The sequence below is a fragment of the Enterococcus sp. DIV1368d genome, assembly GCF_050542975.1.
In the GTDB taxonomy this organism is placed as follows: domain Bacteria; phylum Bacillota; class Bacilli; order Lactobacillales; family Enterococcaceae; genus Enterococcus_D; species Enterococcus_D casseliflavus.
Genome location: NZ_CP172939.1, coordinates 115,344 through 173,014 on the forward strand (window position 1 = coordinate 115,344; position 57,671 = coordinate 173,014).

Below are 57,671 nucleotides of genomic sequence, written 5' to 3' on the forward strand. Positions count from 1 at the left end.
GGATCGCTGCCGATGAGACGGAAAAACTGACCTATGATCCTACCAATCCCGCTGCCAACGATGAGGGATATGTCGGTCAATCAAATGTGGATATTGCCGATGAAATGGTGGCAATGTTGCAAGCGGTTCGAACGTACGAAGCCAATGTTTCTGCTTCAGAAATGAATAAAACGATCTTGAAAAAAGCATTAGAAATATCAAAGGGGTAACGAGAAAATGGATGGACTTTTAACGACAGGATTAACGGACTACCAAAACGTTTTGCGGACACTAGGCACGGGGGCTGCTTCAAACGAGACCAGTGCTGCAGGCGCCGAGGAAAATCAGTTTTCTTCTTACTTGACCAATGCGGTCGATCAGTTGAATCAAAAAACGGCGGTCATGGATCAAGATACTGTAAATTTGATCACCGGCGATGAAAGCGATCTAGGGAATGTGATGATTCGCATGACGGAGGCGCAACTGGCGCTACAAACAGCCGTTCAAGTACGAAACAAGTGTTTAGAAGCTTACAATGACGTGAAAAATATGCAGTTTTAGCAGTGGGTGAGGGAATAAGGATAAATGATGGATAAAGTGAAAGAATGGACAGAACAACTCAAAGACCGTTGGCAAATGCAAAGCTCTTTAAAGAAAATGATCGTTGTTCTTTCCGTTATCAGCGTTCTCGGAATCACAGCAGCTGTTTATTATTTAAATACGCGAATTGAATACGGTATCTTGTTTACGGATCTAAGCGATGCCGATGCGGGAACGATCAGCAAGGATTTGGAGGAACAGCAGATCGCCTACAAATTAGCCGACAATGGGACGACTATTTTGATCGATAAAGACCAAGTCGATGAATACCGCATCAATCTTGCCGTGGACAATAAATTACCAAATACCAGTACGGGCTTTGAATTATTTGATGATGCCAACATGATGACAACCGACGAAGACCGCAAGATCATGTATCAGCGGGCAGTAACGGGCGAACTGCAACGAGCGATCGAGTCGATCGATGCGGTCAAATCCGCCAAAGTTTTACTCGTAATGCCAGAAGAAAGTGTCTTTTCTTCTGAGGAAAGTGCGCCAACTGCTTCTATCGTGTTGACCTTGAAAAATCAGCAGATTGCAGACGAGTCCGTGCAAGGGATCGTTACCTTGACTTCAGGGGCAGTGGAAAAGCTGAAGCCAGAAAATGTAAAAGTCGTTGATAGCGCGGGCAATACCTTGACGAGAACCGAAGATGAAGCCAGTCAATTAAGTGGCCTGAACATTAAATACATTGCCATCAAAGATTCCTATGAAAAAACACTAGAAGAAAAAGTAGCGAAGCTGCTGACACCGATCTATGGCGCAGACAAATTCCAAGTGTCGATCAATTTAGACTTGAATTTTGACTCGATCGAGCGGAAGAAAGTTACTTATGATGACCCAGAGATCAAGAGTGAGACAGTGCAGGCTGCTGGTTCGCAAGGGACCGTCCAAGAAGCCCAAACAGGGACGGTGGATGACAATGTCTCCAATGTGACGGGCACGGATGGAGAGGGAAACAATTCCTACAGCCGTTCGGTGGAAAACGAATTGGATACCGAGACCACCACGACCATTACGGCCCCTGGCATGATCGAACGAATGACCAGCTCGATCGTGATCAATGCGAACCTTTCGCAAGCGGATCAAGCAGAATTGCAGCAGTTGATTGCTAGTGCCGTCGGCTATGACAATGACCGTGGTGATCAAATCGCGATCCAAGGATTTGACTTTGCCCAAGCAGAGGTTGATCCAGCCGTTGATCCGCAAGGGAATGAACCGATTGCAGCTGCCAAAGGTTATCTCAAGTATGCCATCATCGGCGGCATCGTGTTGACCTTGTTCTTAGTGATTTTAATGATCGTTGGCGTGATCCGACGTCGTCGTAAAGAAGACGAGCTGGAAGTCGATGTGACGGAGGAAATGGTCACTTTTGCACAACCGTCAGCAGTTAGCACTGGAGCAAGTCCGTCAGTTGCACAAGAAGTCGTTTTTGGCGGTGTCGGCAATCGGTCTGCTGAAACGAAACCAGCGGTGCCAGAAGCATCCACACAAGAAGCCGCAGCAGAACATTCAGGAGAACCAACATTGGATCAAACGGCTAGAAATTATGCCGAAAGCAATCCTGAAGTAGCGGCGGAATTGATCAAAGCTTGGATGAAAGAAAAATAAGGGGGCAGCCATGGATACAATAGACGGGGTAAAAAAAGCAGCGATTCTTCTGATCTCTCTAGGATCAGATACCTCTGCAAAGATCATGAAGCTGCTGCCAGAATCATTTATACAAAAGGTGAGCTATGAGATCGCCAATATCGACTTTGTCAGTCCCGAAGAGCGGGATCAAGTGTTGGAGGAATTTTCTCATACCGCAACGGCCCGCAAATATGTCTTAGACGGCGGGATCGATTATGCCAAAAATTTGCTGAACCAAGCATTAGGCCCTCAAAAAGCCAAAGAAGTCATTGACGTATTGACTCAGATTCAGCTGCGGGAACGGCCCTTTAATATCGCTCGCAAAGCCGATGTTCAACAGTTGACCAATCTGTTGATCGGTGAACATCCGCAAACGGTAGCGTTGATTTTGTGCTACATGCAGCCGGACAAAGCGGCCAGCGTCTTGTCGCAGTTTCCCGATCATTTGCAAGTGGAGATCGCTGAACGGATCGGGACGATCTCCAGTACGTCGCCTTTGGTGATCGAACGGATCGAAAAAGTGATCGAGAACAAATTCTCGAATTACATTGAGAACGATACGGAAAATGTCGGTGGTGTGCATACTCTGGTTGAGATCTTGAACTCAGTCAGCCGCAGCACCGAAAAGAACATTTTGAACGACTTAGAAAAGCGGCAACCAGAACTCTCCAACGAAGTGAAATCCAGCTTGTTTACTTTCGAGGATATCGTGACCCTCGATCGCTTGGATGTTCAAAAAGTCTTACGAGATGTTCAAAACGATGTGTTAGTCTTAGCGCTTAAAGGCACGACCGATGACATCAAGAACTTTATTTTCTCCAACCTCTCATCACGGGCGGTGGAAAATCTGCAAGAAGAAATTCAATTTATGGGTCCTACCCGCTTGTCTGCTGTAGAAGAAGCCCAACAAAGTGTGGTGGCTGTGATTCGACGGCTAGATGAAACCGGTGAGATCTACATCGGAAGGGGCGACCAAGATGCAGTGGTCAAATAGCAGTTTATTGAAGCAGCAGGCGGTCAAAACGACCGAAGCTGCGCGCAGTATTTTGACGGATACGACCATCAAAGCGCCGATTGAGAAACCAAGCTTAGACCCAGAACTGCAAGCGGCTAGACGTGCACGCCAGTTGGAGCAGGAACGGCATCTGCAGCAAATGGAAGCCTTGAAGCAGCAGATTTTGACCGATGCACAAGAACAAGCAACGCAAATTCTAGCAGAAGCGAGAACGGAAGGCTTTCAAGCAGGACAAGCAGACGGCTTTCAACAAGGCTATCAAGAAGGACTCAATGCCAGCAAAGAAGCCGCGCAAGCATTGATGGCACAAGCCCAAGCCAATGTCGCTGAAGCCGTTTCTGAGATCAATACCTTTCGCTCAGAGAAAAAGCAAGAAATGATCGCTTATGGCACGACAATCGCTGAAGCCTTGATCAATCAACGTTTTACAGATGAGCAAGCAGGCTTCTTGCCTTTTGTGGAGTCTGTGCTATGGCAATTTGAACAACCCGATCAATTTGTGACTGTTCGCAGCCAAGAGCAGCATCTTGCAGGATTGCGAGAATTGTTGGAAACCAAAAAGCAGACGATCAGCGGGTTTCGCTATTTACTCATGGCAGATGACAGCTTGGCGGAACACGATTTTTGTATCGAATCTGAAAATGCCTTGGTGGTTTTTGAACTGAGGAAAGAAATCGCTCGCTTTTTGAGCCAATTTCTAGAAAGCAGTGTGAAGGAATGACGTTTGAATTACCGATCACAGCGCTGCGCAAAACGGCGCAAGCACAGCCGTTTTTTACCACCTACGGCAAAGTCAGCGAAGTCGTAGGTCTACTGATCAAAGTCGAAGGGCTGGCGGTTTTCATAGGGGAAATCTGTGAAGTCGCATTGCAAAACAAGACACATACAGCCTTAGCTGAAGTCGTAGGCTTTGTGAAAAAAACCGTGCTCCTGATGCCCCTTGATCAGCTAGAAGGCATCGGACCGGGCTGTTTGGTGCGGCCAACTGGCAAATCATTGACGGTAAAAATCGATGATACGCTGCTAGGGCACACCTTAGATGGACTAGGGCGACCGTTAGATATGGCGCTGGAGCTGGAAAGTGCGCCAGAATATCCAGTTAGTCAAGATTCTCCTGACCCCTTTCGCCGTCAAAAAATCGCTGAGATCATGCCGACAGGTGTCCGGGCGATCGATGGTCTTTTGACCGTCGGCCTTGGCCAACGGATCGGCATTTTTGCCGGCAGCGGGGTCGGTAAGAGTACTTTATTGGGGATGTTGGCTCGTTATTGCGAAGCCGATGTCATCGTGATCGGCTTGATCGGCGAGCGGGGACGAGAAGTCAAAGAATTTATTGAAAATGATCTAGGCCCAGAAGGTTACCGCAAGTCGGTCGTTGTCTGTGCTACCTCCGATATGCCGCCCCTCGTACGATTAAAAGGGGCTCATGTGGCAACAGCGATCGCTGAGTATTACCGCGATCAAGGGAAGAAAGTCGTATTGATGATGGATTCGGTGACCCGTTTTGCGATGGCGCAGCGGGAGATCGGTCTATCGACAGGCGAGCCGCCGACGACCAAAGGTTATACCCCTTCTGTGTTTACAGCTTTACCGAAGTTGTTAGAACGCAGTGGGATGTCGGACAAAGGCTCGATCACGGCCTTTTATACTGTCTTGGTAGAAGGGGATGACATGAATGAACCGATCGCTGATGCGGTGCGGGGAATTCTTGATGGACATATTCTGTTGTCCCGAAAAATCGCCGCTCAAAATCATTATCCTGCCATCGATATTCAAAACAGCCTCAGCCGCTTGATGAAGACCCTTGTTTCTGAGGAACAGCATAAACATGCGGGGGAACTAAAAGAAAACATGGCCGTTTATGCAGAGGCCAAGGATTTGATCGATATCGGTGCCTACAAAAGCGGCAGCAATGCGTTGACCGACCAAGCGATCGCGCTGCATCACCCCATCCTGCGGTTTTTACAGCAAAAAGTGGATGAGCGGATCCCATTTGAACAAGCGATTTTTGAACTGGCGCATTTGTTCAGTGAAGAAGCGCTGATCGAGCGCCAGCGTTCGACCATGTAAAACAGATCATAAAGGAGCAGCTATGCAAGCATTTCACTTTTCCTTAGAAAAAGTATTGGATCACCGAAAAACCATTGAGCAAGAAGCCAAACGCGCTTACGCCCAAAAACAACAATTGTTGATTCAGCAAGAACAGCACCTGAATACGCTGACACAGGAAAAAGCCCAACTTTTTGATGTCAATGAGATGACCATTGGGCGGATGCAAGTGCAGCAACGCTATTTGCTTGCGTTGAATGCCACTATCGATGAGGTTCAGAACAAAATGTTTCACGTGAAGCAAGAATTGGCAGAGTCTTTATCGGTGGTGGTAGAAGCGCAGCAGGAACGCAAGATCGTGGAAAAGCTGCGAGAAAAACAATTTGCTGAATACACCTATGAACAGCAATTGGAAGAGCAAAAACAATTGGATGAGTTCGGCAATCGCGCCATATTTTCTTAAAGCACTAATGGTTTTAGTGATGAGACGACCTTGGTTTCAAAGCATCAGCTGAGAGGAGGTGAACAATGAAAGAGATCACAACAAGTGCCGCAACCGCTGTACCTGTCGGTAGCAAATCAAAAAAGACGGAGGCGTCACCAGAAGTCTTCAGTCTGCTGATGCAACAGCTGACGGAACAGAGCGCAAGCAACCTGTCAGCATCCTTCGAACCATCAGGTATGTCGGAGCAAACCGCCACCGCACCAGAAAAGGGGATTGCCAGCAGTATGGAACATCTGCCACAGGAGCCAGAAATCACTCCAGCAGTCGAACAACCTGCAACGACACAAGCGCCAGAAATGAGCCAGATCAGCCAGGCACCTTTTGCAGGCTTGGTTCAAGAAGCGCCACAGGCATCAATGGCAACGACGGAGCAGAACCAAACGAGCGCCACAGCAGCTTCTCTCGACAGTGTTTCAGCAGCTTTTCCAGCACCAATAGACGTAGCCACCACAGTCATCAACCCCTCCGAGCCTGCGCTTGAAGGTCTAGCTTTGATGACAAATGACAGAAGTGAAGCCGCTGCACCAACGCTTGAAACGCCTTTGCCAGAAGACTTAGTAGGCGAAGAGCAGTCCACGGCAAAAGGGATCGCGACTTTCAAGGAAATCGATTCAGTAACAAAAGCCGCGATTGCGCAGACGACAGCAGCACAGCTGAAACAGTCCACCGAAGGGACCGCGCAATTGGGCCAAACGGGACCATTGGATCAAGTGTCGCCAGTGACCAACCAAGCGACGGATACGACTAGCACCTTGCAACGCACGAATGAAATAGTTGCCAAAAAAGCGGAAGCTGTTTCTGCACAAGCCATTGCTTCTTCAGCAGTAACTGACAATGAAATGGCGGCATCAGCACCGCAGCTGCTTGATGTTTCTCCCTTTTTGACCAAGCAAGGACCGGCGCCAACAAAAGCGAGTATGGAACAAGCGGTCCTACCCTTAGCAAAAGCGACTGCCCAACTCGTCCAAACGAGCAGCACGGCAAGCGAGAAAAAAATCACGCTGCAATTCGTTCCCGAAAAATTAGGCACGATCCAGCTTTCCCTAGAAACGAATGCCCAAGGCAGCCGCTTAGAACTGACCGTTCAGCAGCCGCAAGCCAAAGAATTATTGCTGTCCATCAAGCATGAGCTAGAGCAAGTTTTGCAAAAGCAAGAGCAGCCGATCCTAGCGATCAAAGAACCTACATTAGCTTCTGTCCAGCAGGCTAGTCCGCTGTCAAATCAATCCTTTGCCGGCAGTATGATGGCAAGTGACAGTCAGTTAAGCCAACAGCGTTTTTTACAGGCTCAAAAAGGACAAAGCAAAAAGCCATTTCATCAAAGCAATACGGCTGAAGAAGAGCCGCAATTAGCACCGATCGATCATGCGATCAGTATTTTAGTGTAAAGGAGGAGACCTATGGCAGATGAAATTACAGCAGCTGCGGCCGGTATTGCCAATACATCGGCATTAACGCAAACAAAAAAATCTTCAGATATCTCCATGGATGATTTTTTGAAGATCTTAGCCGCATCTATGAGCAACCCATCGATGGGAGGCAGCGATTCTTCTGGTGGTGGTAGCACCGACTATATCTCGCAACTGGTTCAATTTACGACCTTAGAGAGCTTGAATGAATTGAGCGAAACGTTGACGACCTCGGTGATTTTACAGCAACAGCAGCAAGCCTTTAGCTTGATCAATAAACAAGTCACTCTGATGGACGGCACAGAAACATTGTCAGGAACCATCGAAAAGGTCCGCTTTGCCAATGGCTACGCCACGATCGTCGTAAATGGCAAAGAATACAGTATGAGTGCGATCCAAGAGATTGGCGGCGAAGCAAAATGAGTTTGACGATTCAACAGGGGCTGCAAAAAGTTGCCGGGGAGCCTTATCAACATCCCCGCAAAGCCGTGGACAAACAAGCCTTCTCTTCAATGCTTGAACAAAAACAAAGCGACATCAAAGTCTCCCATCATGCGCAAAAGCGTTTGACCGCAAGAGAATTGACCTTACAAGACGATGATTACCAATCCCTTTCAACGGCGCTTAGTGAGCTCGCGGAAAAAGGCAGCAAAGAATCACTGCTCGTGTACAAAGATATGGGCTTGATCGCCGATGTCCATTCACGAACCATCATTACGGCGATGGGGATGAATGAGCTTCACACCGTCACCAATATTGACAGCGCCACATTTATCAAATAGCAGCTGGACTGAAAAGGGGCTGCAAGTATTTTCTGAATGACAGAGGAAAATACGCCAACCATAAGGAGGAAAACAAGCATGTTACGATCATTATATTCAGGTGTCAGTGGAATGAAAAATCTTCAAACGAAAATGGACGTGGTTTCCAATAATATCGCCAACGTCAATACGGTTGGATTCAAATCAAGTCGAGTCCTTTTCCAAGACATGATGAGCCAAACGATGTCTAACGCAACTGCGCCAGGCAACGGCTTAGGCGGGATCAACGCAACGCAGATCGGTTTAGGGGTTCAGACGGGCTCCATCGATACTATCAATACAGTCGGTGCCCCGCAATCGACAGGTCGCAGCATGGATTTTTATATCAGCGGACAGGGCTACTTTATGGTACAAGGACCAGGAGCAAATGGCGAAACCTATTACACACGAGATGGCGCATTCGTGCGCGACAGCAACGGAACCTTGACCAATAGTGATGGGATGCAAGTCTTAGGTCGTTCAGTCAATGGCGGTCAACCAGTTGTCTATGATGACAACTTTGATGAAAACACGGCATTGAGCGGACAAGGTGCGGTATCTCCCTTGTCGATCCCAAGCACACTGACCGTCAATGGGGAAACCTTGACCTATAACTCCATGGCGATCGATGCCAATGGCTTAGTGTTGGCAAAATACGGCAATCAAACCTTTGTGATGGGAAAAGTCGGTGTCGCAACCTTCAATAACCCAGAAGGCTTAGAAAAAGTCGGCGGCAACAACTATATCCAAACCAGCAACTCAGGGAATCCGATCGTTGCAGGACCTGGCAACAATGGCGCAGGAACGCTGCAAGCAGGTGCCTTGGAAATGTCCAATGTCGATCTTTCGACAGAATTTACCGAAATGATCATTGCGAGCCGTGCCTATCAAGCAAATTCAAGAAGTATTACGACTTCTGATGAAATGCTGCAAGAATTATTGAATCTAAAACGTTAAGAACGTGACGCTTCATCATTGAGAGGAGTTTGACCATGATTCTAGTGACAGCATTGAATGGCAAGCCATTCTATTTAAATCCAACATTGATTTATCGGATCGAAGAAATGCCGGATACATTGATCACACTGACAGATGGCAAAACATTAGTGGTGACGGAAGCTGCGCAAGAAGTTGCGCAGCGGGTGATCGAGTATCATACGGTGATCCATTCGAACCAAGTGAAAACGTAAGGGTGGGAAAGATGGCAAAAGAAGAAAAAGCACCAAAAGCAGAAAAAGAGAAAAAAGGCTTGAGTATGGTTGTTTTACTGCCGATCCTCTTGATCGTGGTAGTCGGCGGCAGTATCGGCGGGACCTTAGTGACGAATCACTTTTTGACGGGGGAAAAAACAGCAGCTGCTGAAACAGCAAAAGACAGCAGCAAAATCTCCTCAGACGAAGCGATCGTGGCATTGGATGAATTTTTAGTCAATCTGGCCAAAGAAGACAACCAAGAGCAGCAATACATGAAGGTCAATTTATCGATTTTAGTGGCGGATGAGGAAAAAAGCGCGGAAGCCACGAAAAATGTGGCCGTCATTCGTGACAGCGTCGTGAATTTATTGCGCCAACAAAAGGCCAGCGGTATTTTGAGCTCCGCCGAAAGTGTACCGAATTTAAAAAAAGCATTGAAAGAAACAATTAATCAGGAATACGGATCAGAAATCGCCAAGGATGTTTATGTGACGGATTTAGTGATCCAATAGAAAGAGGCATGTTGATGGAAACATTTTTATCGCTGGTCAAAATGATTGGGTTTTTGCTGCTTATTCTTTATTTGATCAACATCAGTTTGAAATACTTGAATCGTTACACGAACCAGCACAATCACCAGCTGCGTATTTTGCAAAAAATCGCCGTCAGCAAGTCGTCTTCGATCGGGATCGTCCAAATCATGGACAAATGTTATGTCATGAGCTTTTCTGAACAGCAAAACCAAATCATCAAAGAGTTGACGCCAGAAGAAACGGCCGCTTTTTTACAGCAAAGCCTAGAAAGCACCCAAGTGCAAGCTGGCAAAGACTTTTCTGAATGGCTCAACAAAGCCAAGGCGGAAATTGCTGGAAAACGAGGCAAGCAAAAATGAAGATCAAAGGCAGAGATATCAAGATCATGGCTGCGGTCCTTTTCAGCAGTCTGATGCTTCCGCAGACGGCATTTGCGCTAGACACGGAAGACGTCAGTTCCACCATCAACAATTTATTGTCGAATGGGAATGGCTCAAGTGATACGATCAATACCTTCTTGTTGCTGACGCTGCTTTCCCTTTTACCAGTCTTGCTGATCATGATGACTTCTTTTACTCGTATCATCATGGTCTTGTCCTTTGTGCGCAGTTCGTTAGGTACACAGCAAAACCCGCCCAATCAAGTGTTGATCGGGTTGGCCTTATTCTTGACATTTTTTATTATGAAACCTGTGTATACCGACGTCTACCAGCAAGCGATCGAACCGTTTGATCGCCAAGAGATCAGCCAAGCCGAAGCCTTTGACCGTTCAGAAAAACGGATCAAGGCCTTTATGATGGTACAGACACGGGAAAAAGACATTGCCTTGTTTGCGGAAGCTGATGGGGAGACCGAAAAGTATCATTCTTCTGACGATGTTCCTCTGACCGTTATGGTACCGGCGTTTATTATCAGTGAGTTACGAACGGCTTTCAGTATCGGCTTTTTGATTTTTATCCCCTTTTTGATCATTGATCTGGTCGTCTCCAGTATCTTGATGTCGATGGGGATGATGATGCTGTCGCCGATCATGATCTCACTGCCCTTCAAGATCTTACTATTTGTTTTAGTGGATGGCTGGTATCTGATCGTGGAGTCGCTGATCAAGAGCTTTCAATAGCCGCTAAGAAAGGAGCCAAGAGGAAATGACAGTAGAAATGGTACTTGATGTGCTAAGGGAAGCCTTTCTTCGAATTTTAGCGATATCTGGTCCTGCCTTATTGGTCGGCATGCTCGTCGGATTGGTGATCAGTATTTTTCAAGCCACTACCCAAATCCAAGAACAAACGTTGAGCTTTGTGCCGAAACTATTAGCGATTTTTTTGACCTTGATCTTGGCGGGGAATTTTATGCTGAATCTCTTGTTGAATTTTACCAAAATGATCTTCAAGATGATTGCGGCAATGTAAGGAGGAAACCTGATGGCGCCGATTCAAGCGACGGTGTTGATTTTTTGTCGAATATTGGCGTTTGTTGTCCTTTGTCCGATCTTCTCACAGCAAAATTTTCCGTCACTGGCAAAAATCGTGATCGGCATGGCGTTGACGGTCCTATGTCTGCCGACGGCACCTGCGATTCCCGAGCTTTCCCTCTTTATGCTGACGGTTTTCGTCATCAAGGAAGTACTGTTTGGGATGGCGATGGGCTATTTGAGTCAGCTGGTCTTTACTGGTGTGGAAATTGCGGGGCAACTGATCGACTTTCAAGTAGGCTTTTCGATGGCGCAAGCCTATGATCCGACGTTGCAAATCGCCTCTTCCCAGTATGGCAAAACGTACTATTGGCTGACGATCGCTGTGTTTTTTGGTCTTGATCTGCATCATCGACTGATCACAGCACTGCTGTTGTCTTTTCGGATCGTGCCCTTAGGCTCTGTGGTGATCCAAGGCACGACGGTTGAAGGCATCGTCAAACTTTTCAGCCAAATGATGGTGATGGCAGTCAATCTTGCGGCACCAATGATCATTGCGCTGCTGTTGGTGGACCTGGTGCTAGGTGTGATCTCTCGTTCGATCCCCCAGATCAATATTTTGATGATGAGTCTCTCGATGAAAACTGCCATCAGTTTTGTGGTGTTTCTCTTGCTATTACCCAATGTCCTTTCGTACTTAGGCAAACACTTGCCAGATACGGTCCGCTACTTGCAGGAGTTTATCGAGTCCTTTCAATAAAGTAACAGGTAGCCAGCAGGAGGTGAGAAGATGGCAGAAAAAGATGGAAAAACCGAACTACCTAGTGCCAAGCGGCTGCGGGATGCCCGCAAACGCGGGGAGGTCCCTAAGACCCAGGAATTAGCAGCAGCTGTTTCGCTATTGGTCTTCTCGTTTTTGATCCTGTCTTTATGGCAGTTTTTCGCCGCTTCTTTTTTGCCTTATTTTTCCCAAAGTTTGGCGCAGCTGGCTGATTATCAAACCAGCTTGGCGGATCTGCCGAAACTGGGGGTGCAGAGTATCTTGCTGCTGCTTTTGTTGTGTGCGCCCGTCTTTTTGGTCGCGCTTGGAGTCGGGCTTATCACGAATTATGCCCAAGTCGGTCTGTTGTTTTCTGGCAAGGCCGTCAAACCAGATTTTAAAAAGCTCAACCCTATCAGCGGGATCAAGCAGCAATTCAGTTTGCGCTCGTTGATGAATTTAGGCAAAACATTGGCGAAATTTGGCGTGATCGTCTACTTGTGCTATCAACAATTTTTAGCCGCCGTCCCTGTTTTACTGGGTTTGAGTGAAGTGGGGTTGGAAAAAACGATCCTGTTCATGCTACTGCGTGCCAAAGAATTGTTTTTACAGATTTCGATTTTTTTGATCATTTTGGCCGTAGTCGACTACGGCTACCAACGCTATAGCCATCGTAAGAACTTGATGATGAGCAAGCAGGAAGTCAAAGAAGAGTTCAAGCAAATGGAAGGTGATCCGCAAGTCAAAGCACAGCGCAAAGCGAAATACCGTGCGATGACCCAAAATGCCATCGCCAACGTCAAAGAAGCGACGGTTTTGATCACCAATCCGACCCATTTCGCCATTGCGATTCGTTACGATGCCAGCAGTGAAGGGGTGCCGCGGGTCTTGGCCAAAGGGGCAGATCAGCTGGCGCAGCGGATGAAAGCAGAAGCCCTGAAAGAAAATATCCCACAGATCGAAAACCGTGAAGTGGCACGGGCCCTTTATCGTCAAGTAGAACCCGGGGATCTGATCCCTGTTGAAATGTATGAAGCCATTGCCGAAATCATCGCTTTGGTCTATCAGTTAGAAGAAAGCCAACGCGGCAAGATTTAAGGAAACAGGAGGAACAAAAATGAATGAGGCTGCCTCAAAACCGAAAAAAGGCATTGGTCTGGCGGATATCTTAATCTCGGTGATCGTCCTAGCTATTATTGGTTTGATTATTATTCCATTACCGAGTGCATTATTAGATATTTTGATCATTATCAATTTGACGATCGCGATCAACATTTTACTGATCACCCTGTTTACCAAATCAGTGTTGGAATTCACTACGTTTCCAACCTTGTTGCTGATCACAACGATGTTTCGTTTAGGTTTGAACCTATCTTCCACTCGTTTGATCTTGACCCAAGGAAATGGCGGACACGTGATCGATGCCTTCGCCAATGTCGTTGCCGGCAGCAATTACATCGTGGGGATCATTTTGTTCGTGATCATCATGGTGGTTCAGCTAGTCGTCGTGACCAATGGTGCAGGGCGTGTCTCAGAAGTGACTGCTCGCTTCACATTAGATGCGATGCCCGGCAAGCAAATGGCGATCGATTCCGACCTAAATGCCGGTTTGATCACGGAAGCGGATGCCCGCAAACGACGAAAAGATCTGCAGCGAGAAGCTGATTTCTTTGGTTCGATGGATGGTGCCAGCAAGTTTGTCAAAGGGGATGCGATCGCAGGGATCTTGATCACTGTCATCAATTTAGTCGGCGGGGCGATCATTTTCTCCATGGGGGGACAAATGACCGTCATGGAAGCCTTCGCCCAATTCGGGAAACTGGCGATCGGGGATGGCTTGGTCAGCTCGATTCCCTCGTTATTGATTTCGATTGCTTCTGGGGTGATCGTGACTCGTTCTGATAACGATAGTTCCTTTGGTTTAGATATTGCGGCAGATGTGATGCGTAATCCCCAACTGTTTCGGATCGTGGGGGCGATTCTCTTCGTCTTAGCCTTAGTTCCTGGGTTTCCTTTTGTGCCTTTTGTGTTGATTGGCTTAGGCCTTTTCGCAGCCAGCTTTCTGGTTACGCAAAAAGAAGAAAAGCAGCGAGTGGAACAAAAACAATGGGAACAAAAATTGGCACTGGAACGCAAAAAAGAAGCACAGGAAGAAGACGATTCCGTGGCTTCCTTCCAAGTGGAACCAATCTCAGTGGAAATCGGGTATGGTCTGATCCCTATCGTGGATAGTTCGATCGACAACAGTTTGATGAACCGCATCGTGGCGATCCGTAAACAGAGTGCTAGAGAATTAGGGATCTTAGTCAGTCCCGTTCGTATTCGCGACAATCTCTATTTGGATGCCAACGATTACGTGATCAAGATCCGCGGCAACGAAGTCGGCCGCGGCGATATTTACCCGAATAAAGTCATGGTGATCAGTCCGAATGAAGAGCCGTTTCCTTTTCAAGGAATCGCAACAAAAGAACCAGCCTTTCATCTGGATGCTATGTGGATCGATGAATCCGATAAGGAGATGGCGGATCTGCAAGGGTTTACGATTATCGAGCCGTTGACCGTGATCGCAACACACTTAAAAGAAATCATCTATGCCCATGCACCAGAGCTGTTAGGTCGCCAAGAAGTCAAGAAATTATTGGAGGGCATCAAAGAGCAGTACAATGTTGTGATCGATGAATTGATCCCTGATATTTTGCGGCTCGGCGAGGTCCAAAAAGTTTTACAAAATTTATTGGATGAACAAATTCCCATCAATGACTTAGCAACGATCTTAGAAACCTTAGCCGATTACGGCGTTGTCACGAAAGATGTAGAAGTTTTGACAGAATATGTCCGCCAAGCATTGAAACGGACGATCGCTGCCAAGTATGCCAATGAAAACCACGAGCTGCAAGTGGCGGTGATCCAGCCGAAACTAGAAGAAATCATCGCTCAAAGTATCCAAAAAACCGCAACTGGCTCGTACCCGGTCTTAAAACCAGATACCGTGACCAAGCTGTTGGATTCCATCAGTGGGATCCAACATGCGGCGATCGCTCAAAATATCAATTTCGTGATTCTGGCATCGCCTAAGATCCGGTTAGCATTCAAAAAAATGATCGTTTTTAATTTTCCAGATATCGCCGTTCTTTCTCTAAATGAGATTCCCAATGAAATTGCGATCGAAACGGTGGGCAGTATTGACATTTAAGCAGAATTTTCTTAGGAAGGGGCATCGCCGATGTATGAAGTCGATCGAGAAGCGGAGATCATCAAGTATCTGCCGCTAGTGGAACGGGTGGTTCAGCGCCTGTCTATCAAAACCGCCGATTATGAATCAGGCGATCTCTATAATATTGGGGTGATTGGGCTGATGGATGCCTTGCGGAAATTCGATCCCTCAAAAAAAGTTCCTTTTGAAAGCTATGCAGCGATTCGCATCAAAGGGGCAATTATTGATGAAGTACGCAAGCACGCCAAAATCTCCCGATACAAAATGGCGGCAGTCAATCAGTTTTATCAAGCACGGCAAGAGTTGGAGCAAAGCCTCAAAAGAGAAGCGACCGACACCGAGATCTGCAAACAGCTGGGAATCAACCAAAGTCAACTAGCGGATATTTATGAGAGTCTGCACTACTTAGCCAGCGTCTCTTTGGAAGATACCTTGTTTGCTTACCAAGAAGAAGGCATGACCTTAAAAGATATGGTTCGGGATCCAGCCGAAAATGTCGAAGAGACCTTGGTCGCTGAAGAAAAACGCACCGCATTGGTGGCGTGCATCAAAAAATTAGGGGAACGGGAACAATTGATTTTAAGTTTGTACTATACCGAAGAACTGACGTTAAAAGAAATCGCTGAAATCTTAGAAGTCTCGATTCCGCGAGTTTCACAAATTCATGGCAAAACGATTGCCAAATTGCGCACATTGATTGAGGAGGAACTGGCATGATTCGAGGATTGGATGTCTTATCACGGAACATTTCATTATTACAAAAGCGACAAGAGACGACGAGCGGCAATATTGCCAATGTCAATACAACAGGGTATCAAGCAAAAACTTTGTTCCAGTCGGCGCTAGATGAAGTCGCATTGCATAATTACCAAAGCGGGCCCAATGCGGATACCCGCCGTGATATCGGTGGATTGTCTTTAGGGACCCAATTGGCAGGCAGTACCATCAGTCAAGACCAAGGTGCTATCAAACAGACGGGACAAGCCAGCGATTTTGCACTGCTTTCCGAAGGCTACTTTGTCGTTCAAAACAATGCGGGGCAGCGGTTGTATACGAGAAATGGCGACTTTACCGTCAATCAGCAGAATCAATACGTGACACAAGAAGGCTATCTTGTCTTGGGTGCCAATGGACAAGCAGTCAGCGCCTTGGGACCAGCGAACTTTCAGATCCAAACATTCCCCCCAGAAGCATTGACTACAGCTGGTCAAAACTATGTGACTAGCAACGCAGCAGGAACCACGGTGAATGCACCCGTGATCCAGCAAGGTGCCTTAGAACAAGCCAATGTAGCGGTTGCCGATGAAATGGTGGCGATGATCCAGACTTCTCGCGAATTTGAAGCCAATCAGAAAGCCTTGAGTTCAACGAATCAGACATTGCAAAAAGCGGTCAACGAATTAGGAAAGATTTGAGGATGAGTCAATGAATATCAGTGGATTATTAGGAATCAGCCGTTCTGGGTTGAATCATTTGCAGACAAACTTAGACACGACAGCCAACAACATCGCCAACGTCAATACCAATGGCTACCAAGCACAAACGACCCATTTTCAAGCATTGATGGAAAATGCCATCGGTGCAGAAGAAACGCTATTTAATGGCAACGCCGCCCAATATGGTGCGTCAATGGGGGCAAAAGCGACTACGACTACCAGTTTTGCCCAAGGCAATCTGGCGGGCACCACTCAGCCATTAGATCTCGCGATCCAAGGCAATGGCTTTTTCGGGGTCCGGGACCAAACTGGTCAATTGCTGCTGAGTCGAGCAGGCAATTTTCATTTAAGTGAGAACAAGCAATTAGTCAATAGTGAAGGGTACCCTGTGGCAATGACCACAAACGTACCGACCCCTCAGTGGCCAGATGCGCAGCAAATCGCAATAGATGCCAGCGGTCAGCTGACGACGGAAGAAAATGGTCAGACTCGCGTGTTGGGACAGCTGACCCTTTATCAGCCGACGAATACAGGAAACATCACGCCAGTAGGCAACCAACTGTATCGTGCCGGTGATCAAGCGTTGCTTACTTCGCAAACCAATCCGGCAGCCTTTGGCAGCGTCTTGCAAGGACAGTTAGAACAGTCGACGGTGGATCTAGCGACTTCCATGACAGACTTGTTAACGACCCAGCGTGCGTATGGATTGAACACGAAAGCCATGCAGACATCCGATGAGATGTGGTCCGTGATCAATCGTTTTACAGATTAGAGGAGAAAGAACATGATTCGCTTAACCAAGGTCAGTAAAAAATTCAGCAATGGCACGTTGGCATTGGCCGATATTTCTGTTGCGATCCCTCAAGGAGAATTTATCTATGTGGTGGGTCCCAGCGGTGCGGGCAAATCGACCTTATTCAAATTGCTCTTGAAAGAAGAAGAGCTTTCGGCTGGTTCTATCCAAGTCGGCAATGTCTTGTTGGAACAACTCAAAGACCGTCATCTCTATATGGTTCGACGACAAGTCGGTATCGTCGGACAAGAAGATCTTTTGCTTCCTTATCTGACGGTTGCCAAAAACGTCGATTATGCGCTGCAAGTACTAGGCATTCCCCGCAAGCTGCGTCAGGAAAAAACCGCCAAAGCGCTGCAACTGGTGGGCATGTTTCCTCAAAAGGATCACTATCCTGAAGAGCTTTCCGTGGGACAGCGCAAAAAAGTAGCGATTGCGCGGGCGATCGTCACAGAGCCAGCAGTCTTGATCGCCGATGAGCCCACCGCCAATCTGGATGCGAAATCAGCCGTTGAAGTCATGAAACTGCTCTTGCGGATCAATCAAGTCGGTGCCACGATCCTCTTGGCGACTCACGACAGCACGATGGTCAATACGGTCCGTAATCGGGTGGTCGAGCTGCAAAACGGTCGCTTGGTTCGTGATGAATATCAAGGCGGCTATACGCGCTTTGCTGATCCAAAAGATACATATGTCTGGTGAAGATGCTTAACTTTTCTAGCAAAAGATCCGATTAAAGAACTAGAAGATTGTTTTCATAATCGGATAAAGAAGGAGTGACCCAACGATTATCAAGTGAAGAGCGAATCTTGATAAACAGCACGACTGATCATTTTGCATAGGAAAGGATACTGTTATGAAGAAGAAGGTACAAGCTATCATCAAAAAAATCCGCTTGGCGGCGTTGATTCCGCTAGGATTTACCCTGATCGTATTATTAGGATGCTATTTCTTCGTGATCCGCACCCACGGAGACGGACAAGCAGCAAAAAGTTTTTTTATTTTTTCAGTAATCGTACTGCTGCTAGAAATCGCAGTGTTAGTAGGAATGACCTATTTGGTAAAAAAAGAGACCCACTCGGGCATGGATACGTTATTGACAGAACTAGAAGCAGTCGGTTCTGGCGATCTGTCGCATATCGATGAGATCGGCAGCAGCGACCAGACTTCTCTTTTTGGGCAAGTTCAAAATCGTTTTCAAGGGGTTTTAAACACCTTCAAAGCGGTGATCGTTGGCATGCACGAAGAAAGCAGCCGAATGGAAAAAATGGTAGGCGGCCTAACGACAACCTCAAAAAATGCCAAAAATTCAATTGAAAATGTGCGTCAGACGATGAATGCCATCGCAGATGCCACTAGTTCACAAGCCTCCGAAGCGGAACAAACCTCCTTTGATATGGACGAGCTAGCCTTAAGTATCGAAGAGATCCACAAAGAGATCGAATTGATGAACGGCTATGTCGGTCAATCCCAAAGCAGCAATGTCCACAATTCAGAAATGATGTTCCATGTGTTTGAAAGCTGGGAGATCGAACGGCAAAACCAAGCAGAATTAGTAGAAAGCATGAACGACATGAACGAAGATGTCCAAAGCATCGGTAAGATCGTTCAGCTGATCAATGACATTTCTGATCAGACCAACTTACTGGCATTGAATGCATCCATTGAAGCAGCTCGAGCTGGAGAAGCGGGCCGAGGGTTTGCTATCGTTGCGGAAGAAGTCCGCAGCTTGGCGGAACAAAGCAGTCAATCAACGAAAAGCATTCGTTCGATCATTGAAACGATCCGCAAAAAATCGGAAAAAGTGGTCTCTGCAGTGACGGATTCCTTTGAAAGCGGCGAAAAACAAACCAACAATATCAACAAAGCGATCGAGTCAGCCAATGAGATCTCTGATATTGTCGAAAAATTGGTTTCAAGTATTCAAGCCGTGGAAGCCCATATTACCGGGATCGTTGAGAAAAAAGACATGGTTCAAGTTTCCGTCAGCAACATTTCGGCTGCTGTTTCGGAAACCTCTGCCGGCACCCAAGAAGTAACGGCAAACTTAGAAGACTTCTACTTAGTCATCGAAGACTTTGAACGGAATGTGCAAGAGATCGAAACGATCGCCACTATCCTTAAATTCCAAGTGGATAGTTTCAAATTCTAAAAAGGAGCAGTGACGCCAATGGAACAATACGTTGTATTTAAAAGTCATCAACAACTCTTTGCCTTGCGTATCGACTATGTGGTACGGGTCATTGAGGCTGCTTCTTTTACCCAGCTGCCGGAAGTGGCGGATTTCGTGCTGGGGATCCAGCCTTTTGAAGAGGCAATGGTTCCGATCATTGACATCCGCAAAAAGCTGTTTGATGAATTTACACCGGAAACTGGGCAAAATGTGGTCTTGTTGTGTCACTGGCAAGAGCAGGCGATCGGCCTTTACGTGGAAGAGATCGTCGGCATTTTACCGCTAGTTGAAAGTCCTAGCAATGCGGAACTAAATACATCAGGACTCAAGCAAAACTATATCGAAGCCTTTCTGAAAAAAGACGATGAACTTGTGCTGGCATTGGAGCTGCCGTTTCTCTTCAGCTATGAACAAGCCGCTGAGATGACGGCGGAGTTAGACGCCTATCAGACAGAGGAATTGGCAGCCGTCAATGACCATGACAATGATGACCGTGAATGAGGAACTGCATGTGGGGATCTCGGAGTATAAGATCGCCCAAGCGCCGACGCGTTTGATCACGGTGGGTTTAGGTTCTTGCATCGGCACGATCATTTACGATGAAGCCAGTCATATCGGCGGCTTGAGTCATATTATGCTGCCAGATAGTCAGCCTTTTTTGCACAAGCGGGAAATCAAGCCCGAGAAGTTTGCGGACTTGGCATTGCCAGCGATGGTGGCTGAGCTGGAACAAAAGATCCGTCGGCCTCGCTTTCAAGCGAAAATCGTTGGCGGCGCCAATATGTTTCAGTTCCAGACGCTTAACGCTGCCAGCAATATTGGTCAGCGCAATATTGAAGCCGTCGAGGAAGTCTTGGCTCGGCTAAACATTCCGATCGTAGCCAAACATGTTGGCGGCAGCGCTGGTCGAACGATGATCGTGGATCTTCAGGATTTCAAGACCATGGTTCGGCAAGTCAAACAAGAAATCGTTTATTTGTAAAAGGAGTACAGGGACATGAAAAAAGTAATGATCGTCGATGATTCGGCATTCATGCGGAAAGTAGTGACAGATTTATTGAATCAGCTGCCTGATATCGAGGTGACCGTCGCTGCCCGCAATGGCAAACAAGCATTGGACTATCTGACCAAAGAAGCGATCGATTTGGTAGTAATGGATGTGGAGATGCCAGTGATGAACGGATTAGAGACCTTGCGGAGGATGAAACAGCAATCAGCCATTCCCGTCATCATGCTTAGTTCATTAACCAATCAAGAAACCACGATTGAGGCTTTGGCGCTTGGCGCCCGAGATTTTGTGGAAAAACCCGTCAGTCTATCGATGATCGAAAAAGAATGGATCGCTGAATTTCATCAAAAGATTTTGGCGATGGATCATGAAGTCGGTACGGTTCACCCGCCAGTACCAACGATTGCCCAGCCCACTAAGCTGACACAAAACAGCTTGCCGGTATCACTTGATGCGCTAGTCATTGGTGCTTCAACAGGCGGACCCCGTGCTTTGCTGGGAATTATTCGCCGTCTGCCTGCACGTTTGCGTTGCCCGATTTTGATCGTTCAGCATATGCCAGCGGGCTTCACGGCTTCCTTTGCAAAACGCTTAGACACAGAGACAACCGTCCGAGTACAAGAAGCAGTCGACGGCATGCGGATCGAAAATCAAGTGTATCTTTGTCCAGGGGATTACCACATGACGGTCCAACAAGGGCACCTGCAGCTGGACCAGCGAGAAAAACGGCATGGGACGCGGCCAACCGTCGATTATCTTTTTTCCTCAGCAGCTGACTACTATGGCCCGCAACTAGCGGCAGTGGTTTTGACGGGGATGGGAAAAGACGGCACCGCTGGCTTACGACAGATCCAAGCGGCTGGGGGCTATACGATCGTTCAAGACAAAGAAACGTGTACAGTCTTTGGGATGCCGCGGTATGCCATTGAACAAGGAGTCGTAGATGAAGTCCTGCCATTGCAGGGCATTGAAGCAAAAATTGCACAGATGGTCAGGTGAAGAAGATGGAAGAAGAATTTGCCTTATTTAATGCGTGGGTGGATCGCCGATTAGGGATTCCCTTAGCCGCATACAAAGAAAATCAAATGCAGCGCCGCATCCTTACGATCATGGAAAACAGCGGGGCAAAAACGTTGAGGGAATACCAGCAATTGATCGAAGGCGATGACGGGGTGCGGGCGGCTTTTTTAGCCCATATCACCATTAACGTAACGGAATTTTATCGCAACAAAGAACTGTTTGACGCCTTTGAACGCGTCTTGAAAACCATTGTTCTCCCGAAAACCACGCTGCCCAAAATTTGGAGTGCCGCATGTTCGATTGGGGCAGAACCCTATACGATCGCGATGCTGCTAGAAAAAAACCAAATTGCCGCAGCCAATGTCTTGGCTACCGATATCGATACGCAAATTTTGGCAAAAGCCAAGCAAGGACTCTATCGAGACCACGAATTGCGGAATGTCTCAGCGGCAGAACGTACCCGTTTTTTTGATGCAAAAGAAAAGAACCAGTATCAGATCAAACCGGAAATCAAACGGCGGGTTCATTTTAAGCAACACGATCTTTTGAAAGACCCGTACAATGGGCCTTTTGATGTGATCGTTTGCCGCAATGTGACGATTTATTTCAAAAGTGATGCTCGGGATGCCGTCTATCAAAAATTCAGCGATGCATTGGTCCCAGGGGGCATTTTGTTTACGGGAGCGACAGAAACGATCAATTTTGCGGAACAATTCGGCCTCAAGAAAATCGATTCGTTTATCTATCAAAAAGTATAATTTTGTAAAGGAGGGACCCATTTGGATGACAATAGTGTCTATCGTACCCTTTTCTTTGAAGAAACAGACGATCATTTAGCACAGTTGAATGATCATGTCTTGCAATTGGAAAACGATCCAAAAGATAGCGCCTTGCTGAATGATATTTTCCGTTCTGCCCATACCCTTAAAGGGATGGCGGCAACGATGGGCTATGACGTCATGACGCAGCTGACCCATAAAATGGAAAATATTTTTGAGTTATTTAAAACTGGGACCTTGCAAGTGACCCAGCAATCGATCTCATTGATTTTCAAATGTCTGGATCGCCTGTCAGAACTTGTGGAGGACTTGCGGGAAGAACGCGACCTGCAGCCAGCTCAAATTGCCGATTTATTGGCCGAACTTGATCAAACGGAACATTCTGGCGGTATATCAACCGAGACAGAAGCAAGCCAAAACCCCACCGCAGTGGGCGCGTTAACCCCACAGCTTCAACAGATCGATCCTTCTGATCTGTATGTGATCGAGCAAGCGGCTGGAGATGGCTATCAAGCGGTCCAAATTGCTGTTCGCTTAGATGCCCAATCCATGTTAAAAGGTGCTCGTGCCTTCTTGATCATGGAAAAGCTTGGCCAAGCAGGGGATGTTCTCTATACAGAACCAGATGCCCAAACACTTGAAGAAGGCACCTTTGAATCAGATTTTTCACTGCTGTATTTGACGCAGCAAACACTGGCTGATGTCGAGCAAAACATCGCCAGCAACAGTGAGATCGAAGCCTTCGTGGTGGCACCGTTTGATCCTTCAGCTGCTGTGTTGGAGGAGGCAGAAGAGCTGCTTCAACCAGTGCCGACCCCAGAGTCAGAGACTTCTGCTCTTCAGCAAGCGACAACAGAAGCGAAAGAAAAATCGCCGGCGCCCGCGCATCATGCGTCCGCCCAAAATCAATCGATCCGAGTCGACTTGAATCGCTTAGATTCATTCTTGGATCTCGTGTCCGAATTGGTGGTCTATCGCAATCAATTGGAAGATGTCAGTGAGCGGGAAAACATCGAAGCAGTCAAAGACCCCTTAGAGCAAGTTTCGCGATTGACCTCTGAGCTGCAAGATTTGGTCTTGCGGATCCGCATGCAGCAAGTCAATGTCGTCTTTAGTCGCTTTCCACGAATGGTTCGGGACTTATCCAATGAACTGCAAAAGGAAATGGAACTTGTCATTTTTGGGGAAGAAACGGAATTGGATAAAACAGTGGTTTCTGAATTGAGCGAACCTCTGGTCCATCTGTTACGTAATTCTGTCGATCACGGCATCGAAGCACCCGATGTTCGGGAAAAACTGGGCAAACCGCGCAAGGGCACGATTCGCTTGGCGGCCTATCAAGAAGGCAATCGCGTGATCATTACTTTAGAGGATGATGGCAAAGGCCTTGATCCGCAAGTAATCAAAGCAAGTGCTGAAAAGAAAGGCTTAGCAACGGAAGGTCTTTCCGATGAAGCGTTGCAGCAGCTGATTTTCCATCCTGGTTTTTCAACGGCACAAGAAGTGACTAACATTTCTGGGCGCGGTGTCGGGATGGATGCCGTGCAATCCAAGATCACCCAACTAGGGGGCACGATCGAAATGAAGAGCCAGCCAAATAAAGGCACGCAGTTTGTGATCAAACTGCCATTGACTCTGTCGATCATTCAAGCGTTGATGGTTCGCGTCGGAGCAGAAACCTTTGCGATCCCACTAAATCTCGTCGAACGCGTGGTGATGGTCAAAGAAGAAGAGATCATCCAGACGGTCTCGGATGAGGTCTATCGTTTTCAAGAGGAGTTGATTCCGTTGGTTCGGACCGATCAACTCTTAGCGATCGAAGGCGATCCATCTGAGAAAAAATTCGCCATCATCGTCAACAATGACCAGCAATTTCACGGCATTTTGGCAGATGAGCTGATCGGCCAGCAAGAAATCGTCATCAAGAAAATTGATCCGCTGCTGCAAAAGCTGAATCGCTATCAAGGGGCAACGATTATGGGCAACGGCTCGATCGCACTGATCCTAGACATTCATGCCATCTGTCAGGAAAAAAAGGATGACCGCTTATGATTTATACAGCGCTGCAGATCGATGGCCTAAAAGAACTGATCAATATCGGCGGTGGTCACGCTGCGACTAGTTTATCAAAGCTCGTCCAACAACCAATCGATATGCGGGTACCGGAAGTCGAGATTCTAGCTTATGAGGACCTGTATCAGCAGATCATGGCGGAAGACAAAGAAGTTCATGTGGTGATGAGCCAGATCGAAGGGGCATTTCGAGGGATCTTCTTGTTTGTCTTAACGGATGAATCCGCCGCAAAATTGCGTCAGTTGATGATCCAAGAAAGCGATCCGTCTGAAGAATTGAAGCAATCGGTCATCAACGAGTTGACCAACATCCTTACCAATTCTTTTTTGATCGCGATCGGGCAACTGTTGGAAACCCAGCTGAGTGCGTCTTTACCAAGCGCCAGCTATGATTTCTTTGGCGCAGCGATCAGCTCCATCTATTTGGCGATGGCCCAGTATGATGAGCAGGTGATGGTGATCCGTAATGAGTTCGTCTACGCCAAAGAAACATTAGACGCATCGTTATTTTTGATTCCAGAAATCGGTGTACTAGAAAACATATTTGATTCATTAGGAATTTGAAAGGGGCAAATACAATGTCAAAAAAAGTATTGATTGTGGATGATGCGGTATTTATGCGCATGAAATTAAAGGATATTTTAGAAAAAAACGGCTATGAAGTCGTGGGGGAAGCCCAAAATGGCCAAGAGGCTTTTGAAAAATACCAAGCAACGACACCAGACTTAGTGACTATGGATATCACGATGCCAGAAGTGGACGGCTTAGAGGCATTAAAAATGATCCGCACGTTTGATGCGCAGGCCAAAGTCGTAATGTGCAGTGCCATGGGACAACAAGGAATGGTGATGGATGCGATTCGCGCCGGTGCGGTGGACTTTATCGTGAAGCCCTTTGACACGGACCGCGTAATCACTGCCATCGACAAAGCCTTTGCCTAATGCCTAGGAGGATAGCGACATGCAGATGATTCTTTTCAAAATGGCCCAGCAGTACTATTTGATCTCGGCGGACTCGGTGGACGAGGTCATTGATGCCCCTTCCTTTACGAAGGTGCCCTTAGCACCAGAGTGGGTGGAAGGGTTGATCAATCTGCGGGGGTCTGTCGTAACGGTGATTCGTTTGGCAAAATTGATTCCCATCATGGAACCAGCCTACGAAAAAAACATATTGATCATGAAGAAGCAAGAGGAGACCAAAGGGGTCCTCGTAGAAGAAGTAATTGAAGTACTTGATATCACTGAAGACGATATCCAACTGGGCAATCAAGAGACAGAACATGCCGTTGGGGTCGTGACGATCGGTGAAAAAGTAGCCAGTGTGATTCAAATCGATCACATGATTTTTTAAAAAAATGGGGGATTAGTGTGGATCAGGTATTGACGCAGCAAGAGATTGATTTATTGTTGAATGCGATGAGCAGCGGAGAGATCGATCAAGAAATTATTGAGATAGAAGACAAACAAGCCAAAGTGAAAGCCTACGATTTTCGCCGACCAACAAAGCTGTCGAAAGAATACGTCAATACCCTGCACATGATCTTCGAGGATTTCTCGAAGATGAGCAGCAGCATGCTTTCTACCCAACTGCGGACCAATGTTTCTTTGCAGTTGGCAGCTATCGAACAAGTCAGTTATGACGAATTTATCCATTCGATACCAAAATTTACTTTGTTGGGGCTCTTTCATTCGCAGCCTTTGAGCGGGATTCAAATGATCGAGATGAACCCACAACTGTGTATGATGTTGGTGGAGTTGTTGTGCGGCGGCTTGGATGTCTATCAAAACAAGCCGATCGAAATGGATTTTAGCGAGAAAAAAAGTTTTACTGATATTGAAACAGCAATCTTGGAAGAAGTGGTGGCACAATTTGTACGGGTCTACCAAAATGTTTGGAAGGACATCGTTGCCTTGGATTCGGTTTTGGATGGAATCGATACGAATCCGCAATTGATGCAAAACATGTCGCCCAACGAACCCGTCGTGTTAGTGACCTTTACTATCAAAATTTTTGAAGTGAAACATTTTATCAATCTATGTATCCCTTATGTCTTCTTTGAAGGGATCATTGATAAATTAAGTTTCCGCAATTGGTTTGATAGCAATCAGCCAGTCAACCAAGACGATAGCCGCGAGTTGCAAAAAAGTTTGAATGGCGTCGGTTTGAATTTAGAAGTTCTGCTGGGCCATGCTCAAATGAGTCTTTCTGAGTTTCTCCACTTAGAAGAAGGCGATGTCATCAAACTAGACAAAAAAATTACTGAACCATTGGAGACTTTCATCGATGGAAAACCTTACTTCCGAGCAAAACCTGGGAAGCAAGAGGACCGTTTAGCCATTGAATTATTAGACAAGTTAGAAGAGGAGCAAGAACTATGAGTGAACGTTTATCCCAAGCAGAAATCGATGCATTGTTGAATCAAAGTGCCCCAGCCCAGCCACAAGGATTAGAAGAGCAAGTCAAAGTCGACATTATCGGCGAAGTTGGCAATATCTCCATGTCGCAAGCGGCGACGACGTTGTCTTCCATTCTTGATCGTCGGGTCAGCATCACGACTCCCCGGGTGTCTAAAATCAAATTTGGTGAGATCTTAAACGACCTCGTTGCACCAAAAGTAGCGACGACAGTTGAATTTAAAGAAGGCCTTTTAGGCAGTAATTTGATGCTATTAGAAGTCAAAGATGCCATCGTGATCGCCGATTTGATGATGGGTGGAACTGGTGAAACCAGCAACACTCAATTTACGGAATTAGAGCTAAGTGCTGTGGCAGAAGCTATGAACCAAATGATTGGGACTGCCTCGACTTCGATGGCAACGATGATCAGCCGCAAAGTGGATATCTTGCCGCCGATCGTCAAACTATGGGAGACACCAGAAAACATTGAGTATAGCGGGATCGAGGCAGAGGAAGAGATTTACTGTATCTCATTTTCTTTGCGCGTCGAAGGTTTGATCGAAAGCAAAATCATGCAGATCTTTACGGATCCTGTGGTCAACGATATCGCCAGTGCGATGCTCTCAGACGAAGCGACTGTCGTTACTCGGGAAACACCAACACCGCAGCCAACGGCACCCGTTGCTGCGCCTACGCCAGAACCAGCGGCTGCATCAAAGCCCGTGGAAGTCAGCAAACCGGCGTTTCAAACATTGGCCTCTAGCGGGGTGAGCGATGGGGACAATTTGGACTTGATTCTTGATGTGCCACTGGATCTAAGTGTCGTGTTAGGCCGCAGCAAAAAAACCATTAAAGACATTTTATCTTTCAATACGGGGTCCGTCATCGAGCTGGAAAAACTGACGGATGAACCGCTAGAGATTTTGTTGAACGGCAAACTGATCGCCACTGGGGAAGTCGTGGTCATCAATGAAAACTTTGGTGTGCGGATCACCAACATTCTTTCGCAAAAACAACGCATCCACAATTTGCATTAATTTGAAGAAATCGCAAAAAGTTAAACATATGGGTTTAACTTTTTTGTGATTTGACCGATAGTAGAGGGTAGAAGAATGAGAACGGAGGAGAACCTATGAAAATCGAAAGAGGTTACGCAGAATACAGCGACAAGGCCATCAAACGTGAAGCGGTCAAACAAGAAAAGCCATCTGCTGCTCAGACAGAAAAAACCGTCGATGTTCAATTGTCCGAAACAGCTCAAGCCATTCAAAAGAGTGCCAATCAAACAGCCAGTCGCAGTGAGCGAGTGGCAGAATTGAAACGAGCGATCAAAGAAGGCACCTACCAAGTTTCTGCCGAAACGATCGCAGATAAAATGCTGCAACAAGATGAAAAGCAGGTCGACTAGATGACAGAACGGGAATTTGAGCGTCAGCTTCAGCAGTTCTTGCGGTTGCTGCAAAAAGAAAAGACCTGCTTGATCAAAAATCAAGCAGAAAAATTACCAGAACTCGTCGAGAAAAAAACCGCCTTCGTACCCATTTTTTCCACGTATGAAGGAACTCTTTCAGTGGCGATCAAAGAACTCATCCGCCAGATCCAAGTGCAGCAAGCCGAGAATCTCCTGCTGACGGAGCAAGCCATTAGTTTCCAAACTGTTTTGATGGATGCAGTCAAAGAAAATATCAAGACACCGGCAAATACGTATTCGAAATACCAAGAAAAACAAGCTGTCTCAACAGCGATCATCGATCAAAAAATGTAAGGAGTACTTCTATGACAGGACTATTTGGTTCATTAGGCACCGCAACCCGGGGCATGACCGCCAATCAAGCAGCGTTGCAAACCAGCAGCCATAACATTGCAAATACCAATACAGACGGCTACTCTAGACAACGAGTCAACTTGCAAGCCGAAGCGTCTTATCATTTAGCGGGTGTCGGCAGCATCGGTATGGGTGTGAAAGTCGGCAGTGTCGAACGGATCGTCGATGATTTTGTCATTGGACAAGTACGCAATGCCAATTCTACCTATACATATTATGAACAAAAAGCAGACATATTAGGACAGCTGGAAAGTTTAATGAATGAGCCTTCTGACAACGGACTGTCCAAACAGCTGGCAACGATGTTTGATTCTTGGACCGCATTAGCCAACAATCCTGAACTGGATACGTCTAAGACCCTTGTGCTGGAAAACAGCAGTACGTTTGCCGATACCATCAACCAAATGGGCAAACAAATGACGCAGCTGCAAAGCGATACGCTGGATACCATCGAAAAATCCGCGCTGGACTTCAATGAGAAGGTCAAACAGCTACAATCCTTGAATGAACAGATCTATGGGTTGACGACAAGTGGTGAGACACCCAATGATCTTTTAGATCGTCGAGACAGTCTGTTGAAAGATCTCTCGGGTCTAGCAGGGATCGAAACCAAGACCGATCAGTATGGCCGTGGGTTTGTATCCATGAGCGGACAAACGATTTTAAGTGCGGAGGAACGCAATACCCTTAGTGTGGTGGTGGGACAAAGCGAGACAGGCGCCTTGGTTTCCAAAGATGGCAACGCCTTGAATCCTGCCGAAACCATCACAGGGTCTTATCCAGCTGGAACCGTCTTGTTGACGAAAACCACCGACAAGGGCGAAACCGCCTATACAGAATTGCCAATCAAAGAAGGCGCGATCGGAGGCCTGCAAGCATCATCTGGGGAGATCGGCAGTCGCCTGACGGAATTGAACAACTTTACGTCGACGATCGCGCAAGCCATGAACATGGTCTTTACCGGCGGCGCTTCTCGTACAAGCGGACTATTTGAGATCGGCCAAGATGATACTGGTACAGCGACGACGATTCGGGTCAGCCAAGCACTGTTAGATAACCCAAGTCTGGTGACCGGCGGAACGAGCAATGCAGCAGGAGATGGTTCAAGAGCTGCTGCAATGGCGAAACTCAGCAGTGCCAAATTGGACTTCCCGTTGTCAGAAAAGACGATCGCTTCTTTTGATTCTGAGACATTGACGTTTGCCAATGCAGCATCTGGCATGAGTGTCAGCAGCTACTTTAACAGCATCGTCACCAAAAACGGGATCTCAAAACAGCAAGCCGACAATACAGTCAGTGCCCAATTGTCGCTGCTGAATCAACTAGAATACAAAAATCAATCGGTGTCTGGGGTTTCATTAAATGAAGAAATGTCAGATGTGATTCGTTTCCAACAAGGATTTCAGGCCAATGCCCGCATATTATCGGTCGTTTCTGAAATGTTAGACACATTGATCAATCGAACAGGAGTGTAGACCATGCGTATTTCCAATTCAATCACCTACAATGATTTTTTACGAAATCTAGGAACCAACGCCTCCAAAGTCCAATCCACGTTGAATCAGCTATCGAGCTTAAAAGAAGTCAGCAAGTCCTCGGATAATCCGCTGCTGGTTTCAAAAATCATGGATCTCAATGTGTCGTTAAATCAAAACAAAACTTACAACAATACGATCAAAGACAGTATTTCTTGGACAAAAGCCCAAGATTCTGCTTTAGAAAGCGTCAGTACTTCGATGCTGCGGATTCGCTCGTTGGTTCAATCTTCTGCCAATGCGACAGCTGGCAGTGAGGAATTAGGGGCAAATCGTTCAGAGATCGAGCAAGAGATCGAAGGCATCGTTGAATCATTAAACACCAACTTTGATGGCCGCTATCTATTTAGCGGAACGAATACGACGACGGCGCCTTTTGAGATCGTCAAAGAAAATGACGCCATCGTCGGTATCAAATACAATGGCACCAGCGAAGACTTGCCGCGAGAAATCGCAAATGGGGTCTCAGTGGATCTGTTAGCCAGCGGTGATCGTCTGATGAACGAGACGGGCACAGCTGCGGATCCCCAAAATTTAAGCACCTATTTCAATGATTTGTTGTCTGCATTGCGCAGTGATGATAAAGATGCCTTAGGGGGCGAGCTTTTAACCGCTCATGACCAGCATGCCACTAATGTGGTGAATGTACGGGCGCAGATCGGCACCCTCTACAATCGCTTGGAGGCGGCAGCTGATCGAAATGAGACGGAAAAGCTGAACTTGACCGAAACACTGTCCAACAAACAAGACGTCGATATTGCGGAAAAGTATATGGAATATCAAAATCAAATGACTGCCTACCGTTCAACATTAGCGATGGGAACAAAGATCATGCAGATGTCCATTCTAGATTATTTAAATTAACCCAAAAACTTTTGTTCTTTGCTGAGAGCAAAAGTTTTTTATTTTTTTTAGAAAAAAGGCTTAACCCTGAACGGTTTCTTCCGATAAATAGTAGCAGAGGGAAACCTTAGCGAATAAAAATTAGGAGGAACTACACATGAGAATCAATACAAACGTTTCAGCATTGAATACTTACTCACGCCTAACGGCAGCAAATGCTTCTAAAAGCAATTCTTTGTCTAAATTATCTTCAGGCTTACGCATCAACAAAGCTGGGGACGACGCAGCTGGCTTAGCAATTTCTGAAAAAATGAAAGGCCAAATCGGCGGTTTGTCACAAGCAAAAAGCAACGCACAAGATGGTATTTCATTGATCCAAACAGCAGAAGGTGCATTAAATGAAACCCACAGCATCTTAGGCCGTATGCGTGATCTTGCGGTTCAAAGTTCAAATGGTACGTTAAGTGATGACGACCGCAGTGCGATCAACAAAGAATACACCGCATTGTCTGATGAAATCGACCGTATCAGCAATACCACTGAATTCAATACAAAAAGCTTGTTGACTGGTGAAGGCGACGATGCGAAATCATTCACTTTCCAAATCGGTGCCAACGCAAACCAAACAATGAGCGTTTCGATCAACAACATGAGCTCATCTGCCTTGAAAGTAAAAGGCTTAGATTTAACACAAGCCATTGATACAAGCGATGCCAAAGCTGTTGCTGCAGCAAAAGATAAAGCAGTAGCGACTGCCTTCAAAGCAGATGCTACAACAAAATATGCAGCGGACGGAACAGTTGATGCGGCTGCTGGTAAAACAGTTGCTGAATTACAAACAGCCATCGATACAGCAGCGGATGATACAGCAAAAGCAACAGCTCAAAAAACATACGATGATGCTTTAGCAACATTTACCGCTTCTGATGAAGGCAAAGCAGCAGCGGCAACTGTCAGCGTTGAAAACAACCCAATCACAAAAATCGATGAAGCGATCAAAGCAGTTTCTGCACAACGTGCGGATCTTGGTGCGGCGCAAAACCGTCTAGAACACACAATCAACAACTTAGGTACAACGCAAGAAAACTTATCTGAAGCAAACTCACGTATCCGTGACGTTGATATGGCGCAAGAAATGATGAGCTTTACGAAGAGCAACATCCTTTCTCAAGCAGCAACTTCAATGTTGGCACAAGCAAACTCAATGCCTAACAGCGTATTGAGCTTGTTACAAGGATAATTTTTGATCAAGTGAACCACTGACACAAGGACTGCCTAGGGGAAGCGCAGTTCTTGTGTTTTACATAGCAGCACAAAAACGCTTAGAAATGAGGAAGCTCTGATGGATATTCAGCCAATGTCAGGAATACACCCGATCGAAGCCGTTGCGTCGGTCGCTAAAGCACGTCCGATCGAATCCCTAGATCAAGAGAACGCCAACCTTCAGCCGCAACACCAAGAGGGGAAACTGGCGGAGAAAAAGGAACAGACAGTGGCCACTGAACCGCCGATCCACTATTTTTCAGTAGCCGATCAGCACAAGATCGCAGCCTCCGTGGAGGAAGTGAATCAGCGACTACTTGGCAAAGATATGAAATTGGCTTATGAAGTACATGAGCGCACAGGGCGTACGATGGTGCGTTTAGTGGATATGCAGACCAACGAAGTGATCAAAGAGATCCCGCCCGCCAACATGCTAGACGTGATTGGGAAAATATGGGATGACATGGGCATCGCGGTCGATCGAAAGGGATGAAAACATGGCAAGTGTAACCAGCAGTTCAGGAATCAGTACAACGCTAGGGAGTTATTCTGGCGTGACTTCAGAAGATATTGAAAAATTATTGGCGGCAGATGCGATCAACAAGACCCGCGCTGAGAATAAAATCACGTCGCTAAAAGCACAAAAAACGGCGTGGAGTGATATCAGCACTCGCTTGACTAACTTTTTGTCAAAAGTCGATGCATTACAAAAAGATGATGCTTATCAAACGAAAAAAGCGACGACCACCAATAGCAGCATCGCTTCAATTGCAGGAACAACGGAAGCTCCAGAAGGCACCTATGATCTAAAAGTCAACCAACTAGCAACAGCCACGAAGGTGACGGGGAGTCAAGTAGCTCAAAGTAGCAAAACGGCCCTAAATGTCAGTGGTCAGCTGTCATTGACCAGTTCGGAAGTCGATGAAGATGGCAAACCGATCACCGCTTCGATCGAGATCACGGCCGAAGACAGCTTAAAAGATGTGGCAGCCAAGATCAATAGCCAAAGCAAGACGACCTTCGTCGCGGCGAGCATCGTGGATAACCGTTTGATTTTAACGAATACCAAAATGGGCGACAAAAATTTCTTGATCGACGGCAATGCCGCCGAAGGGTTAGGGATCGGTTCAACTGCGACAACGACGCAAGGCCAACCGGCTATTTTTGAGCTAGACGGCATGAAGATCACTCGCGACAGCAACAGTGTGACGGATGTTATCGATGGTGTCACTCTGACGTTAGCGAAAAAAAGCGAGGAGCATGTGACGCTTTCTTTAGCCAATGATACCTCGAAAGTCGTTGATGCAGTGCAAGGATTAGTGGATCAATACAATAGCTTGATGAGTTTTATCGGCGACAATTTGACCGTGGGAGATCCTAGTAGTGAAAACAACAAGACGGGGACCTTGGTGGGAGACAGTGCGTTGACCCGTCTACAGACTCAATTGCGAAATTTGATCACCATTCCAGCCGTCAGCGGCTCAAAGCTGACCGCTAATAAGCTAGGCATCTCCACCGTCGATAATGATGGTACATTGGGACTGGATACGACCAAGTTAAAAGAAGCCCTAGCGGAAGATCCCGCTGCTGTGAAGTCCTTCTTTTATGCAAGTACGAAAACCAAAGAAGCCGATGGCACTGCGAGTACGAAAGAGACCGGCTATACATTAGCGCTAAAAGAATTAGCCAACAGTTATGTCGTCAATACTTCAGCCAATAAAGGGATCATTGCCACCAAATCTGCGACCTATGACAGTACCATCAAGGATTTAAACAAACAGATTACACGGTTTGATGATATTTTAGCAATGAAAAAAGAGCGTTACATCACAATGTTTACCAAATTAGACTCCGTGATGATGGAGGCTGAAAATCAGCTGAGTTACCTAAGCAATCAGTTTGCCAATACGTCAAACTAGGCAGGATATCCGATTAAAGCAGTCATTTTTTCATTCGCATAAGAAACCCTCGTCAACAAGAAAGGAAACAACCTATGGAGCCACACGTATCATTAGATGAACGTTTGAATCAGATTTTAACTGGGTTTGCAAAATGGCGCGGCGACAGCGAAGAAGCCGGTCGTTTGATGGCAGCCAATGCAGCGGTCATAGCAGCCATGCAAGCAGAAGAACAGAGCCATAGTCCACAAACCAGTGCACTGGCGCAACAAGTGATCCAAGCGTATCAAGCGTTCCTAGACCAGGTCAAAGCCCAGCAGCAAGAGATCAAACAAGAATTGGGGCGTTTGAACCGCAAAAACAATCTTGTCAAAACGTATTTGCAGCAAGAAGACAGTGCCGCCTTCGTCGAATTTGATTTATAGTGAGGAAAAAAAGATGAATTATCAAAAAATGCAAAACAACTATTTGCAGAACCAAGTAATGAGTGCCTCCCCCAACAAACTGATTGAAATGCTGTTGCAAGCAGCGATCAAAAATATCAAATTAGCAGTGATCGCATTGGAAAAAGAAGATTTGAGCCAAGCTCATCAGCAATTTGTCAAGGCGCAGAATATTTTATTGGAATTACGGGTCTCTTTAGACCGTGAGCAAGGTGGCGCTATCGCTGAAGATCTCGATTCTCTGTATGGCTATATGTACGATCAGCTAGTCAGTGCCAATGTCCAAAAAGAGGCAGCCCCTGCAGAAACGGTCGTCCCGCTTTTAAGCGAACTACTGGAAAGCTGGCAAACGATCACCCAATAAATTTGAGAAAAAGCAAAGAAATGACCACCTAAAACCTAGAAAAGTTTAGTAATTGGTTAAATTTTTACCATGTATCCCTTTTCACTAAGCTTTCTTTTTCCCCTCCTCGTCCCTATCTGGTACTCTTTTTATGAGCGTACCGAAAAGGTGCAAGGAGGTTTTTTTTTGAAACAAAAAATAGTACAAAAGCCGCTTTTCTGGCAAGTGGTGATTCTGATTGCAATGAGTGGTGTTTTTTTATTACCGCAGATCTTAGGCCAAGGCATGATTTTGGGCTCTGATGTGGTCTTTCACTTCAATCGTTTTTATGAGACCAGCCAGCAGATCAAAGAGGGCAATTTTCAATATTTTCTTTCTATTTACGGGTTTCAGCAATCTGCTCGTATCGTCAATGCATTATACGGGCCCTTTTTTGCTTATTTCCAAGGACTGCTGGTCTTGCTGAGTCCTTCGTGGTTTTCCTACCAGCTGCTCGCCAACGGGCTGCTCTATTTGTTAGCAGGGTTTTCGATGTTTGGCTTATTAAAGAAATTACGAGTCAATGGTTGGCTGTCAGTGGGGATGAGCGTCCTGTTTATGGCGACCTATTCTGTCCAGTATTGGATTGAGCGACAGGGCTTTTCTGCTTGGGGGGCGGCTGTGCTGCCGCTGTGCCTGATTCCACTGATCGCACTAGGGGAACATAAACGGTTACGGCCTTTTGCGGTAGGGGTTTCCGTGGCGGTCTTATTTCAAATCCATGTGTTTTCAAGCATCTTGTTAGTGTTCTTATACGTGCCCTTTTTCTTACGCGCCTTTTTTGTTGGGACTTCTGGCGAAGAAAAACGACAATTGGTGCTGCGCTTAGCAGGAGCGATCGGGATCTTCTTGCTACTGACCGCCAATATTTGGTTAGGGATGTTGGATCTTTATACGAGTAACACGTTGATCGCGCCTTTTGTGAATCGCAACATGCAGAACAATACCATTACTGGAACCAGCAGCTATTGGTGGACGACTCCGTACCTGCTGCCCATCTTATGTGCCTTGTTCTTTTGCGGTGCGATCCGTGTATGGCCACGTCTATCTGGCGGCTTCAAATTAATGACGGCAGCTGCAGCAGTCTTTTTCGTTTTATCATCGAACGCTGTTCCTTGGCAATGGCTAGGCAGTCTGGACAATGGTGTGATCAATTTACTGCAATTTCCTTTTCGGTTCTTTGTTCCTGCCACGATTTTGATCTTAGTCGGTTTGTGCCTGCTAGTTCCTTATTATCGGGGCAAGCCATTGGCAAATCCGCGTTGGTTTGTCCTCGTTTTAGTCTTGAGTGTTGGTCAAATCCTGATCCAAAACACGGTCAAAATGCAGGACTGGCACTCCGATGAAGCTGCGGTTTCACTGCGAAACCACACCTATCTGTCGGCGGAATCTGAAGCGCAATTGAAGGAAGCCTATTTTAGTAAAGACAAGTCCTTAGCATTAGCGCTGTATCAACGTTCTACGCCAGATTATCTGCCCCTCTATCAAGAAACCAAGAAGAACAAGTACAATTTGTACGGGGAAGAAATCATTGAAAAGAATGATACCGTGGCAAAAACCGTAGAAAACGGGAAGCTTACTTTACGTTGGCAAGGTGATCAAGAGACGTGGAAGGCGTTACCGATCATCAATTACCGATATACTGAATTGACCCTCAATCAGCAGCCACTAACTGAAAAAGATGTCTCTTTGAGTGCCATTGGTGCCGTTTCTGTCCAACAGCAAGCAGGGGAGAATGTCTTAGTCGTTGATTACGACGCGCCTTGGTTTTTCGACGGAGCTTTATGGCTGACGATCATTTCTTGGCTCGCTTTACTCATCGGCTTTATCAGCTGGAAAACCAGACAGCTGTACCGTCGTCGTAAGGTCGTACAAGCTTTATTGAAAGAATCTGAATAAAATGAATCAGAAAAGAACTTCAGCGAGAGGGCTGAAGTTCTTTTTTTGCTGATCAACAACAGTGGACCTGTTGCTTTTCGTCAGAAACAATAATCGTTGCGCACGCAACGATTATTCCTTATAATAGATTAGACACTTTGAAGAACTAAGAAAGGCAGGAGTGCTCATGGAAGCCATTATCCGCTCAATCAATCATATTGCCCGTCTCGCCACCCTTTATCGGGAAAAAGAACTGAAAAAATTTGGTTTAGGCGGGATGCATCATACCTATATCTTAAACATTTGCCGCCAACCGGGGATCAGTCAAGAAGCATTAGCCAAGAAGATTTTTGTGAATAAAAGCAATGTTGCCCGTCAACTAGCAATCCTAGAAGAACGAGGATTTGTCACTAGAACCAGCAGTCCCACCGACAAACGACAATTACTGGTTTATCCAACCGAAAAAGCACTCGCCGTCCAACCAGCGATCCAACAGCTGCTTCAAAGCTGGAATGAACAAGTCGTAGCAGGTTTTTCTGCTGCCCAACAGCAGCAGTTGATCGCCGATCTGGAAATCGTCAAAGAAAATTCCCAGCGGCTTTTAGCGAAAGATGAGGCGATGGAATGAATCTTTTGACTCAATATTTAAAACCCTATATCGGCCGCATCTCCCTTGGCGTCAGTATCAAATTCTTCGGCTCCCTGATGGACTTGCTATTGCCTTGGATTTTGGCGTATATCATCGATTCTGTGATCCCCACGAAGCAGGTATCTGCGATTTTTGCTTGGGGTGGGGCGATGGTGGTCTGCTCCATCATCGCAGTCGTCACCAATATCATCGCCAATCGGATGGCCTCCAGTGTTGCTCGCGATACCACCGGCAGTATACGCCATGATTTATTTGAAAAAGTTTCCTATCTGTCGATTCCGCAAGTCGAAGAAGTCGGGATCCCTTCCTTGGTGTCTCGCTTGACGACAGACACTTACAACATCCATCAAACGGTAGGCATGATCCAACGGATGGGGATTCGTGCCCCGATTCTGTTATTAGGGGGGATCATGATCACTGCCACATTAGATCCCGTGTTGACGCTGGTCTTAGTAGGCGTCTTGCCCTTCACTTTAGTGGCGGCAGTCACGATCTCGAAACGGGGGATCCCCTTGTTTGCCTCATTGCAAAAGCAAGTGGATGTGTTGGTGCGAACTGTCCGTGAAAATGTGACTGGGGCTCGGGTGATCAAGGCCTTGTCCAAAGCAGATTACGAGAAAAAGCGCTTTGACCACGTCAACCAAGACGTAGTAGCTGCGGAAACTACCGCTAATCGAACGATGGCTGCGACACCGCCCCTGATGGACCTATTTTTGAATATCGGACTGACGCTAGTGATCGTCGTCAGTGCCTTTCGCGTCAATCAAGGATTGACCCAACCAGGCGTCATCATCGCCTTTTTGACTTATTTTACGATCATTTTGAATGCCATGCTCAGTATCACGCGCATCTTTGTGATCGTGTCGAAGGGGCTGGCTTCTGCCGATCGAATCCAATCCGTCTTGCACCTGCCGCAAAATATGCAAGTCATTGAGGCGCCTGTCAAAGAAGAGTCTGCGCATATTGTTTTTGAAAAAGTTTCCTTCACCTATCCTAACGGTACCCAGGTGCTGAAAGACATCGATTTTTCCTTGCAGCCGGGAGAAACCTTAGGGATTATCGGTGCGACTGGTAGTGGAAAATCAACGATCGTCAAACTACTGCTGCGGCTCTATGACCCAACGAAGGGCATGATTCGCATCGCTGGTCGCGACATTCGCTCCATCGATCCGACGGAGCTGCATCAGTTATTCGGTGTCGTCTTACAAAAAGACGTGCTTTTTGCGGAAACGATCGAAGAAAATATCGCTTTTGGTCGGCGGTTTTCTAAAGAACAGATCGAAGAAGCGGCGGCTCGCGCCCAAGCCAAGGAGTTTATCAATCAACTACCCAAGCGCTTAGCTCATCCACTGCATGCTAAAGGCAGCAATTTAAGCGGGGGTCAAAAGCAGCGGGTCTTGTTATCGCGGGCCTTGGCGGGGGATCCAGAGATTTTGATTTTGGATGATTCTGCCAGTGCGCTGGATTATCGGACCGACGCTCAGTTGCGCAAGGTCCTGAGACAGCAGTTTCAACAGACGACGACGGTCTTGATCGCGCAGCGGATCAGCTCGATCCAGCATGCCGACAAAATTTTGGTACTGGAAAACGGGCAAATGAACGGCTTTGGCAGTCACCAAGAATTACTAGCAGAAAATGCGATCTACCAAGCCATTTATCAAGGTCAGACAGGAGGTGCCGACGATGCCGAAGAAAAAAACGGAAAAACCGCAGGATAGTAAGAAAACACTACGGCGTTTGTGGGGCTATCTCTACGAGTACAAAGGTCTCCTGCTGGCAGCCGCTGTATTGATGATGGCCAGCAACATTTTCGCCTTGGTGGGACCGTTGCTTTCAGGGTACGCCATTGATGCCATTCAACCGGGTCCCGGCAAGGTCATTTTTGACCGAGTCTTCTTTTATTGTGGGCTGATGCTGCTGTTTTATCTTGCGTCTTCCCTTCTTAGTTATCTGATTTCGCTCATGATGATCCGCTTGAGTCAGCGGGTGGTGGCAGCGATGCGCAAGGCGATTTTTGATAAAATCACCGAACTGCCGGTTGGGTATTTTGACCGAGTCGCCACTGGGGATATCATCAGCCGCATCAGTTATGATGTCGATACCATCAATACGTCATTGGCCAGCGATGCCATTCAAGTCCTCAGCAGTCTTGTGACGATCATTGGTTCGTTTGTGATGATGGTTTTGATTTCGCCGCTGCTGGTGCTGATTTTTGTCGTAACGGTTCCCGCTTCGATCTTTTTGACCCGCTTTTTGATGAGCAAATTTCAACCATTGTTTCGCCGTCGTTCTCGCAAATTAGGCGAACTGAACGGCTTTGTGGAAGAGATTATTTCTGGTCAGCAAACGATCAAGCTGTATAACCAAGAAGAAGCGATCATCAGCCGTTTTGACGAAAAAAACCAAGAAGCGGTGGATGCCTATTACAATGCTGAGTACTACGGCAGTATGACTGGTCCTTCCATCAACTTTATCAACAATCTGTCGTTGTCCTTGATCAGTATGTTTGGCGCTTTGCTGTTTTTGTTCGGTCATCTGACATTAGGGAATGTTTCTTCCTTTGTTCTTTACTCCAGAAAATTCTCAGGACCAATCAATGAGTTAGCCAACATCTTCAGCGATTTGCAATCAGCATTGGCGGCGGCAGAACGGATCTTCCGTTTGCTGGATGAAGAACCTGAAGTTTCTGATGTTCCTGGAGCCTACGAATACCACGAGGTGTCTGGTGATGTCGCCTTTGACCATGTGACCTTCGGCTATCAAGCACAGCAGCCCATCATCAAAGACCTTTCGCTACAAGTACCAGCTGGCAGCTTGGTCGCGATCGTCGGACCGACCGGAGCCGGGAAAACCACCATCGTGAACCTCTTGATGCGGTTTTATGACCCTGACCAAGGAGCGATTCGGTTAGACGGTAAAAATATCCGCCAAGCGACACGTCGCAGCCTACGGCAAAGCTATGCGATGGTGCTGCAAGATACCTGGTTGTTCACGGGAACGGTTTTCGACAATTTGGCCTACGGCAAGGCGAATGCGACGTTGGCAGAAGTCCAAGCTGCTGCACAAGCCGCCCATATCCATGACTTTATTATGAGCCTGCCAAAAGGCTATGATACTTTGATCTCTGAAGACGGAACCGGTATCTCACAAGGGCAAAAACAGCTGTTGACGATTGCACGAGCAATGCTGTTGGATGCCGATCTGTTGATTCTTGATGAAGCCACATCGAATGTCGACACGCAAACAGAGCTGCTGATCCAAGCAGCGATGACCAAATTGATGAAAGGCAAAACCTCCTTTGTGATCGCCCATCGCTTGTCCACGATTCGACATGCTGATACGATCCTCGTGGTGGAACAGGGGAATATCGTAGAGCAAGGGACCCACGAAGAATTAGTAGCCAAAGAGGGGCGTTACGCCGCACTCTATCAGGCACAATTTGATGCATGATCCATAGCTAGTCCACATCCTTGCAAGGAGAACGCCACTGCTTGCAAGGATGTTTTTTGCGTGCCATCGACTTTCTTGGCATAGGTACAAAATCTTCTTATGACAAATCAGGCAATTATCGGTATACTTAAGAAAGGGGTATCATCAAACAGAAAGAAGGGAAACAATTGGATCACAAACAACTAAAAGAATTCCCCAATGATTTTTTATGGGGTTCAGCATCAGCAGCCTATCAAGTAGAAGGCGCATGGCAAGAAGACGGCAAAGGAGCTTCGGTTTGGGACGATTTTGTCCGCATTCCAGGAAAAACCTTTAAAGCAACTAACGGAGATGTCGCAGTCGACCATTACCACCGCTTCAAAGAAGATGTTGCCTTGATGAAAGAACAAGGATTGAAAACCTATCGTTTTTCCATTGCTTGGACACGGATTTTTCCAGAAGGACGAGGAGAAGTCAATCAAGCAGGGTTAGACTTTTATTTAGCATTGATCGATGAACTGATAAAAGCAGGGATCGAACCGATGGTGACCTTGTACCATTGGGATCTGCCACGAGCTTTGCAAGAAGAATATGGTGGCTGGGAATCTCGCAAAATCATTGAAGATTTCACCAACTATGCGGCCGTATTGTTTGAAGCCTTTCGCGGCAAAGTCCACTATTGGGTCAGCTTGAATGAACAAAATATCTTTACTTCGTTAGGCTATCTTTTAGCTGCCCATCCACCAGGAGTGACCGATCCTAAACGGATGTATGAAGTCAATCATATCGCTAACTTGGCGAATGCTTCGGTGATCAACAAGTTCCATGAGATGAAAATCCCAGGGAAAATCGGACCAAGTTTCGCCTACTCACCGAACTACCCAATCAACAGCGACCCGAAAAATATTTTGGCAGCTGAAAACGCGGAAGACTTGATGGCGCATTATTGGTTAGACGTCTATCTATGGGGCGAATACCCGATTGCGGCAATGAATTACTTGAAAGAGCAAGGGATCGCACCAACGATCGAACCAGGAGATATGGACTTGCTGCGTTCAGCAAAACCAGATTTCTTAGGGATCAACTATTACCAAACAGCAACAAATGCCTACAATCCATTAGATGGAGTCGGAGCGGGGAAAATGAACACCACTGGGAAAAAAGGCAGCTCCGAAGAAACCGGGACACCAGGAATGTTCAAAAAAGCCGAAAATCCATTTGTGGAACGGACGAATTGGGATTGGGAGATCGATCCTCAAGGGCTGCGGATCGCTTTACGACGAATCACTAGCCGTTATCGGGTGCCTGTGATCATTACCGAAAACGGACTTGGTGAATACGACAAACTAACCGACGATCATCAAATCCATGACCAATACCGCATCGATTATTTAGCAGGGCATGTCCATGCCATTAAAGAAGCGATCAGCGACGGCGCGGAAGTTCTTGGCTATTGCACCTGGTCCTTCACTGATTTGCTAAGCTGGTTGAACGGCTACCAAAAACGCTATGGCTTTGTCTATGTTGACCAAGATGAAACGCAAGAAGGATCTTTGGCACGCTACAAGAAAGACAGCTTCTACTGGTACCAAGAGCTGATCAAAACCAACGGGCAAGAGTGCTAGCCTCCTAAAACCAATACCTGAATAAGCGAAACGACCCCTGCAACGGCAGTGATCGTTTCTTAGAAAAAAGTACGTTCCACCTGTAGCGACCGCCCAAAGGTAGACCAAAAGTCTCGCGTTTTGGGCCGCTTCAAAGGAGAACGTCCTTTTTTTGAGTATTATCGTTGACAAGTGTAAACGATAATTGTAAAGTAGAAGAAGATTACAACTGTAAACATAAAAGGTTAATGGGTTTGCATAGCAAGCAAGGAGGAAGGAAACAATGATCGAAAAGAATTATGGAGTAAAAGGGATGACCTGTGCGTCTTGTTCCCAGACCGTCGAAAAAACTGTCAGCAAGCTGGCGGGGGTCGACCAAGCAGCTGTCAATTTGGCTACTGAAAAATTACATATTCGTTATGATGAGCAGCAGCTCACCGAAGAAACACTCGCTGCGGCCATCAAAGCAGCGGGCTATCAACTGATCGGCTCTCAAAGACAAGAGACCTTTGCCATCTCGGGCATGACCTGTGCGTCTTGTGCCCAAACAGTAGAAAAAGCTGTCCAAAAATTAGCGGGTGTGGAGCAAGCCTCCGTCAATCTGGCAACAGAAAAACTGACGGTCAGCTATCAACAAGATCAAGTGACCGCCGCGAAGATCGCAGCTGCCGTGAAAGAGGCGGGCTATGATGCACAGCTGCCGACCGCTTCTGCCGACAAGGCGGATTCAAAACAGGCAGAGATTCGTGCTTTATGGCAACGGTTTTGGCTTTCAGCGCTCTTTACGATCCCCTTGTTCTATTTGACGATGGGGGAAATGATCGGTTTGCCGATCCCTGGCTTTTTAGATCCGATGGCCTATCCAGTCAATTTCGTTACCACTCAATTGCTTTTGGTCTTACCGGTGATGGTCCTCGGTCGCGCCTTTTACATTGCTGGTTTCAAAGCGCTTTGGAAAGGCCATCCCAATATGGATTCCCTCGTCGCATTGGGAACCAGTGCTGCCTTCTTTTATAGTATTTATGGGACCGTGATGGTCTACCTGGGCACGACCCACTATGCGATGCACTTGTACTATGAAACGGCCGCCGTTATTTTGGCATTAGTTACTTTAGGAAAATACCTTGAGTCGGTCTCGAAGGGCAAAACCTCCGAAGCTATCAAGAAGTTGTTGGATCTCGCACCGAAAAAAGCCCGCGTGCTCCGCGGCAGCGGGAATCAAGCCGAAGAAGTCGAAGTGGGTATTGAAGAAGTCGCAGCTGGCGATATCTTAATCGTACGACCTGGTGAGAAGATTCCTGTGGATGGGATCGTTACCCAAGGCCGCTCTGCCATCGATGAATCAATGATTACTGGAGAAAGCTTACCTATCGAAAAACAAGTCGGTGATCGCGTGATCGGCGCCAGCATCAACAAAAACGGCTCCTTTCAATATGAAGCCACCAATGTGGGAGAAGATTCAACGTTAGCGCAAATCATTCAGTTAGTAGAAAATGCCCAAGGCTCCAAAGCGCCGATTGCTCGCATGGCTGACAAAGTTTCGGGTGTGTTTGTCCCGATCGTCATGGTCTTGGCGGTTTTTGCAGGACTTGCCTGGTTTTTCTTAGGACAAGAAACCTGGATCTTCTCATTGACCATTACGATCTCTGTATTAGTGATTGCCTGTCCGTGTGCCTTAGGATTAGCGACACCGACCGCCATCATGGTGGGTGCGGGCAAAGGGGCAGAAAATGGCGTCTTGATCAAAAGCGGCGATGCGTTAGAAACAGCTAGAAACGTGACGACGATCGTCTTTGATAAAACGGGCACGATCACAGAAGGCAAACCAGTCGTAACAGATCTCCTGCCTGCAGGCAATCACACGCCGACGGAATTGCTGCAGCTGGCGGCTTCTGTTGAAAAAGGCTCAGAACATCCATTAGGCGAAGCCATTGTGATCGAAGCCCGAACGCAAGCTCTCGCCCTACAAGAAGTTGACGGGTTTGAAGCGATCCCAGGGCATGGGATTCAAGGAACGATCGCTGGCAGTCCAGTCCTATTAGGCAACCAGAAATGGTTGGAAAAACAAAACGTTGCCATCGATGGCCTGATCGAGCAAGCCCAACAATTGGCTCACGAAGGGAAAACACCGATGTATGTTGCCAAAGACGGCGAAGCGATCGGGATCATCGCTGTGGCAGATACTATCAAAGAAAGCAGTCGAAAAGCCATTGAACGGTTGCATCAAATGGGCTTGTACGTAGCAATGATCACGGGCGACAATGCCCGAACGGCCCAAGCCATCGCCAAACAAGTCGGTATCGATGAAGTGATCAGTGACGTCTTGCCAGAAGATAAAGCCGCCAAAGTAGCTGGCCTGCAAGCCAAAGGCCAAAAGGTTGCGATGGTAGGTGACGGGATCAATGATGCGCCCGCGTTAGCCCAAGCCGATGTAGGGATCGCGATCGGCTCTGGTACCGATGTCGCCATCGAATCGGCAGACATCGTACTGATGCGCAGCGATCTAATGGACGTCCCATCCGCGATCGAGTTAAGTCGGGCAACAATCAAAAACATCAAAGAAAATCTTTTCTGGGCTTTTGCTTATAACGTCTTAGGCATCCCTGTTGCAATGGGTGTGCTGCATCTTTTCGGCGGCCCCTTGCTCAATCCAATGATCGCTGGGGCGGCCATGAGCTTCAGCTCGGTATCCGTTTTATTAAATGCCTTGCGGCTGAAACGATTCCAACCCTCAGCGAAAAAATAACCGAAGCAACGAATGCACCAACAAAAAGACCTGCCCACGGTTTCTGATGGAAGAAAACCGTGGGCAGGTCTTTTTAGTGCTGGACATCTAAATAAGAGTAGGCCCGCACGTCATAACGGTTGCGACTACGGGAAAATTCGATGGGTGAGCCATTTTTCTGATAGACGATCTGTTCGATCTCTAAGACCGGATCATCGGCTTTACAGTCCAAATACTGTTGATCGTACGCAGTACTTTTATCAGCGGCGATGGTGCGGTAGGCGCCAGCAAACTGGACCCCTAGTTCCTCTTTGACATAACGATAGATAGAACTTTCTAAATGGCCACGAGTTAAATTGGGCACCAAATGGACGGGCATATAGGTATATTCTAAAATAAACGGCTGGTCTTCAAGAATCCGCAAGCGGACAATACTATAGATCGGTTGTTCTTCCGTTAACATCAACTTTTCTTGGATCGTTTGGTCAGGAAATTCGACTTGAAAATCGATGACCTGACTGACTAGCTTGCGGTCAGCTTTGCCCATTTCCGTTGACAAGCCTTCATAGACCGTTAAAGCAGTGGTGTCTTTTTTTAAGAATGGGTGGTTCAATATTTTTGTTCCAGCGCCCCGCTGAGAATAAACCAGTCCTTCCATGGCTAAAATACCGATGGCTTTTTTGACGGTCATCCGGCTGACTCCGAATTCCTCGACTAAATCAGTTTGATTCGGCAGTAAGCTGTCAGGCGGATACGTTTTGTTTTTGATACGTGTGCGTAAAATATTGGCAATTTCTTGGTATTTTGGCATCTGATCACCTCGCAAGAAGTATAGCTGAAAAAAGCGGTTTCGACAATCAAACCTTGGTTTTTTTATAAAAAGAACGGCTGACTGAAAAAATTCAGCCAGCCGTTGCGCTTAATCGATTGATGGTTCTGCTTGACGATCTAACACACGTAAGAATGGATACCAGATCAAGCCGACGATCACCACGTCAATGACTTGCAGCAAACCACCTAACCAAGAGTTGGTTGCTAAGACACCACTGAAGACCACTGGAACGGTCCAAGGAACAGAAACACCAGTTGGTGCAGGAACAAGTCCAGCCGCCATCACTAAGTAGTTGAAGGTCGTTACCACAAGAGGTGCTACGACCCAAGGAATCAGGATCGTCGCATTCAAGACGATCGGCATACCGAAGATGGCTGGTTCGTTAACGTTAAAGATCCCTGGTGCTAAAGCCAAACGACCCACATCGCGGTATTGTTTTTTCTTCAATACGAAAGCCATCAAGATAACAACGGCTAACGTCATACCAGAACCGCCTAATCCAACAGTAAAGGTTTCCATAAATGGTTTTGTGACGATATGCGGCAGTGCATCCCCATTTTGATACGCTTCTAAGTTGTCTAACATCAATGTATTCCAAATCGGGTCCATCACAGAGTTGACGATGATTTGACCATGTAGACCGAAGAACCAAAGGAATTGAACAAAGAACAAAGCCAATAGAGTTGCTGGCAAGCTGCTGCCTAGTCCAGTCAATGGTTTTTGGATCAATTCATAAACCAGGTCATGCAAGTTGGCATTGAAGACACCCGTCATGATGGCATTGATCACTAAGAATACCGTTAAGGTGATAATTGCTGGAATCAAAGCTGCAAAAGATTTAGAAACTGCTGGTGGTACCCCATCAGGCATTTTGATCTGCCAGCCGCGTTTTGTGATGCGGCAATAGATTTCAGCTGCCAAAAATGCTGCGATCATCCCGATAAACATCCCTTTTGCGCCAAGACGATCAAGAGACAGCACACCGGAGATCGTTTCGCCAGATTCAGTAGTCATAAAGAAAGGAGTCAAGATCAAAAAGCTGGCAAACGAAACGGCACCACCAAAAATCCCTTCCACATCATATGATTTTGATAAATAATAGCCAATACCGAAAGTAACGAAAACAGTCATGATACTCATTGTTGCATTTTGCCCATTGCCAAACAGTGTTCCTAATGTTCCTTTAGTGGCATCACTGAAGAAGGGCAGGTTGTTTAAAACGACCACGATCGATCCAAACATAGTGATTGGGAACGAAAGCATAAACGCGTCCCGCAAGACGGTCAGGTAGCGATTTTGTCCTAAGGCATTCGCCAAGGGCAAAATCTTTTCAGATAACTTGTCCATAAAACCATTCATTATTATTTCACTCCTTAAATTTCTTTTTGCAATCGATTACATTGATAATGTATCATGTTTTATTTTAAATGTCTATACATTTATTTTAAAAAAGATTGATTTTTGTAACTGCTTCCTTTATGATTAGGGCAGCAAAGAAAAAATGAGGAGTGAATGAAGATGGATTATCAATTTCCAGCAGGCTTTTGGTGGGGGTCAGCCGCTAGTGGCCCACAAACAGAAGGTGTATTTGAAGGCGATGGCAAAGGGGCAAGCATCTGGGATTACTGGTATCAGCAAGAACCAGAGAAATTTTTCAATGAGGTAGGTCCTGAAAAAACCTCGCAAGTCTACACACGCTATCAAGAAGATATTCAACTAATGAAAGAAACCGGCCATACGACGTTTCGGACGTCGATCCAATGGAGTCGTCTCTTCCCGCAAGGCAAAGGAGAAGTCAATCAAAAAGCCGTTGATTTTTACAACGCCTACATTGATGAGTTGATCGCCAATGGGATCGAACCTTTCATGAACCTTTACCACTTCGATATGCCGATGGCGCTGCAAGAAAAAGGCGGCTGGTTGAACCGAGAGACCGTGGATGCCTATGTCGCATTTGCGCAAACCTGCTTTACATTATTTGGTGATCGTGTCAAGAAATGGTTCACTCATAATGAACCGATCGTCCCTGTTGAAGGCGGCTATCTTTACCAATTCCATTATCCGAATGAGATCAACATGAAACATGCAGTCCAAGTTGGGTTCCACGAAACGTTGGCGAGTGCTAAAGCCATCAAAGTCTATCATGAGATGAACCTTGATGGGGAGATCGGCATCATCTTGAACTTGACGCCAAGCTATCCAAGAGATGAGAACGATCCAGAGGATGTCAAAGCAGCGCAAATCGCGGATGCCTTCTTTAATCGTTCTTTCTTAGACCCTGCGGTCAAAGGCACGTTCCCAGAAGAATTAGTGACTATCGTCAAGGAATTGGATATGGTACCAGCGATGGAAGCCGATGATTTACAAACGATTCGCGAAAATACGATCGACTTGTTGGGGATCAATTATTATCAACCTCGTCGTATCATGAAGAAAGAATCACCGATCGATGAAGCGAAAAGTCCAATGCCTGATGATTACTTTGATAACTATGATATGCCGAACAAGAAAATGAACCCGTATCGTGGATGGGAAATCTATGAAAAAGGGATCTATGATATTTTGACGAACACGCGAGAAAACTATGGCAATATCAAGTGCTACATTTCTGAAAATGGCATGGGTGTCGAAGGAGAAGAACGTTTCGTCAATGCTGATGGCGTGATCGAAGATGATTACCGCATCGAATTTGTCTCTGACCACTTGAAGTACGTCCACCAAGCGATCCAAGAAGGAACCAATTGTGTTGGCTATCATATGTGGACCTGCATGGACAACTGGTCATGGACCAATGCTTACAAGAACCGTTACGGATTTATCTCCGTTGACTTAGCAAATGATGCTAAACGAACGGTGAAAAAATCAGGTCGTTGGTTTAAAGAAGTTTCAGATAATAACGGCTTTTAATAACAATGAAAAAAGCAATGCTGTAGGAATCAGCATTGCTTTTTTGTGTAAAATCGCGGATTTTTTCTGGCTGATTTCAAAGGGGGTATTCTACTAAAAAACCACCTGTTTTTGCAAATGATAAGCTGGGTTAAATAAAAGCACAGTTTTGATAAAGAAAAGACTAGACATGGAAACGTTCTCGTGGTATTCTTTAGTAGAAATCGGTTTCATTATTTTGTTAGGGTTTGAAAGGAGAAAAAACAATGGATAAATTTATTGGATTTATGGAGAAGCACTTTATTCCGATCGCTTCTAAAATAGGCTCTCAAAGACATCTAGTGGCCATTCGTGACGGATTTATCGTAACGATGCCGTTGATGATCTTAGGCTCTTTTGGGGTATTGATCAACAACTTACCAATCCCTGCCTATATTGATTTTATGAATGGCATTTTTGGTGAAGGAACATGGCAAGCCTTTGGGAACAACTTGTCAGCAGGTACTTTTTCAATACTTGGTCTGTTAATCGCTTTCACAGTAGCGTATAATTTAGCTAAAAGCTACAATCAAGACGCATTAGGTGCTGGGGCGATCTCAGTTGCAAGTTTCTTCGCATTAGGTGCAATGGCGACAGGCCCAGATGGTTTGTTAACAGCTGCCGGACTTGGTTCTCAAGGATTATTTTTAGCATTAATCGTATCGATCATTTCTACTGAGATCTTCCGTCGTCTAGCTGGCAACCCACGCTTAGTCATTAACATGCCTGATGGCGTACCACCAGCAGTATCACGTTCATTTGCTGCGTTATTCCCAGCAATGATCACCGTATCGATCTTTGCTTTGTTTACAGCAATTTTCCAAGCATTTGGTGTGACAAGTATCGTATTGTCCTTCTATGAATTGGTGCAACAACCATTCATGGGCTTGGCAAACTCTTACCCAGCTGCTTTGCTATTAGGTTTTATCTCTGCATTCTTATGGTTCTTTGGTTTACATGGTGCCAACATCATCGACCCGTTCATGCAAACGATCAATGTGCCTGCGATCGAAGCAAACGCACGAGCATTAGAAGCAGGAACAGATTTGCCTTATATCGTGAACAAACCATTCTTTGATTCTTTCGTGAACATCGGCGGAACAGGTGCGACACTAGGTCTTTTGATTGCGATCTTTTTAGTTGCTCGTCATCATAAAGCGTATATGACTGTCGCAAAACTATCCGTTGCACCAGGTGTGTTTATGATCAATGAACCAGTGATGTTTGGGTTGCCAGTTGTCTTAAACCCAATCTTGTTCATCCCATATGTGTTGACCCCACTTGTTTTAGTAACGACTGCTTATTTTGCAACCGCAACTGGCTTAGTTCCTGCAAGTACCGTCATCGCACCATGGACGACGCCACCAATCATCGGCGGTATTTTGTCGACACAAAGTATTGCTGGCGGAATTTTGGCAGCTGTTAACTTGATCTTGTCAATCGTTATCTACTTGCCGTTCGTGAAAATGGCGCAAATTCAAGAAACACGCCGTTTAAAAAATGCGTAATGTCTGATCGAGTCGATTAGAAACAAGCGCCAAACGTAATAGACCTTATCCGGCCGCGATCAGAGTGCAATACCCCTTATCACACTGCTTCATTGGAAGGTGCAGTGGTGTGATGACACTCTTTTCGTTTGGCCGGTTCTTTTCTCGTTTTTCAATCAATACAATACAACACACGTTTTGGAGGTGGCAAAATGCCCAAATATATGGAGATCGCAGATGTTCTGCGTAAAAGAATCAAGGACGGAACTTATCCGAAAGACAGTCTTTTACCTTATCAAACAGAGTTAGTGAAAGAGTTTGGCGTCAGCCGAATGACGATTAAAAATGCGGTGAACATCCTGATTATGGAAGGCTTGCTGCTGACAAAGCGCGGCTTAGGGACCAAAGTTTTGAATCATTCCTTTTGGGGCAAAGATACCTCATCGGTGACAGAATACAAAGGCCTGAGCTATCAGATGAAACAAGAAAAACGGACGTTGACTAGCCAAGTCATCACCTTTGAAGTCTGTTTTCCTACAACAAGAATTCAAGAGATGCTTCAGATCACTGCCGAACAACCAATCTATCATGTGATCCGTTTGCGGATCTTAGAAGGCAATCCATACATACTCGAGCATTCCTATATGCCGTTGGATCTAGTCAGCGGTTTGACGAAAGAGATTTTGGAAGAATCCGTCTATGACTACCTGCTGCAAGATTTAGGCTACAAATTTGCTGGTGCTTATCGGACCTTTCAGGCTGCCAAAAGCGATGAATACGATCAAACCTATTTAGCGTGCCAAGCAGATGATCCAGTATTGGAATTAGAACAGATCATCTATTTAGAATCGGGACGTCCAGTGGACTATTCCTGCAGCCGCAATCGGTATGATGTTCGTGGCTATTCCATGTTAGACATGAAGCCTGATCTGTTGCAGCACCGCAAAAAGTAACGGCTTACAAAATGCTTCTTCAACGAAAAAACGCTTCATAGCTACTGTTGGCTATGGAGCGTTTTTGTTTTGACTTAAGAAGTGGGTTGATTTTGATCGCCTAGTTTGGCTAAGATAGTTTCCGCAACGGCTTTGGGGATGCCAGCTTGCTGGATCTCTTCCACGGAAGCTGCTTGGATGTTTTTTAACGACTTGAAGGTTTTCATCAGCTGTTGCTTGCGTTTTGGTCCTAAGCCAGGAATTTCATCCAGTTTGGAAGAAAAGCTGTTTTTACTGCGCAGTTGGCGATGGAAGGTGATCGCAAAACGATGGACCTCATCTTGGATCCGTTGGAGCAAAAAGAATTCTACAGAATTGCGTTCCAGTTGGATCGGATCTAAAAATTCCCCGAAAATCAACTCGCTGGTTTTGTGTTTGTTGTTCTTCACTAAACCGGCAACGGGAATATCTAAACCTAGCTGGTTATGCAGCACTTCTTGGGCAGCACCGACTTGGGCTTTCCCACCATCGATGATGATCAGATCAGGAAAAGGCAGGTTTTCTTTTAGGACACGAGAGTATCGGCGGTAGATGACTTCTTGCATAGAGCCATAATCGTCGCCGCCTTGTGCGGTACGGATCTTATATTTCCGATAATCATCTTTAAACGGCTTCCCGTCGACAAAAACCACCATTGCAGAAACCGGGTCGGTCCCCATGATGTGGGAGTTATCGAAGGCTTCGATCCGATAAGGTGTCGCAATCCCCATGGCTTCGCCTAGACGATCCACTGCACCGATCGTCCGTTCTTCGGTACGCTCGATCAACGCAAATTTTTGTGCCAAGGCAATGCGGGCATTTTTATTGGCCAAATCGACCAATTTCTTTTTGTCGCCTCGTTGGGGCTGCAGGACTTTGGTTTCCAGCAGCGCTTCTAATGGGGCGGCATCGACATTTTGCGGAACAAAGACTTCTTTGGGAATGAAGTGTTCATTCTTTTGGTAAAACTGGCCGACGAAGGTCAAGAAATCTTCATCCGCTTCATTGTAGAAAGGAAACAAAGAGACTTCTCGTTCGATCAGCTTTCCTTGACGGATAAAGAAGACTTGGACACACATCCAGCCTTTGTCGACACTGTAGCCAAAGACATCACGGTCCATCAGATCTGTCAGAGTCATTTTTTGTCGCGTCATGACGGTATCGATTGCTTGGATCTGATCCCGCAGCTCAGCCGCTCGTTCAAACTCTAACGTTTCAATAGCTTCGCCCATCTTCTCTTTCAGGTCTTTCAAAATATCGACGTGACCGCCGTGGAAAAAGTGTTTGACTTGATCAACGATCTTCTGATAATCCTTGGGATCTACATTGTTGACATAAGGACAGACGCATTGACCCAAATGATAATAAAGACAAGGCCGCTTTTGAGAAGGACCGCATTTTCGTAAAGGAAAGAGGCGATCCAGCACCCGTTTGGTTTCATTGGCTGCTCGTGCATCAGGATAGGGGCCAAAATATAAAGCCCCGTCTTTTAAAACTTTACGAGTGATGATCAGACGCGGATAGCGCTCTTTGGTTACTTTAATAAAAGGATACGACTTGTCGTCCTTTAGCATGATATTGTATTTCGGTTTGTTCTTTTGAATCAAATTGATTTCCAGCAATAAGGCTTCCGTATTTGATTCGGTAACGACGTACTCAAAATCATTGATTTCTTGAACGAGCCGTTCGGTTTTCGTATCGTGACTGCCGGTAAAGTACGAACGGACACGATTTTTTAAAATTTTGGCTTTCCCAACATAGATGATTTTGTTATTTTTATCTTTCATTAAATAACAACCGGGTTGGTCAGGAAGCAGCGCTAATTTGTTCTTGATTTGTTCGTTCATTTCAAGATCCTTTCTTACTGGTTTGCTCACGAACTGCAAAAGTAGTCAAAGGGCGGTCTAAGATCCACCGAAAAGGGGAACATTAGAGCCCATAGCCAGTACTCTTCATTTTAGCACAAATTTCTTAAGAAACAATCAAACGGACCAGATCGGCAGCGAGGAAGCGTAATCGTAAGAAAAGGTTAAGAAATCCCACGAGGCGGTGGTTTCCTCCCTTAAAAACAAGTGAATTTATTTGCTTTCTGCTTGCAAGGAATCCTCTTGCGACCACTCCTGAATGAAGGTCCGCAATCCCTCGATGGCTGGTTCTGTGACGGCTTTGCGCTGGATGAGGTAAAATTGCCGCTCAAAATTTTTATCCAGCAGTTGATAGCCAATGCCGTGGGCGGCTCGCTTGGAAAGGATCGAACAGCCGAAGCCTTGTTTCAGTAAAGCGACGATCAATTCATTGCTGGCGATCTCAATGATCGGTCCTTGAATATTTTGTTCCTCTAGATAGCGCTTAGTGTAATAGTAGACACCAGAACTCGCTTCTCGGACGAGCCAAGGACCGACTTGGGGATCACCAGCTAAGACGAGCTGATCTTTCAAAATCGGGAAACGCAAAATACTTGGTGCAGATAAGGGTTTTTCAATGATCCCTAAATCTAGTTGATGTTGCTCAAGCGCTGTTAAGACTTCAGCGGAGTTCATCATCGATACCCGAAAACGCACCGTGGGAAAGGCGTTGTATAAAGCAATCATCAAGTCAGGCATCAAGGCCATCGCATAGGTATGAGAGATGCCTAGGGCACAGTGGCTTTGATGCTGCGTGTTGGTATGGATCTCGCTGGCGATCGTCGACCACTCATCCAATAAATTCAGTGCCTTTTCGTAAAGGTACTCTGCTTGGGGCGTGGCGATCACGTTTTTGCGACCATTGCGTAAAAAAAGCGGTGTATCCAGGTCTTGTTCCAACTGCTTGATCTGAGCAGAAACCGTGGGCTGCGAAATAAACAGCAATTCGGCAGCTTTCGAAAAATTTTTCGTTTCATAGACCATCTTGAAGGTCTCCAGTAATTTTAACATTGCAATCCCTTCCATTAGAAAATTCAATCATAACTATTATACCAATAAATCCTACTGATCGGTCAATCTGTGTATAATGGATGTTATATGAAAGGATGAAAGCAATGAAGCAACGACAAACAGCTTTGATACTTCCCGGTTTGTTCCTATCCTTTTCGGTAGCCGTCATCGCCCGAATCATGGCTTTGGCTGTGCCAAAATTAGGGGGAGCAACCCTTGCTATTTTATTAGGAATCATTTTAGGAAATACACTGTTCAAGAAAGAACGCTATCAAGTCGGAACGAAGGTTGCGGAAAGTCGGCTCTTGGAATATTCGGTGGTTTTGCTGGGCTTTACCGTCACTTTCCAGACCATCAGTGAAATGGGCCTTCGGGGCTTTCTCTTTATATTGCTGATGATGAGTTTGGTCATTACCGCTGCTTATTTGATAGGGAAAAAAATGGGCTTTAATCAAAAGATGAGCCTGATGATGGCAGGCGGCAACGCTGTCTGCGGGTCCTCTGCGATTGCGGCGATCGCACCAGCCATTGATGCCGATGATGAAGAAAAAGGGCAGATCATCACCTTGGTCAATCTTTTAGGAACAGTGATGATGCTGACGCTGCCGTTTTTAGGCTTGGCCTTATACGGCGATGATCTGTTGCAAAAAAGCGCCTTACTTGGTGGCACGCTGCAATCCGTCGGACAAGTCGTGGCGGGGGCTAGTTTGATTGATGCCGACACCGTCAAATACGCGATGCTCTTTAAAATCGCGCGCATCATCATGTTGGCAGTCGTCGTCATTGTTTTTGAACGAATGACGACAAAGACCCCCACCAAAACCAAAGCCAAAGGCAAGCTGCGGCTGCCGATCCCTTGGTATGTGTTGGGCTTCTTGACCATCTGTATCTTGAACAGCTTCTTGCCGCTGCCTAGCTGGTTGAATGAGGGCGCTCATTTTATCAGTACGTGGTTTGAAACGACGGCGTTGGCAGCCATCGGTTTGCGCCTGGATTTCCGCAAGTTTTTAAAAGAAGGCCCGCGCTTTTTATTCTATGGTCTTTCCGTTGGCGCCGTCCAAACCGTGGGTGCTGTTGCATTGATTTGGTTGCTGCGGCTCTAGTGTTTTCACATAAAAGCGATCCATCGTGGTATGCTGTGCCGCCAATAGTGGCTGGGACAATGCGCGATAGCCGGCTTTTTGATAGACATGCAAGGCAGCTTCTAAAGAATGATGGGATTCTAAATAGAGTTGCCGATAGCCTAGTTCAAAAGCTTTGGCCTCGATCTTCGCCAGCAGGGGATAGCTGAGGCGCTGCCCTTTGGCGGCATCACTGAGATAAAATTTTTGCAGCTCGGCGATTTGCCCTTCTGAATCATAAGTGGCAAGACCACCGCCGCCTAAAAGGATACCCGATTCATCGGTGACGACAAAATAATGGCGGCTAGCAGGATCTGCTGCATAAAATTCACTTAAGTGGTCTAACTCGGGATCAAAATAGGCAGTTCCTGGAACCGCCAACTGGTGGTCGGTCAAGCTTTTGCGAATGATAGCAGCTAATGGCGCATCATCTTGAGATTGGATCGGACGAAATATCGGCTTCATGCAGTTCCTCCTTAACGTAAAAGTAAATGAATAGCTATAGTGTACCACAAGCATCGAGGTAGTGTTTAGTGATGATAAGAAAAGCCATCCTCGCAATGGCGCACCTCTTTAATAAAAAAAACGCCCCTCGTTGCCAGGCTCCTAATGTAAAAAGGAGGATGGCGAAACGAGGGGGCGGTTTTTGTGTTAGTCATGGAAGCAGTAATTAGAGCGTTTCACCATTAGAGGCGATTACTTGCTGGTACCACGCAAAGGAATCTTTTTTCAAACGATTCAAGGTTCCTTTGCCGGTATTGTCTTTGTCGACATAGATCATGCCATAGCGTTTCTCCATTTCGCCGCTGCCGAAGCTGACGATATCAATGATCCCCCAAGGCGTATAACCTAATAGCGGTACACCATCTTCAACCACCGCTTTTTCCATCTGTTCGATATGCTCTTTCAGGTAAGTGATGCGGTAATCATCATGGACTTGCTGTTCATCGGTTAATTGATCGTAAGCACCAAAGCCATTTTCTACGATAAATAGCGGCAAGTCATAGCGTTGATAGATCGTATTTAACACATAGCGCAACCCGACTGGATCGATAGGCCAGCCCCAATCAGAAGCACTGATATAAGGATTACTCACGATTTTTGCTCCCGGGATATCCTCAGTTGGTGTGCCAGCCACTTCATCAAGGGTTGAGATCGTTCCTGACATGTAATAGCTGAACCCAATATAATCAACGGTTCCTGCTTTTAATAGCGCTTGTTCCTCGGGCGTGATCTCAATCGTGATGCCTTTTTTTGCCCAATATTTTTGCACATAGGTTGGGATCTTGCCTCGTACGTGGACGTCGCTGTAAAAATAGCGCCGTTCATTGGCTTTGACGGATGCCATCAAATCAGCTGGCGCACAAGAGTAGGGGTAGACCGGGACATAGGCCATCATACAACCAATCTGAAACTCTGGATTGATTTTTTTGCCTTCGATCACGGCTGCCGCGCTGGCAATCAACTCATTGACGCCCGCTTGAAAGACGAGTGCTTCTTTTTGACTGTCATCCTCGATGATCATGGCAGAATTGGTCCAAACGTGCAGCGGCTCTTGCCCATCTGCTTGATTATTGATCTCATTGAAAGTCATCCAATACGTCACTTTGTCATGATACCGTTGAAAAACAGTCTTAGCGAATTTGACAAAGAGGGGAATCACTTCTTTGTTAGCAAACCCACCAAATTCTTCATAGAGGGCATAAGGCATTTCAAAGTGAGACAAAGTGATGACGGGTTCGATGCCATTTGCCTGCAATTCGTCGAAAAGATCATCGTAGTATTGGAGACCGGCTTCATTTGGTTCTTCTTCTGTTCCAGTTGGATAGATCCGGCTCCAAGAAATCGATGTCCGTAGACATTTCAAGCCCAGTTCTTTGAATAACTGGATATCTTCTTTGTAACGGTGATAAAAGTCAATGGCTTCATGGTTCGGGTAATATTCCCCTTCAATGACTCCTTTGGTGATTTTACGGGGAATACCGTTGCCACCGGCCGTCATGACATCGGCGGTACTCATTCCACGGCCAGCAACATTCCAAGCGCCTTCCGCTTGATGGGCAGCGATCGCGCCGCCCCATAAAAAATCTTTCGGCATTTTTGCGGACATAAATTTCATTCCTCCTCGACTCATTCGTTTGCTTATAATTCTACTTTCTGGGAACGGT

General features: G+C 46.3%; 60 protein-coding genes (2 of these 60 cut by a window edge). 53 read left to right on the forward strand and 7 right to left on the reverse strand.

Annotated features, from left to right (window positions below):
* The 49 genes from flgC to IGJ44_RS00745 form a co-directional block, all read left to right on the forward strand.
* A protein-coding gene (gene flgC, locus IGJ44_RS00505; RefSeq protein ID WP_003129038.1) for a flagellar basal body rod protein FlgC crosses the window boundary here: on the forward strand, positions 1 to 209 show its 3' portion. It extends 208 nt beyond the left edge of the window; the window shows 209 of its 417 coding nt (coding positions 209-417); its start codon lies beyond the left edge, outside the window; the stop codon is at positions 207 to 209.
* Between the two features lie 7 nt (positions 210 to 216).
* Complete coding sequence (gene fliE, locus IGJ44_RS00510; RefSeq protein WP_074535600.1) at positions 217 to 540, forward strand: flagellar hook-basal body complex protein FliE; 324 nt, start codon at positions 217 to 219, stop codon at positions 538 to 540.
* A 27-nt stretch (positions 541 to 567) separates the two neighbouring features.
* Positions 568 to 2,190, forward strand: coding sequence for a flagellar basal-body MS-ring/collar protein FliF (gene fliF / locus IGJ44_RS00515; RefSeq protein WP_175445281.1), 1,623 nt, complete (start codon positions 568 to 570; stop codon positions 2,188 to 2,190).
* Positions 2,191 to 2,200: 10 nt separating this feature from the next.
* A complete protein-coding gene (gene fliG / locus IGJ44_RS00520) occupies positions 2,201 to 3,205 on the forward strand; it encodes a flagellar motor switch protein FliG (RefSeq protein ID WP_005226586.1) in 1,005 nt (334 codons plus the stop codon).
* The gene (locus IGJ44_RS00525; protein WP_074535602.1) at positions 3,189 to 3,947 is read left to right on the forward strand and encodes a hypothetical protein; all 759 of its coding nucleotides are present in this window, start codon (positions 3,189 to 3,191) and stop codon (positions 3,945 to 3,947) included. Before fliG ends, IGJ44_RS00525 begins: the two co-directional genes overlap by 17 nt.
* Positions 3,944 to 5,296, forward strand: a complete 1,353-nt coding sequence (fliI, locus tag IGJ44_RS00530) for a flagellar protein export ATPase FliI (RefSeq protein WP_074535603.1) — start codon at positions 3,944 to 3,946, stop codon at positions 5,294 to 5,296. Before IGJ44_RS00525 ends, fliI begins: the two co-directional genes overlap by 4 nt.
* Before the next feature lie 22 nt (positions 5,297 to 5,318).
* On the forward strand, positions 5,319 to 5,738 hold the full coding sequence (gene fliJ / locus IGJ44_RS00535; RefSeq protein WP_074535604.1) for a flagellar export protein FliJ: 420 nt from the start codon (positions 5,319 to 5,321) through the stop codon (positions 5,736 to 5,738).
* Positions 5,739 to 5,803: 65 nt separating this feature from the next.
* Positions 5,804 to 7,168, forward strand: coding sequence for a flagellar hook-length control protein FliK (locus tag IGJ44_RS00540; RefSeq protein ID WP_074535605.1), 1,365 nt, complete (start codon positions 5,804 to 5,806; stop codon positions 7,166 to 7,168).
* A 12-nt stretch (positions 7,169 to 7,180) separates the two neighbouring features.
* Positions 7,181 to 7,612, forward strand: a complete 432-nt coding sequence (locus IGJ44_RS00545) for a flagellar hook capping FlgD N-terminal domain-containing protein (RefSeq protein WP_003129052.1) — start codon at positions 7,181 to 7,183, stop codon at positions 7,610 to 7,612.
* Positions 7,609 to 7,971: a flagellar protein gene (locus IGJ44_RS00550; RefSeq protein WP_074535606.1), complete on the forward strand. Its 363-nt coding sequence runs from the start codon at positions 7,609 to 7,611 to the stop codon at positions 7,969 to 7,971. Before IGJ44_RS00545 ends, IGJ44_RS00550 begins: the two co-directional genes overlap by 4 nt.
* Positions 7,972 to 8,049: 78 nt before the next feature.
* Positions 8,050 to 8,946 (forward strand): flagellar hook-basal body complex protein, encoded by an 897-nt coding sequence (locus IGJ44_RS00555; protein ID WP_074535607.1) that lies wholly within the window; start codon positions 8,050 to 8,052, stop codon positions 8,944 to 8,946.
* Positions 8,947 to 8,981: 35 nt separating this feature from the next.
* Positions 8,982 to 9,179 carry a flagellar FlbD family protein gene (locus tag IGJ44_RS00560; protein WP_005226609.1) on the forward strand — a complete coding sequence of 66 codons (198 nt, stop codon included), beginning with the start codon at positions 8,982 to 8,984 and terminating at the stop codon, positions 9,177 to 9,179.
* A gap of 11 nt (positions 9,180 to 9,190) precedes the next feature.
* Positions 9,191 to 9,694 carry a flagellar basal body-associated FliL family protein gene (locus IGJ44_RS00565; protein ID WP_005472968.1) on the forward strand — a complete coding sequence of 168 codons (504 nt, stop codon included), beginning with the start codon at positions 9,191 to 9,193 and terminating at the stop codon, positions 9,692 to 9,694.
* Positions 9,695 to 9,708: 14 nt separating this feature from the next.
* On the forward strand, positions 9,709 to 10,074 hold the full coding sequence (locus IGJ44_RS00570; protein WP_005231716.1) for a flagellar biosynthetic protein FliO: 366 nt from the start codon (positions 9,709 to 9,711) through the stop codon (positions 10,072 to 10,074).
* Positions 10,071 to 10,835: a flagellar type III secretion system pore protein FliP gene (gene fliP, locus IGJ44_RS00575; protein WP_005232783.1), complete on the forward strand. Its 765-nt coding sequence runs from the start codon at positions 10,071 to 10,073 to the stop codon at positions 10,833 to 10,835. Before IGJ44_RS00570 ends, fliP begins: the two co-directional genes overlap by 4 nt.
* A gap of 25 nt (positions 10,836 to 10,860) precedes the next feature.
* Complete coding sequence (fliQ, locus tag IGJ44_RS00580; RefSeq protein WP_005226613.1) at positions 10,861 to 11,124, forward strand: flagellar biosynthesis protein FliQ; 264 nt, start codon at positions 10,861 to 10,863, stop codon at positions 11,122 to 11,124.
* Between the two features lie 12 nt (positions 11,125 to 11,136).
* Positions 11,137 to 11,886, forward strand: coding sequence for a flagellar biosynthetic protein FliR (gene fliR / locus IGJ44_RS00585; RefSeq protein ID WP_005232781.1), 750 nt, complete (start codon positions 11,137 to 11,139; stop codon positions 11,884 to 11,886).
* A 30-nt stretch (positions 11,887 to 11,916) separates the two neighbouring features.
* Entirely contained in the window at positions 11,917 to 12,984 is a 1,068-nt protein-coding gene (locus IGJ44_RS00590; protein ID WP_074535608.1) for an EscU/YscU/HrcU family type III secretion system export apparatus switch protein, read from the forward strand.
* 19 nt (positions 12,985 to 13,003) lie between these two features.
* A complete protein-coding gene (gene flhA, locus IGJ44_RS00595; protein ID WP_005232779.1) occupies positions 13,004 to 15,079 on the forward strand; it encodes a flagellar biosynthesis protein FlhA in 2,076 nt (691 codons plus the stop codon).
* Positions 15,080 to 15,109: 30 nt separating this feature from the next.
* Entirely contained in the window at positions 15,110 to 15,817 is a 708-nt protein-coding gene (locus IGJ44_RS00600) for a sigma-70 family RNA polymerase sigma factor (protein WP_005226623.1), read from the forward strand.
* Entirely contained in the window at positions 15,814 to 16,515 is a 702-nt protein-coding gene (locus IGJ44_RS00605; RefSeq protein ID WP_074535609.1) for a flagellar hook-basal body protein, read from the forward strand. Before IGJ44_RS00600 ends, IGJ44_RS00605 begins: the two co-directional genes overlap by 4 nt.
* A gap of 10 nt (positions 16,516 to 16,525) precedes the next feature.
* Positions 16,526 to 17,308: a flagellar hook-basal body protein gene (locus tag IGJ44_RS00610; RefSeq protein ID WP_074535610.1), complete on the forward strand. Its 783-nt coding sequence runs from the start codon at positions 16,526 to 16,528 to the stop codon at positions 17,306 to 17,308.
* 12 nt (positions 17,309 to 17,320) lie between these two features.
* Complete coding sequence (locus IGJ44_RS00615; RefSeq protein WP_074535611.1) at positions 17,321 to 18,031, forward strand: cell division ATP-binding protein FtsE; 711 nt, start codon at positions 17,321 to 17,323, stop codon at positions 18,029 to 18,031.
* Positions 18,032 to 18,185: 154 nt separating this feature from the next.
* Positions 18,186 to 19,481, forward strand: a complete 1,296-nt coding sequence (locus IGJ44_RS00620; RefSeq protein ID WP_005226627.1) for a methyl-accepting chemotaxis protein — start codon at positions 18,186 to 18,188, stop codon at positions 19,479 to 19,481.
* An 18-nt stretch (positions 19,482 to 19,499) separates the two neighbouring features.
* On the forward strand, positions 19,500 to 20,003 hold the full coding sequence (locus tag IGJ44_RS00625; RefSeq protein WP_074535612.1) for a chemotaxis protein CheW: 504 nt from the start codon (positions 19,500 to 19,502) through the stop codon (positions 20,001 to 20,003).
* Positions 19,975 to 20,484 (forward strand): chemotaxis protein CheD, encoded by a 510-nt coding sequence (locus IGJ44_RS00630; RefSeq protein ID WP_005226629.1) that lies wholly within the window; start codon positions 19,975 to 19,977, stop codon positions 20,482 to 20,484. Before IGJ44_RS00625 ends, IGJ44_RS00630 begins: the two co-directional genes overlap by 29 nt.
* A 15-nt stretch (positions 20,485 to 20,499) precedes the next feature.
* The gene (locus IGJ44_RS00635) at positions 20,500 to 21,510 is read left to right on the forward strand and encodes a protein-glutamate methylesterase/protein-glutamine glutaminase (RefSeq protein ID WP_016609024.1); all 1,011 of its coding nucleotides are present in this window, start codon (positions 20,500 to 20,502) and stop codon (positions 21,508 to 21,510) included.
* 5 nt (positions 21,511 to 21,515) lie between these two features.
* A complete protein-coding gene (locus IGJ44_RS00640; protein ID WP_074535613.1) occupies positions 21,516 to 22,289 on the forward strand; it encodes a CheR family methyltransferase in 774 nt (257 codons plus the stop codon).
* A 21-nt stretch (positions 22,290 to 22,310) separates the two neighbouring features.
* The gene (locus IGJ44_RS00645; protein WP_074535614.1) at positions 22,311 to 24,362 is read left to right on the forward strand and encodes a chemotaxis protein CheA; all 2,052 of its coding nucleotides are present in this window, start codon (positions 22,311 to 22,313) and stop codon (positions 24,360 to 24,362) included.
* Positions 24,359 to 24,946, forward strand: a complete 588-nt coding sequence (locus tag IGJ44_RS00650; RefSeq protein ID WP_074535615.1) for a chemotaxis protein CheC — start codon at positions 24,359 to 24,361, stop codon at positions 24,944 to 24,946. Before IGJ44_RS00645 ends, IGJ44_RS00650 begins: the two co-directional genes overlap by 4 nt.
* A 14-nt stretch (positions 24,947 to 24,960) precedes the next feature.
* On the forward strand, positions 24,961 to 25,323 hold the full coding sequence (locus tag IGJ44_RS00655; RefSeq protein ID WP_003129084.1) for a response regulator: 363 nt from the start codon (positions 24,961 to 24,963) through the stop codon (positions 25,321 to 25,323).
* 19 nt (positions 25,324 to 25,342) lie between these two features.
* Positions 25,343 to 25,732, forward strand: coding sequence for a chemotaxis protein CheW (locus IGJ44_RS00660; protein ID WP_005232757.1), 390 nt, complete (start codon positions 25,343 to 25,345; stop codon positions 25,730 to 25,732).
* A 17-nt stretch (positions 25,733 to 25,749) separates the two neighbouring features.
* Positions 25,750 to 26,760 (forward strand): flagellar motor switch protein FliM, encoded by a 1,011-nt coding sequence (fliM, locus tag IGJ44_RS00665; protein WP_005232756.1) that lies wholly within the window; start codon positions 25,750 to 25,752, stop codon positions 26,758 to 26,760.
* Entirely contained in the window at positions 26,757 to 27,815 is a 1,059-nt protein-coding gene (fliY, locus tag IGJ44_RS00670; RefSeq protein WP_005226637.1) for a flagellar motor switch phosphatase FliY, read from the forward strand. Before fliM ends, fliY begins: the two co-directional genes overlap by 4 nt.
* A gap of 95 nt (positions 27,816 to 27,910) precedes the next feature.
* The gene (gene flgM, locus IGJ44_RS00675) at positions 27,911 to 28,186 is read left to right on the forward strand and encodes a flagellar biosynthesis anti-sigma factor FlgM (RefSeq protein ID WP_005226638.1); all 276 of its coding nucleotides are present in this window, start codon (positions 27,911 to 27,913) and stop codon (positions 28,184 to 28,186) included.
* A complete protein-coding gene (locus tag IGJ44_RS00680) occupies positions 28,187 to 28,543 on the forward strand; it encodes a hypothetical protein (RefSeq protein ID WP_074535616.1) in 357 nt (118 codons plus the stop codon).
* 11 nt (positions 28,544 to 28,554) lie between these two features.
* Positions 28,555 to 30,078, forward strand: a complete 1,524-nt coding sequence (flgK, locus tag IGJ44_RS00685) for a flagellar hook-associated protein FlgK (protein WP_074535617.1) — start codon at positions 28,555 to 28,557, stop codon at positions 30,076 to 30,078.
* Positions 30,079 to 30,081: 3 nt separating this feature from the next.
* Entirely contained in the window at positions 30,082 to 31,002 is a 921-nt protein-coding gene (gene flgL, locus IGJ44_RS00690; protein ID WP_005226641.1) for a flagellar hook-associated protein FlgL, read from the forward strand.
* A 136-nt stretch (positions 31,003 to 31,138) separates the two neighbouring features.
* Entirely contained in the window at positions 31,139 to 32,221 is a 1,083-nt protein-coding gene (locus IGJ44_RS00695) for a flagellin (protein WP_005226642.1), read from the forward strand.
* 102 nt (positions 32,222 to 32,323) lie between these two features.
* A complete protein-coding gene (locus IGJ44_RS00700; RefSeq protein WP_005226643.1) occupies positions 32,324 to 32,737 on the forward strand; it encodes a flagellar protein FlaG in 414 nt (137 codons plus the stop codon).
* Positions 32,738 to 32,741: 4 nt separating this feature from the next.
* Complete coding sequence (gene fliD, locus IGJ44_RS00705; RefSeq protein ID WP_005226644.1) at positions 32,742 to 34,163, forward strand: flagellar filament capping protein FliD; 1,422 nt, start codon at positions 32,742 to 32,744, stop codon at positions 34,161 to 34,163.
* 74 nt (positions 34,164 to 34,237) lie between these two features.
* Positions 34,238 to 34,567 carry a hypothetical protein gene (locus IGJ44_RS00710; RefSeq protein ID WP_008376569.1) on the forward strand — a complete coding sequence of 110 codons (330 nt, stop codon included), beginning with the start codon at positions 34,238 to 34,240 and terminating at the stop codon, positions 34,565 to 34,567.
* 13 nt (positions 34,568 to 34,580) lie between these two features.
* Positions 34,581 to 34,949, forward strand: coding sequence for a flagellar export chaperone FliS (gene fliS / locus IGJ44_RS00715; RefSeq protein ID WP_074535618.1), 369 nt, complete (start codon positions 34,581 to 34,583; stop codon positions 34,947 to 34,949).
* Between the two features lie 165 nt (positions 34,950 to 35,114).
* Positions 35,115 to 36,866 carry a hypothetical protein gene (locus IGJ44_RS00720; protein WP_081343868.1) on the forward strand — a complete coding sequence of 584 codons (1,752 nt, stop codon included), beginning with the start codon at positions 35,115 to 35,117 and terminating at the stop codon, positions 36,864 to 36,866.
* Positions 36,867 to 37,032: 166 nt separating this feature from the next.
* The gene (locus tag IGJ44_RS00725) at positions 37,033 to 37,473 is read left to right on the forward strand and encodes a MarR family winged helix-turn-helix transcriptional regulator (RefSeq protein ID WP_010748552.1); all 441 of its coding nucleotides are present in this window, start codon (positions 37,033 to 37,035) and stop codon (positions 37,471 to 37,473) included.
* A complete protein-coding gene (locus IGJ44_RS00730) occupies positions 37,470 to 39,212 on the forward strand; it encodes an ABC transporter ATP-binding protein (protein ID WP_430606029.1) in 1,743 nt (580 codons plus the stop codon). Before IGJ44_RS00725 ends, IGJ44_RS00730 begins: the two co-directional genes overlap by 4 nt.
* Positions 39,178 to 40,944: an ABC transporter ATP-binding protein gene (locus IGJ44_RS00735; protein WP_060791647.1), complete on the forward strand. Its 1,767-nt coding sequence runs from the start codon at positions 39,178 to 39,180 to the stop codon at positions 40,942 to 40,944. Before IGJ44_RS00730 ends, IGJ44_RS00735 begins: the two co-directional genes overlap by 35 nt.
* A 167-nt stretch (positions 40,945 to 41,111) precedes the next feature.
* Positions 41,112 to 42,548: a glycoside hydrolase family 1 protein gene (locus IGJ44_RS00740; protein WP_005226667.1), complete on the forward strand. Its 1,437-nt coding sequence runs from the start codon at positions 41,112 to 41,114 to the stop codon at positions 42,546 to 42,548.
* Positions 42,549 to 42,810: 262 nt separating this feature from the next.
* Positions 42,811 to 45,273: a heavy metal translocating P-type ATPase gene (locus IGJ44_RS00745; RefSeq protein ID WP_167826592.1), complete on the forward strand. Its 2,463-nt coding sequence runs from the start codon at positions 42,811 to 42,813 to the stop codon at positions 45,271 to 45,273.
* A gap of 73 nt (positions 45,274 to 45,346) precedes the next feature.
* On the opposite strand, the gene IGJ44_RS00750 is transcribed toward IGJ44_RS00745, so the two are convergent.
* Positions 45,347 to 46,063, reverse strand: coding sequence for a GntR family transcriptional regulator (locus IGJ44_RS00750; protein WP_167826593.1), 717 nt, complete (start codon positions 46,061 to 46,063; stop codon positions 45,347 to 45,349).
* Between the two features lie 108 nt (positions 46,064 to 46,171).
* Positions 46,172 to 47,443: a PTS cellobiose transporter subunit IIC gene (gene celB / locus IGJ44_RS00755; RefSeq protein ID WP_005226670.1), complete on the reverse strand. Its 1,272-nt coding sequence runs from the start codon at positions 47,441 to 47,443 to the stop codon at positions 46,172 to 46,174.
* Positions 47,444 to 47,602: 159 nt separating this feature from the next.
* On the opposite strand from celB, the gene IGJ44_RS00760 reads away from it, so the two are divergent.
* From IGJ44_RS00760 to IGJ44_RS00770, 3 genes are all read left to right on the forward strand, one after another.
* Entirely contained in the window at positions 47,603 to 48,991 is a 1,389-nt protein-coding gene (locus IGJ44_RS00760; RefSeq protein WP_015508750.1) for a glycoside hydrolase family 1 protein, read from the forward strand.
* Between the two features lie 245 nt (positions 48,992 to 49,236).
* Positions 49,237 to 50,517, forward strand: a complete 1,281-nt coding sequence (locus IGJ44_RS00765) for a PTS sugar transporter subunit IIC (protein WP_005232725.1) — start codon at positions 49,237 to 49,239, stop codon at positions 50,515 to 50,517.
* Between the two features lie 191 nt (positions 50,518 to 50,708).
* Complete coding sequence (locus tag IGJ44_RS00770) at positions 50,709 to 51,449, forward strand: GntR family transcriptional regulator (RefSeq protein ID WP_167826594.1); 741 nt, start codon at positions 50,709 to 50,711, stop codon at positions 51,447 to 51,449.
* Between the two features lie 74 nt (positions 51,450 to 51,523).
* Here the strand turns inward: IGJ44_RS00770 and uvrC are convergent, their stop codons facing one another.
* Together uvrC and IGJ44_RS00780 are read right to left on the reverse strand one after the other, a co-directional pair.
* Positions 51,524 to 53,314 carry an excinuclease ABC subunit UvrC gene (uvrC, locus tag IGJ44_RS00775; protein ID WP_015508751.1) on the reverse strand — a complete coding sequence of 597 codons (1,791 nt, stop codon included), beginning with the start codon at positions 53,312 to 53,314 and terminating at the stop codon, positions 51,524 to 51,526.
* Between the two features lie 231 nt (positions 53,315 to 53,545).
* On the reverse strand, positions 53,546 to 54,397 hold the full coding sequence (locus IGJ44_RS00780; protein WP_142965130.1) for a LysR family transcriptional regulator: 852 nt from the start codon (positions 54,395 to 54,397) through the stop codon (positions 53,546 to 53,548).
* A gap of 65 nt (positions 54,398 to 54,462) precedes the next feature.
* Here IGJ44_RS00780 and IGJ44_RS00785 point away from each other — a divergent pair, with 65 nt between their 5' ends.
* Positions 54,463 to 55,485 carry a YeiH family protein gene (locus IGJ44_RS00785; protein WP_167826595.1) on the forward strand — a complete coding sequence of 341 codons (1,023 nt, stop codon included), beginning with the start codon at positions 54,463 to 54,465 and terminating at the stop codon, positions 55,483 to 55,485.
* On the opposite strand, the gene IGJ44_RS00790 is transcribed toward IGJ44_RS00785, so the two are convergent.
* The 3 genes from IGJ44_RS00790 to IGJ44_RS00800 form a co-directional block, all read right to left on the reverse strand.
* On the reverse strand, positions 55,411 to 55,968 hold the full coding sequence (locus IGJ44_RS00790) for a GNAT family N-acetyltransferase (RefSeq protein WP_074535621.1): 558 nt from the start codon (positions 55,966 to 55,968) through the stop codon (positions 55,411 to 55,413). The genes IGJ44_RS00785 and IGJ44_RS00790 overlap by 75 nt on opposite strands.
* A 205-nt stretch (positions 55,969 to 56,173) precedes the next feature.
* Complete coding sequence (locus IGJ44_RS00795) at positions 56,174 to 57,613, reverse strand: 6-phospho-beta-glucosidase (protein ID WP_008376521.1); 1,440 nt, start codon at positions 57,611 to 57,613, stop codon at positions 56,174 to 56,176.
* Positions 57,614 to 57,645: 32 nt separating this feature from the next.
* On the reverse strand, positions 57,646 to 57,671 hold the 3' end of the coding sequence (locus tag IGJ44_RS00800) for a PTS sugar transporter subunit IIC (protein WP_008376519.1). Its footprint extends 1,285 nt past the window's final position; the window shows 26 of its 1,311 coding nt (coding positions 1,286-1,311); its start codon lies beyond the right edge, outside the window — the gene reads right to left on this strand; its stop codon occupies positions 57,646 to 57,648.

Bases quoted from the DNA above. Each gene is read 5' to 3' on its own strand.
- fliE (WP_074535600.1), top strand. From the start codon at position 217: ATGGATGGACTTTTAACGACAGGATTAACGGACTACCAAAACGTTTTG.
- fliF (WP_175445281.1), top strand. From the start codon at position 568: ATGGATAAAGTGAAAGAATGGACAGAACAACTCAAAGACCGTTGGCAA.
- fliG (WP_005226586.1), top strand. From the start codon at position 2,201: ATGGATACAATAGACGGGGTAAAAAAAGCAGCGATTCTTCTGATCTCT.
- IGJ44_RS00525 (WP_074535602.1), top strand. From the start codon at position 3,189: ATGCAGTGGTCAAATAGCAGTTTATTGAAGCAGCAGGCGGTCAAAACG.
- fliI (WP_074535603.1), top strand. From the start codon at position 3,944: ATGACGTTTGAATTACCGATCACAGCGCTGCGCAAAACGGCGCAAGCA.
- fliJ (WP_074535604.1), top strand. From the start codon at position 5,319: ATGCAAGCATTTCACTTTTCCTTAGAAAAAGTATTGGATCACCGAAAA.
- IGJ44_RS00540 (WP_074535605.1), top strand. From the start codon at position 5,804: ATGAAAGAGATCACAACAAGTGCCGCAACCGCTGTACCTGTCGGTAGC.
- IGJ44_RS00545 (WP_003129052.1), top strand. From the start codon at position 7,181: ATGGCAGATGAAATTACAGCAGCTGCGGCCGGTATTGCCAATACATCG.
- IGJ44_RS00550 (WP_074535606.1), top strand. From the start codon at position 7,609: ATGAGTTTGACGATTCAACAGGGGCTGCAAAAAGTTGCCGGGGAGCCT.
- IGJ44_RS00555 (WP_074535607.1), top strand. From the start codon at position 8,050: ATGTTACGATCATTATATTCAGGTGTCAGTGGAATGAAAAATCTTCAA.
- IGJ44_RS00560 (WP_005226609.1), top strand. From the start codon at position 8,982: ATGATTCTAGTGACAGCATTGAATGGCAAGCCATTCTATTTAAATCCA.
- IGJ44_RS00565 (WP_005472968.1), top strand. From the start codon at position 9,191: ATGGCAAAAGAAGAAAAAGCACCAAAAGCAGAAAAAGAGAAAAAAGGC.
- IGJ44_RS00570 (WP_005231716.1), top strand. From the start codon at position 9,709: ATGGAAACATTTTTATCGCTGGTCAAAATGATTGGGTTTTTGCTGCTT.
- fliP (WP_005232783.1), top strand. From the start codon at position 10,071: ATGAAGATCAAAGGCAGAGATATCAAGATCATGGCTGCGGTCCTTTTC.
- fliQ (WP_005226613.1), top strand. From the start codon at position 10,861: ATGACAGTAGAAATGGTACTTGATGTGCTAAGGGAAGCCTTTCTTCGA.
- fliR (WP_005232781.1), top strand. From the start codon at position 11,137: ATGGCGCCGATTCAAGCGACGGTGTTGATTTTTTGTCGAATATTGGCG.
- IGJ44_RS00590 (WP_074535608.1), top strand. From the start codon at position 11,917: ATGGCAGAAAAAGATGGAAAAACCGAACTACCTAGTGCCAAGCGGCTG.
- flhA (WP_005232779.1), top strand. From the start codon at position 13,004: ATGAATGAGGCTGCCTCAAAACCGAAAAAAGGCATTGGTCTGGCGGAT.
- IGJ44_RS00600 (WP_005226623.1), top strand. From the start codon at position 15,110: ATGTATGAAGTCGATCGAGAAGCGGAGATCATCAAGTATCTGCCGCTA.
- IGJ44_RS00605 (WP_074535609.1), top strand. From the start codon at position 15,814: ATGATTCGAGGATTGGATGTCTTATCACGGAACATTTCATTATTACAA.
- IGJ44_RS00610 (WP_074535610.1), top strand. From the start codon at position 16,526: ATGAATATCAGTGGATTATTAGGAATCAGCCGTTCTGGGTTGAATCAT.
- IGJ44_RS00615 (WP_074535611.1), top strand. From the start codon at position 17,321: ATGATTCGCTTAACCAAGGTCAGTAAAAAATTCAGCAATGGCACGTTG.
- IGJ44_RS00620 (WP_005226627.1), top strand. From the start codon at position 18,186: ATGAAGAAGAAGGTACAAGCTATCATCAAAAAAATCCGCTTGGCGGCG.
- IGJ44_RS00625 (WP_074535612.1), top strand. From the start codon at position 19,500: ATGGAACAATACGTTGTATTTAAAAGTCATCAACAACTCTTTGCCTTG.
- IGJ44_RS00630 (WP_005226629.1), top strand. From the start codon at position 19,975: ATGACCATGACAATGATGACCGTGAATGAGGAACTGCATGTGGGGATC.
- IGJ44_RS00635 (WP_016609024.1), top strand. From the start codon at position 20,500: ATGAAAAAAGTAATGATCGTCGATGATTCGGCATTCATGCGGAAAGTA.
- IGJ44_RS00640 (WP_074535613.1), top strand. From the start codon at position 21,516: ATGGAAGAAGAATTTGCCTTATTTAATGCGTGGGTGGATCGCCGATTA.
- IGJ44_RS00650 (WP_074535615.1), top strand. From the start codon at position 24,359: ATGATTTATACAGCGCTGCAGATCGATGGCCTAAAAGAACTGATCAAT.
- IGJ44_RS00655 (WP_003129084.1), top strand. From the start codon at position 24,961: ATGTCAAAAAAAGTATTGATTGTGGATGATGCGGTATTTATGCGCATG.
- IGJ44_RS00660 (WP_005232757.1), top strand. From the start codon at position 25,343: ATGCAGATGATTCTTTTCAAAATGGCCCAGCAGTACTATTTGATCTCG.
- fliY (WP_005226637.1), top strand. From the start codon at position 26,757: ATGAGTGAACGTTTATCCCAAGCAGAAATCGATGCATTGTTGAATCAA.
- flgM (WP_005226638.1), top strand. From the start codon at position 27,911: ATGAAAATCGAAAGAGGTTACGCAGAATACAGCGACAAGGCCATCAAA.
- IGJ44_RS00680 (WP_074535616.1), top strand. From the start codon at position 28,187: ATGACAGAACGGGAATTTGAGCGTCAGCTTCAGCAGTTCTTGCGGTTG.
- flgK (WP_074535617.1), top strand. From the start codon at position 28,555: ATGACAGGACTATTTGGTTCATTAGGCACCGCAACCCGGGGCATGACC.
- flgL (WP_005226641.1), top strand. From the start codon at position 30,082: ATGCGTATTTCCAATTCAATCACCTACAATGATTTTTTACGAAATCTA.
- IGJ44_RS00695 (WP_005226642.1), top strand. From the start codon at position 31,139: ATGAGAATCAATACAAACGTTTCAGCATTGAATACTTACTCACGCCTA.
- IGJ44_RS00700 (WP_005226643.1), top strand. From the start codon at position 32,324: ATGGATATTCAGCCAATGTCAGGAATACACCCGATCGAAGCCGTTGCG.
- fliD (WP_005226644.1), top strand. From the start codon at position 32,742: ATGGCAAGTGTAACCAGCAGTTCAGGAATCAGTACAACGCTAGGGAGT.
- IGJ44_RS00710 (WP_008376569.1), top strand. From the start codon at position 34,238: ATGGAGCCACACGTATCATTAGATGAACGTTTGAATCAGATTTTAACT.
- fliS (WP_074535618.1), top strand. From the start codon at position 34,581: ATGAATTATCAAAAAATGCAAAACAACTATTTGCAGAACCAAGTAATG.
- IGJ44_RS00725 (WP_010748552.1), top strand. From the start codon at position 37,033: ATGGAAGCCATTATCCGCTCAATCAATCATATTGCCCGTCTCGCCACC.
- IGJ44_RS00730 (WP_430606029.1), top strand. From the start codon at position 37,470: ATGAATCTTTTGACTCAATATTTAAAACCCTATATCGGCCGCATCTCC.
- IGJ44_RS00735 (WP_060791647.1), top strand. From the start codon at position 39,178: ATGCCGAAGAAAAAAACGGAAAAACCGCAGGATAGTAAGAAAACACTA.
- IGJ44_RS00745 (WP_167826592.1), top strand. From the start codon at position 42,811: ATGATCGAAAAGAATTATGGAGTAAAAGGGATGACCTGTGCGTCTTGT.
- IGJ44_RS00750 (WP_167826593.1), bottom strand. From the start codon at position 46,063: ATGCCAAAATACCAAGAAATTGCCAATATTTTACGCACACGTATCAAA.
- celB (WP_005226670.1), bottom strand. From the start codon at position 47,443: ATGAATGGTTTTATGGACAAGTTATCTGAAAAGATTTTGCCCTTGGCG.
- IGJ44_RS00760 (WP_015508750.1), top strand. From the start codon at position 47,603: ATGGATTATCAATTTCCAGCAGGCTTTTGGTGGGGGTCAGCCGCTAGT.
- IGJ44_RS00765 (WP_005232725.1), top strand. From the start codon at position 49,237: ATGGATAAATTTATTGGATTTATGGAGAAGCACTTTATTCCGATCGCT.
- IGJ44_RS00770 (WP_167826594.1), top strand. From the start codon at position 50,709: ATGCCCAAATATATGGAGATCGCAGATGTTCTGCGTAAAAGAATCAAG.
- uvrC (WP_015508751.1), bottom strand. From the start codon at position 53,314: ATGAACGAACAAATCAAGAACAAATTAGCGCTGCTTCCTGACCAACCC.
- IGJ44_RS00780 (WP_142965130.1), bottom strand. From the start codon at position 54,397: ATGGAAGGGATTGCAATGTTAAAATTACTGGAGACCTTCAAGATGGTC.
- IGJ44_RS00785 (WP_167826595.1), top strand. From the start codon at position 54,463: ATGTTATATGAAAGGATGAAAGCAATGAAGCAACGACAAACAGCTTTG.
- IGJ44_RS00790 (WP_074535621.1), bottom strand. From the start codon at position 55,968: ATGAAGCCGATATTTCGTCCGATCCAATCTCAAGATGATGCGCCATTA.
- IGJ44_RS00795 (WP_008376521.1), bottom strand. From the start codon at position 57,613: ATGTCCGCAAAAATGCCGAAAGATTTTTTATGGGGCGGCGCGATCGCT.